Genomic DNA, 56,881 nt, shown 5'->3' with positions numbered 1-56,881 from the left:
CGCTGTGGTCGGTGACGTGCCCGAACACGAATGGGCCGGCGATCCGCGCGGCCGTGATGTCATCAGCGGCCTGCTGGGCGACTTGGACTGGCACGCCGAACTCCGCACGCTGTCGGGCGGACAGCGGCGCCGCGTGGCGCTGGCCGCGCTGCTGGCCGGCGATCACGACGTGCTGGCTCTCGACGAGCCGACCAACCATCTCGACGTGGAAGCGATCACGTGGCTCGCCGAGCACCTCAAGCGTCGCTGGTCCGCGTCGTCCGGTGGGCTGCTGGTCGTGACGCACGACCGCTGGTTCCTCGACGAAGTCTGCACGGCCACATGGGAAGTGCACGACCGCATCGTCGAACCGTTCGACGGCGGCTACGCCGCCTACATCCTGCAGCGGGTGGAACGTGACAGGCAGGCGGCGACGATCGAGGCGCGCAGGCAGAACCTGGCCCGCAAGGAACTGGCCTGGCTGCGTCGCGGCGCCCCAGCCCGCACGTCCAAACCGAAGTTCCGCATCGACGCGGCCAACGCGCTGATCGCCGACGTTCCGGAGATCCGAGACAAGGTCGCGCTGCAGTCCCTGGCGGTTTCGCGGCTCGGCAAGCAGGTCGTCGACCTGCTCGATGTGTCGGTGTCCTACGGGGAACGTGAAGTGCTGCACCAGGTGGAGTGGCGGGTCGCCCCGGGTGAGCGCACCGGCATCCTCGGCGTCAACGGTGCCGGCAAATCCACCCTGCTGGGTCTGATCGACGGTTCGGTGCAACCGACAGCGGGCCGGGTCAAACATGGCAAGACGGTGCAGGTCGCGACCTTGACCCAGAGCGTGGACGAGCTTGATCCCCATCTCGAGGACCCGGTGCGGGTGGTGCTCGCCAACCTGCGCACGACGTATGTGTTCGGAACCGGTTCGAAGGCCCAGGAACTCACGCCCGGGCAGTTGCTGGAGCGCCTCGGGTTCTCCAATGCCCAGCTGTCGACACCGGTCAAGGACCTCTCCGGCGGACAGCAACGCCGTCTGCAACTGCTGTTGATCCTGCTGGCACAGCCCAACGTGCTGATCCTCGACGAGCCGACCAACGACCTGGACACCGACATGCTGGCCGCCATGGAGGATCTGCTCGACGGCTGGCCCGGCACGCTGATCGTGGTGAGCCACGACCGGTACTTCCTGGAGCGGGTCACCGACCAGCAGTACGGGATCCTCGGCGGACGTCTGCGGCATCTGCCGGGCGGGGTCGACGAGTATCTGCGGCTGCGCGCCGCGCATGCGTCGGCCACCGGACCCGCTCCGGCGGCGGCGTCCGCCGGCGGGAGCACCGACGGGCTGTCCGGCGCCGAGCTACGTAATGCGCAGAAGGAGGTCGCCGCACTGGAACGGCGGCTGGAGAAACTGCAGCAGCAGATCGACCGCTCGCGCACCGCGATGGCCGACCACGACCAAGCCGATTTCGAAGGGCTTGCGGCCAAGGTGGCCGCGATCCGGGCATTGGAGAACGAAGTCACCGAGGTCGAGGAGCGGTGGTTCGAACTCGGCGAGCAGATCGGCTAAGTGCCGTCATCCTTACGGGCCGGCACACGCCGAAGAAAGGCCAGTTGGTCGGCAACCACACGCTGCCGGACCTCCTGGGTGTAGAAATCGAAGTGCGCGACGGGGTACTCGAGCAGTTCACCTCGCGGGGCGGTCTTCGCCAGTGCACCCGCGCTCTCCGGACTCGTCTCGGCGTCCTCGGTTCCCACGCATACCAACAGCGGACATTTCACTTGAGCAGCGAAATCACCTGGGTGATAACGCATCATCTCGATGAGCCCCCGGGGTGCCACCTCGTTGCGCCACGTTGCGCTGGCCATGCCCGCGATGGCACGCTGAGCGCCGGTACCGGTCATCACGGCCAGGTCGCCCTGAGCGCCGACGGCAGGAATGTAGATGGGCTGCAGACGCAACATGCCGCGAAGCCAGTCCCCGACCATGACGGCGAGCAGACGGAGGGTTGAGCGCGCCGAGCGCCCTTCGACTCTACGGGGAAAGCCGTTGAACGGAATCTGCGCGATCACCGCAGCGATATGCGGATCGCGAGCCGCTGCCGTTGCCACGTGCCCGCCTCCCAGCGAGGTGCCCCACAGCACGATGTGGTCGCCGTCGACATAATCCTGGCCGCGGGCGCATTCGACTGCGGCTGCGATGTCGGCGAGTTGGCCGGCGATACTGACGATCTGGCGGGGATGCCCGTCGCTTTCGCCGAAACTGCGGTAGTCGAACGTCATTGCATGATATCCGGCCGCAGCGAAGGCTTCCGCATTCGCCACCAACGCGGGAGTGTCCTGGGTGCCGCCAAATCCCGTGCAGAGCACAATGCACGGAGCCGGCTGATCACCGGAACGCCGGACGTACGCCACGCAACGGTCGCCGCCGGATTGGAATGTGACTCGTTCAGCCATATCCCCGACTGTACGTAAACCCTAGCGATGCAGCCGGATACGCAACTCAGCCATGGTGTTGCGAACCACCCCGAGTTGTTTGGCCACCTGGGTCGGTGCGGTGCCACCGCGCGCGTTGCGGGCATTCACCGACCCCTCGACGGTGAGCACCTCGCGGACCTGTGGGGTGAGCGCGGTGTTTATCGACGCGAACTCGTCGTCGCTGAGTTCGTCGAGCCCGACCCCGCGCCCCTCGGCCACCTGGACAGCAGCACCCGCGGCCTCGTGCGCGACCCGGAACGGAACACCTTGGCGGACCAGCCATTCGGCGATATCGGTGGCGAGGGTGTAACCCGCGGGCGCCAGGGCGGCCATGCGCGCCTCGTCGAACGTCAACGTGGCGACCAGGCCCGCCATCGCCGGAAGCAGCAGCTCCAGTTGCGCCACCGAATCGAATACCGGTTCCTTGTCCTCTTGCAGGTCGCGGTTGTACGCCAGTGGTTGGGCCTTGAGGGTGGCCAGCAGTCCCGTCAAGTTGCCGATCAGCCGGCCCGACTTACCGCGTGCCAGTTCGGCGATGTCGGGGTTCTTCTTCTGCGGCATGATCGAACTGCCCGTCGACCAGGAGTCGTGCAACGTCACGTAGCCGAATTCGGTTGTGCTCCACAGGATGATGTCTTCGGCCAACCGGGACAGGTCGACCCCGATCTGGGCGAGGATGAATGCCGCCTCGGCAGCGAAATCCCTTGCCGCGGTGGCGTCGACGGAATTGTCTGCGGCAGCGGTGAATCCGAGGTCCTCGGCGATGGCGTCGGGGTCCAGGCCCAGCGATGAGCCCGCCAGCGCTCCCGAGCCGTACGGGGAAACCGCGGTGCGGTCGTCGAAATCGGCGATGCGATCGACGTCGCGCAGCAGCGGATGTGCGTGTGCGAGCAGGTGATGCGCGAGCAGAATGGGCTGCGCAGCTTGCAGGTGGGTCTTACCGGGCATGATCGCTGTCGGATGCGCGGCGGCCTGCACCGCCAGCGCGTTCACCACCTCGAGCACGCCGTCTGCGACCCGGCGGACCGCGTCGCGCAGCCACATCCGGAATAGCGTGGCCACCTGGTCATTTCGGGACCGGCCGGCGCGTAGCCGACCGCCCAGCTCGGGGCCGACGCGATCGATCAGACCACGCTCCAGCGCGCCGTGCACGTCCTCGTCGGTCACCAGCGGGCCGAAACTGCCGTCCGCCACATCATCTCCGAGGCTGTCGAGGCCGGCCAGCAGACCGTCGCGCTGCTCGTCGGTGAGCAACCCGGCCCGATGCAGGACCCGAGCATGGGCTTTGGATGCGGTGATGTCGTACGGTGCCAACACCCAGTCGAAGTGCGTGGACTTGCTCAGGGCAGCAAGGGCTTCCGAAGGCCCGTCCGCGAAGCGGCCGCCCCACAACGAGCCTTGGTTGGTGGATCCTTCGTTGGTACTCATGTCACCCTCACTGCTGTGCGAGCGTGCGCGTTTGCAGCTTTTATGCGGCGTGTCGGACAGCAGACACGCACGCTCGCGGAGAAAAGTTACAGGCCCAGGTCACGCTTGGCGGAGATCTTGGAGCTCAGCCCGTGGACGTGCACGAAACCCTTGGCCGAGGACTGGTCGAAAGTGTCGCCCTCGTCGTAGGTGGCCAGGTTGAAGTCGTACAGCGACTCTGCACTGCGACGGCCGTTGACCGCGATGTGTCCGCCGTGCAGCACCAGCCGGATCTCACCGGTCACATGCTCCTGCGTGTGCGCGACGAATGACTCCAGCGCGGATTTCAGCGGCGAGTACCACAGCCCGTCGTAGACGAGCTCGCCCCACTTCTGATCCGTGCCGCGCTTGAACCGGCCCAACTCGCGCTCCAGCGTGACGTGCTCGAGCTCGGTGTGCGCGGTGATGAGCACCATGGCGCCGGGCGCCTCGTAGATCTCGCGGCTCTTGATGCCGACGAGCCGGTCCTCGACCACGTCGAGCCGGCCGACGCCTTGGGCCCCGGCGCGGCGGTTCAGCTCCTCGATGGCCTGCAAGACGGAGACCGCACGTCCATCGATGGACACCGGCACACCCTTTTCGAAACCGACGACGACCTCGTCGGGCGTGCTCCAGTTGACGGTGGGATCTTCGGTGTAGTCGTAGACGTCCTTGGTGGGGGCGTTCCAGAGATGCTCCAGGAAGCCCGTTTCCACCGCGCGGCCCCACACGTTCTGGTCGATCGAGAACGGGGACCGCTTGGTGACGTTGATCGGGATGGCGTTCTCCTCGGCGAACGCGATGGCCTTCTCCCGGGTCCAGGCGTAGTCGCGGACCGGAGCCAGCACCTCGAGATCTGGTGCCAGCGAAGCGAAGCCGACCTCGAAGCGCACCTGATCGTTGCCCTTGCCGGTGCAGCCGTGGGCGACGATGCCGCCTTTGTGTTCACGGGCGGCTGCCACCAGGTGCTTGACGATCAGCGGGCGGCTGATCGCCGACACCAGCGGATAGCGGTCCATGTAGAGCGCATTGGACTGGATGGTCGGCAGGCAGTACTCGTCGGCGAACTCGTCACGGGCGTCGACGACAACCGCCTCCACCGCACCGCAGTCCAGTGCGCGTTTGCGCACGACCTCCATGTCCTCGCCGCCCTGGCCCAGGTCGATGGCGACGGCAACTACTTCGCGGCCGGTCTCCTTGCCGATCCAGCTGATCGCGACCGAGGTGTCCAGACCTCCGGAATACGCCAGGATGACGCGCTCGGACATTAACTGATCTCCTTTTGTTGAACATTCTCAAAGCTCGCTGCGAGCTCGGCGCCGGTCATCGGCTCGCGGGCCACTACGAAGATGGTGTCATCACCGGCAATCGTGCCGACGACGTGGGGTAACGCAGCCCGGTCGATCGCGCTGGCCAGGTAGTGCGCCCCGCCGGGCGGGGTGCGCAACACCGCCAGATTCCCGCTGGCGTCCGTGGACACCAGCAGGTCGCTGAGCAACCGGGACATTCGCTCGGTACCGCCCGACACGCCGCGTACGGGGCTGCCGTCCTCGGGCACCACGTAGACGCCGACCCCGCCGTCGGCGCCACGAAGCTTCACCGCACCGAGCTCCTCCAGATCCCGCGAAAGGGTGGCCTGGGTGACCTCGATGCCGTCTTCGGCAAGCATGGCGGCCAGCTCGCTCTGGCTGCTGACGGCGTGTGCCGACAGCAGGGTGATGATGCGGGCCTGGCGGCCGACGCGCGACGGTGTGCTCACGAGTTTTCCAGCAACCAGACCAGGAGCGCCTTCTGGGCGTGCAGCCGGTTCTCCGCCTCGTCGAACACCGCACTCTGTGGCCCGTCGATCACCTCGTCGGTGATCTCGTGGCCGCGGTGCGCCGGAAGGCAGTGCAGCACAACAGCTTCCGGATCCGCCAGCTTCAGCATCTCGGCGTTGATCTGGAATGGCCGGAACGGCCGCACGCGGTCCAGTCCGTCGTTCTCCTGCCCCATCGAGGTCCACGTGTCCGTGACGAGAACGTCGGCTCCGTCGGCGGCGGCGTGTGGGTCGCCGCCGACGGTGACGGTGGCGCCCGTTTCACTGGCGCGGCGCTTCGCGGCGTCGACGAACTGCGGGTCCGGCTCGAAACCTGTCGGTGCGGCGATGGTGACATCGACACCCGCGGTGACCCCGCCCAGCATCAGCGAGTGCGCCATGTTGTTGGCGCCGTCACCGAAGTACGTCATGCGCAGGCCGGCCAGCTTGCCCTTGCGTTCGGCCAGCGTCTGCAGATCGGCCAGCACCTGGCAGGGGTGGAACTCGTCGGACAGTGCGTTCACGATCGGCACCGTCGAGCCCGACGCCATGGCCGTCAACCGTTCCTGCGCGAAGGTGCGCCAGACGATGGCGTCGACGTAGCGCGACAGCACCGCACCGGTGTCTTCGAGCGTCTCCTCGCGGCCCAGTTGGGTACTGCGGCCGTCGACGACCACGGCGTGACCGCCGAGTTGCGCGATGCCGATCTCGAACGAGAACCGGGTGCGGGTGGAGTTCTTCTCGAAGATGACAGCGACGCCGCGCGGCCCCTCCAGCGGACGCCTGCTGAACGGGTCTTTCTTGAGCTCGGCGGCCAGTGCCAGCACCTCGGCCTGCTCGGTCGGCGACAGATCGTCGTCACGTAGGAAATTCCGGATCATGAGGCCTCCACGGCGGTGTCGAGCACGGTGGGCAGGGCGGTGAGGAACTGGTCGATCTGGTCGTCGGTGATGATCAGCGGCGGGGCCAGCCGGATGATGTCGGGCGCCGCCGCATTCACCAGGAAGCCGGCATCGCGCGCGGCGGTCTCGACGGCCTTGGCGCTCGGCGCCGTCAGAACGATGCCCTGCAGCATGCCCTTGCCACGCACATGGCCGACCAACGGATGGTTGAGCTCCTCGATGCCGTGGCTCAGGGTCTTGCCGAGCAGCCCGGCGCGCGCGATCAGGTCCTCGTCGGCCAGCGCCTTGAGCACGCCCAGCGCGGCCGCGGTGCACACCGGGTTGCCGCCGAAGGTGCTGCCGTGCAGTCCGGGGGTGAGCAGATCGCCCGCTTTGCCGATGGCCAGGCAGGCACCGATCGGCAGCCCACCGCCCAGGCCCTTGGCCAGGGTCACCACGTCCGGGGTGATGCCGTCGTGCTGATGGGCATAAAAGGCTCCGGTGCGCCCGACCCCGGTCTGCACCTCGTCGAGCACCAGCAGCGCGCCGTGCTCGGCGGAGATCTCGCGAGCTTTGACGAGGTACCCGGCGGGCGGGACGACGACGCCGCCCTCCCCCATGATCGGTTCCAGGAACACCGCGGCCGTCTCGTCGGTGACGGCGGCCGCGAGTGCCTCGACGTCGCCGTACGGCACGTGGGTGACGTTGCCCGGCAACGGTTCAAACGGGGCCCGCTTGGTGGGCTGGCCGGTCAGCGCCAGCGAGCCGATCGTGCGGCCGTGGAAAGCGCCTTCGGCGGCAACGAGATTCGTCCGTCCGGTCAGCCTGCTGATCTTGAACGCCACCTCGTTGGCTTCGGTACCGGAGTTGCAGAAGAACACCCGCGCGTGACTATCCCCCGTCGCTTCGCTCGCCCCGGACGTGCCCAGATAGCCGACAAGTGCTTCGGCGAGCGCAATGCCCGGTTCGGTGGCATACAGATTCGAGGTATGCCCCAGCGTGTTGAGCTGGGTGGTGACGGCCTCGATGACCGCCGGATGCCGGTGGCCGAGCAGGTTGACCGCGATACCGCCGAGCAGGTCGAGGTAGCTCTTGCCGTCGGCGTCGGTGACGACCGCCCCGTCGCCGCTGACCAGCGCCAGCGGCGGGGTGCCGTAGTTGTTCATCATCACCGCTTCCCAGCGGTCCTGGAGGCTGTGCTGAACCCCCGAGTCGCTGCGCTCCTGCCCGCCGTTCACTTGGCTACCACCTTGGTTCCGGTCCCCTCATCGGTGAAAAGTTCCACCAGGACGCAGTGTTCGACGCGACCGTCGATCACGTGGGCGCTGGGCACACCGCCGGCCACCGCCCGCAGGCAAGCCTCGATCTTGGGCACCATGCCGGATTCCAGTGACGGCAGCAGCTGAGTCAGTGCGGCCGAGTCGATCTCACTGACCAGCGAACCGCGGTCCGGCCAATTGGTATACAGCCCTTCGACATCGGTGAGCATCACCAGCTTCTCCGCGCCCAGCGCCTCGGCCAACGCGGCCGCAGCGGTGTCGGCGTTGATGTTGTGCACCACACCGTCGGTGTCGGGTGCGATCGTCGAGACGACCGGGATCCGGCCCGCCGCAATGAGATCCAGCAGCGATCCGGCGTTGACATGCTCGACGTCGCCGACCAGGCCGATGTCGGTGGCCACGCCGTCGACCGTGACGCTGCGCCGCACCGCGGTGAACAGATGCGCGTCCTCACCGGTCACACCGACCGCATACGGGCCATGTGCGTTGATGAGGTTGACCAGCTCGCGGCCCACCTGACCGAACAGCACCATCCGGGCCACATCGAGCACCTCGGGCGTGGTGACCCGGAAGCCGCCCTTGAAATCACCTGGGATGTCCAGCTTTTTGAGCATCGCGCTGATCTGCGGACCGCCGCCGTGCACCACTACCGGGTGGATGCCGCAGTTGCGCAGAAACACCATGTCGGCGGCGAAGGCGGCCTTGAGCGTGTCGTCGGTCATGGCATTGCCGCCGTATTTCACGACGACGATCTTGTTGTGCAACTGTTTGAGCCACGGCAGCGCCGCGGCGAGCACGTGGGCCTTGACCCCGCGCTCGATCGCCGGGGTACTCATGAGCTGTACGCCGAGTTCTCTTCGACGTAACCGTGGGACAGGTCAGTGGTACGGATCGAAGCCCGAGCTGATCCGGACGCCAGGTCGACGACGACCTCGATGTCCTCGCCGGAAAGGTCCACCTCGCGCGCTCCCGACGCCCCGGCGCCATCAATACAGACCGGTGATCCGTTGAACGACACGCTGATTCGTTCCGGATCAAGTGTGACCGGCGCGATTCCGACCGCGGCGAGCACGCGACCCCAGTTCGGGTCGCAGCCGAACAACGCGGTCTTGACCAGGCTGTCGCGTGCGATGGTCCGGGCCGCCACGAGTGCCTCGTCCTCGGTGGCCGCGCCGATGACGGTGATGAGGACGCGCTTGGTGACGCCTTCGGCGTCCGCCTGCAGCTGCGCGCACAGGTCGTCGCACACCCGCAGTACCGCCGCATCGAGATCCTCTTGGCTCGGGGCGATCTCGCTGGCCCCCGAGGCCATCAGCAACACGGTGTCGTTGGTGGAGCAGCTGCCGTCGACGTCGAGGCGATCGAACGTCAGTGCCGCGGCCCGCCGCAGCGCCGTGTCCAGGGCAGCGGCATCGGCAACGGCATCGGTGGTGAGAACACAGAGCATGGTGGCCAGTGACGGCGCAAGCATGCCTGCGCCCTTGGCCATCCCACCCATTGTCCAGTTCTCGCCCGAGGCCACAGAATGGTGCAGCGCAACCTGTTTGGGCACGGTATCGGTGGTCATGATGGCGCGCGCGGCGTCATCGCCGCCGGTCAGTCCGCCCGCCAACTCGTGCACGATCTCCGTCACGCCGGCCAGAACTTTGTCCATCGGCAACCGGTCGCCGATCAGGCCGGTGGAGCACACCGCCACCTCGACAGCGCCGGTCTCGGTGCCCCAGTCGCTGAGCGCGGCGGCCACCGCCTCGGCCGTGGCGTGGGTGTCCTGGAATCCCAGTGGCCCGGTGCAGGCGTTGGCGCCGCCCGAATTGAGGATCACCGCACGCAGCTGTCCGGTGGTCAGCACCTGCCTGGTCCACAACACCGGGGCGGCCTTGACCTGGTTGCGGGTCAGCACACCGGCCGCGGCGTAATCGGGACCCTCGTTGAACACCAACGCCAGGTCCGCGGCACCGGAAGCTTTGATTCCGGCCGCGATGCCCGCGGCACGGAAGCCCGCCGGGGCGGTCACGCCCTGCGTGCGGACCAGCTTGGTGTCGGTTGTCGCCTGCTCAGGCGACATTGTCGCCTCCGGCTCTAGCCTCACGGTGCCACCCCCACGATCGACAATCCCTCGGTCTCCGGCCAGCCCAGCGCCAGGTTCATCGACTGCACAGCGGCCCCGCCGGTGCCCTTCACCAGGTTGTCGATGGCGGCGACGACCACCAGCGTCTGCGCCTCCTCATCCACGGCCACGGCGAGTTGTGCAGCATTGCTACCGATCACCGATCCGGTCTTGGGCAGCTGGCCTTCCGGCAGCAGGTGAATGAAAGGCTCGGCGTCATAGGCCTTCTCGTACGCGGCCCGGATCTCCGAAGGTGATGCCGTCGTCCTGGCGGTGCAGGTGGCCAGGATCCCGCGCGAGGTCGGGATGAGCACCGGCGTGAACGAGACGGTGACGTTCTTGGTGGTGACCGCCCGCAGGCCCTGCGCGATCTCCGGGGTGTGCCGGTGCGTGCCGCCGATGTTGTACGCGCGTGCCGATCCGATGACCTCGGAACCCAGCAGATCGACCTTGGCGGACTTACCCGCACCTGATGCGCCGCTGACAGCCACCACGGTCACCGCCGGTTCGACGAGATCGGCGGCCACGGCAGGCAGCAGTGCCAGCAGCGCAGCGGTCGGATAGCAGCCCGGTACCGCGATGCGCTTGGCGCCCCGCAGCCGCTCCCGGGCACCGGGAAGCTCGGGCAGGCCGTAGGGCCAGCTTCCGGCGTGCGCCGAGCCGTAGAACTTCTCCCAGTCGGAGGCGTCGGTGAGCCGGAAGTCAGCCCCACAATCCACGATCAGGGTGTCTGGGCCGAGTTGTTCGGCCAGGGCCGCGGAGTGCCCGTGTGGAAGCCCGAGGAACACCACGTCGTGGCCTTTCAAGACCTCAGCGTCGGTGTTCTCCAGCACTCGCGAAGCCAGCGGGAGCAGATGCGGGTGATGTTCGGCCAGACTCGTTCCGGCACTGGAGGCGGCGGTCAGCGCTCCGATGGTCAACCGGCCGTCGGCATAGGCGGGGTGGCCGAGGAGCAATCGCAGAATCTCCCCGCCGGCATAGCCGCTGGCACCGGCCACCGCTACAGAAGTCATGCGGCGATTCTGCATTGTTATGCATGCAGTTGCAAACTCATTTAGGACGATCCCGCGCCGGCAGGCCGGTCACCCCAGCGTGATGTCCGGCACGACGGCGTGCACCCCTTCTTCCGTCGCACCCAACGTCAACGACAGCTGCCACGCGACTTCGCGCACCCGGCGACCGATCTCGCCCATCCGTTCCGAGTCCATCCGCACCGCCGGAACCGACGCACCGATCGCACCGATCACGACCTGGGTGTGGTCGAAAACCGGTGCAGCCACGGCACAAATACCCAACGTGCGTTGTCCGTGGGACTCGGCATAACCGCGGGCTCGGGCGTCGGCGAGTTCGCGCTCGATGGCGGCCGGGTCAACAGTCGTGCTGGGTGTCAGCGGGTCGATCGGCTCGATGAGATGCCTGGCCCGATCCCCCTCTGGCAGCGCGCACAGAATCGCTTTCCCGGGTCCGCCGTAGGCGAGCCTGATCGGCACGCCGATATCGGTATACGTACGGCGCAACTCCTGATGACTCTCGACCTGAGCGGCCACGATCCGCTGACCGGTCCGCAGGAACTCGTGCAGGCCGACAGTCTCGTCGAACTCGTCGCGAAGCTCCGTCATGAATGGCAGCGCGGCTTCACGCAAGGTGCGCGGCATGGCACCGGAGTTGGCCAACTGGAGCAGGAACGGCCCTAGGCCGTAGCGCTTGGTGCCTGTCTGCCGGACCAGATGATTCTCCTGCATCGCGGCGAGCAGGCGGTGCACCGTACTGGTCGACAAGCCTGTCGAACGCGCGATCTCGCTGATGCCGAGCTGGGGTGTTCGCCCGTCGAAACACCGCAGTATCGCGACAGCACGGTCGATCGACTGCACACCGTTTCGACGCGCTTCCGGCTTGTCCCCACCCGTATCCACGCTGAACATCTTCCACTCCTTGTCCAACCACCCCGACGGCGCTTCGCAGTCGATGCAGTGATGCACATCGCAGGGCAGGGTTGACGTGACCCCAATCACCCGCTTAGTCTTTCCGCAATGCGTCAAATGTATCCCACAATGCGGGAAGGAACAATGAGATCACTCAGCGGATTCCGAGTCCTCGACCTGACCAGATTCCTGTCGGGTCCGTACTGCACGATGGTTCTGGCCGAGCTCGGAGCGGACGTCATCAAGATCGAGCAGCCCGGTACCGGCGATGATTCGCGCCGCATGGCGCCGAAGGTGAACGGCGAAAGCTACCCGTTCGCGATGCCGAACCGCAGTAAGCGGTCCGTGGCCATCGACCTCAAGACCGAACGCGGCCGGGAGCTGTTCCTCGAGCTCGCCGCCGAGGCGGATCTGGTGATCGAGAATTTCCGGCCCGGCGTCACCCGCCGCCTGGGTATCGACTACGAGTCGGTGCGCGCGGTGCGCGACGACGTCCTCTACTGCTCGATCAGCGGGTTCGGCCAGACCGGCCCATACCGCGACCGACCGGGCTTCGACATCATGGCCCAGGGCATCGGCGGCTTCCTGAGGATGACCGGCCAGCCCGACGGCAAGCCCACCAAGGTCGGCATCGCGATCAACGACATCGCCGCAGGCGCCACCGCGATCTATTCGATCCTCGCCGCCGAGCTGCACCGGCGTCAGACCGGCGACGGCCAGTACATCGACATCTCACTCATCGACGCCGGCCTGGCCTGGACAGTCTGGGAATCTGGCGCGTACTTCGGTAACGGTGAGACCCCGGCGCAGACCGGTACCCGGCACCGGCGCTCGGCCCCGTACCAGGCCTACCGGACCGCCGACGGCTACGTCACGATCGGCGCCAACACCGACAGGCTGTGGCTGCGTCTCATCAACGACGTACTCAAGCGGCCGGACTGGGCCGACGACCGACGCTTCGTCGACCTGCCTGCCCGAATGGCTCACCTCGACGAACTCGAAGCCGAGATCGAGGCGATCACCACCACGCTGCCCACCAGCGCTTGGGTCGACCGGATGGACACGGCCGGCGTGCCCGGCGGGCCGGTGCTCACCTACGACGAGACGCTCGATGACCCGCACGTACAGGCGCGCGGAATGATCGTCGACCTCGAGCACCCGATCATCGGGCCGATGCGAACCATCGCACCGCCGACCAGGTTCTCCGACCTCGATTTCAGCGTGCGTTCGCCTGCCCCGTGGCTGGGTCAGCACAGCGCCGATGTCCTCAGGGAACTGGGCATCGAGCGCGAGGAAATCGATCGGTTGTTCCTTGACGGCACCCTCTACGACGCCCACCCCGAACTGCAGGAAGGCAAGACCGCATGAGTGAGCATGTCCTCGTCGAGCGCGACAGCGAGACACCGAGCATTGCAACCGTCGTGCTCAACAAGCCCGAAAGCCACAACGCGATCTCGCTCGAGATGTACCGCCGCATTCCAGAGGTGTTCGCCGAACTCGACGCCGATCCGGCAGTCAAGGTGATCGTCGTTCGGGGCGCGGGCAACCGCAGCTTCGCCTCCGGCGCCGACATCAGCGAATTCGAGGACGTCCGCGGCAACAGCGCATCGGCCAAGGCCTACAACGAACAGGTCGCCGCCGCCGAGCACGCCGTCGAGGGCTGCACCAAACCGACTCTCGCGATGGTGCACGGCTACTGCATCGGCGGAGGCTGCGGTCTCGCTTTGGCCTGCGATCTGCGCTTCGCCGACGAACGATCCCGCTTCGGTATCACCCCGGCCAAGCTTGGGCTGGTCTACAGCCTGGAATCGACCAAGCGGCTCGTCGACGTCGTCGGCCCGTCCCGCGCGAAGTGGATCCTGTTCTCCGGCCAGCATGTCCACGCGGACGACGCCCTGCGACTCGGCCTGATCGACGAGCTCATACCGGCTGAGGACCTGGAGAAGCAGACCTACGAGTTCGCCCGCCTCGTCAGCACCCGTGCACAGTTCAGCGTGCGGTCGTCCAAGCGCATCGTCGACCTCGTGTTGGGCGGTCAGACCGAAGACGACGACGTCACGATCGACATCCGCAACTCTTCGTTCGACACCGACGACTACGCCGAGGGCGTGCGGTCGTTCCTCGAAAAGCGGCCCCCGAGGTTCACCTGGTCATGACCACCGAATCTCTGCGTGCCGCCGAAGATCCGGTCGAGGCCGCCCGCTACGCCGCCCAGATGGCCGAGCCGAAGTTCGGAAAGTACTTCCTGATCCATTTCCTCGGCATGTCGATCGACTATGCCGACGACGAACAGTCCTGCACCGTGAAACTGCCTTTCGCACAACACCTTTGCAACGCCGGTGGCGCCGTACACGGCGGCGTGCTGTCCACCGTGCTCGACATCTCGATGGGCCACGCCTGCCAGCGCTATCTGTCTGCGGGTTCGACCATCGAGATGCAGATGAGGTTTCTGCGCCCGGTCACCTCCGACGTGAGCTGTACCGGGCGGATCATCCACGGCGGTCGTCGTGTCGTCCAGTTGGAATCCCGGATGCACGACGACTCCGGACGGCTTGTCGCGACCGCCAACGGCTCCTGGTTCCGCCACCCCACCACTCAATGAGGAGAAACAACCATGCGACTGAAGAGTAGGCCGAAAACCATCTTCGCCGTGCTGGTCGCTGTCACCGCTCTGGTCCTGTCGGCCTGTAGCGGCGCAGGGAGCGGCGGCGGGTCCGCCGAGGATTACCCGTCGAAAGATCTCGACTGGACGATCGCGTTCGGCCCGGGTGGCGGCAACGACCTGATGGCCCGCAAGCTGGTCCAGGTTATCCAGGAGGAGAAGCTTTACCCGGCCGACATCGCCGTCGAGAACCGTGAAGGCGGAAGCGGTGCCACCGGCTGGGGATATCTGCTGAGCAAGCGCGGAAGCGGCTACGACGTCTCCACCACGTCGGGTTCGTTCCTGACCACCCCTCTGCAGGCCGACCCCGGCTGGACCTACCAGGACTTCACCCACGTCGGCCTGCTTGCCTCAGACGACGCATTGCTACTCGTCGATGGGAAGAGCGACGTCAAGACGTTCGAGGACTGGGTCGGCTACGCCAAGAACAAGGGCACCGTCGTCGTCGGCGGCATCGGCACGGTGAACGTCGACTTCATCCTGCAATCGATCATCGCCGAGCACGCCGGCTACGAAATCGAATACGTGCCTTACAACGAGGAGGGCCAGGTCCAGACCTCGCTGCTGTCCGGAGCGCTCGACGCGATGATCTCCAACCCCGGTTCGATTCTGGGCCAGGTCGAATCCGGCGACATGCGGCCGCTGCTGTTCACCGGGAAAGAGCGCCTCGCGGCACTGCCCGACGTCCCGACCGGCGAAGAGAAGGGCATGACCGATCTGCCGTCGATGCCCCGCGGCTTGATCCTGCCCCCGGACGCACCCGACTACGCGCGGGACTGGTGGATCAAGACCATGCAGCAAGTGGTCAAGAGCGAGCAGTGGGCCAAGTTCCTGGCCGACAACCACCTCACCCGCGACGAGCGCTGGGGTGCGGACTTCACCACCTACCTCGATCGGACCACGGCCGAATTCGAATCCACGCTGAAAGAGCAGGGCGCACTGTGACCGCCACGACTCCCGCGAAAGCGGCGTTGTCCATGCCGGCACCAAGGGTCTCGGCCGCCACGCACAGCCGGGTCCGCCGCAACTGGCCGAAGCTCACTTTCCTCGGTGTGCTGCTGCTCGGGTTCGCCTTCTACACCGAGATCGCGATGGGCATGGAATGGCGCACCGTGGCCGGACGCATCGGCCCGGGATTCTTCCCCAGGATCCTCGGCTTCACCGCGCTGACGGTGACGGTGATCGCCCTGGCCCTCGAGTTCCTGGCGCGGCCCGGCGACAAGCCGGTGGATCAGGTCGAGGCGGCCGAGGAAGCCGCCGAGCCCGATCTGGGCAGACATCCGGCGGCCCTGGTCGGCTTCGTCATCGCCGCGGCGGCGTTTGTCGCTCTCCTGGGTGTACTCGGTGCCGCCCTGGCCGGGGTCCTGTTCCTCGGGGTGACCCTGTGGTTCCTCGACCGTGAACATCACCTCCGCGCGGTGATCCTCGCGGTCGCCGTCCCCGTCCTGCTGTACCTGGCATTCGAGACCGGCCTCAACGCCGGTCTGCCACAGGGCATCCTGCCCGTCGGCTGAGGAGCATCATGACTGACCTGATGACCGGCATCGCCGCGCTCCTGACACTGCAGAACATGCTGTTGCTCGTCGGCGGTGTGCTGATCGGCATGATCGTCGGCGTCATCCCCGGCGTAGGGCCATCAGCCGGGCTGGCGATCCTGCTTCCCATCACCTTCGGACTCGACCCGACCGGCGCGATCGTGATGCTCGCGGCCGTCTACTACGGCGCCATGTACGGCGGCACCATAACCTCCGTACTGATCAACACACCCGGCGAATCAGCCACCGTGGCAAGCACATTCGACGGATATCCGCTCGCCAAACAGGGGCGGGCGGGGCCAGCGCTGGTGATGGCGGCGCTCGCGTCCTTCGTCGCAGGCACCATCGGTGCGGTGCTGATCGCCTTCGCAGCACCGATCACCGCCGACTTCGCCAAGACGTTCGGGCCGCCGGAGTACTTCCTCATCGTGATGGCCGGGCTGCTCACCGTCATCGTCATCCTGCGCGGCAACAAACTGCTCGGAGCCCTGTCGGCGTTGATCGGATTCGCGATCGGCACCATCGGGATCGATGTCGGCGGGGGCGAGCAGCGCTATACCTTCGGGTCGGTCGATCTGATCAACGGCGTCGACTTCGTCCCGGTCGCCATCGGACTGTTCGCCGTCGGCGAGGTACTGCACACGCTGTGGCGGGGCGGACACCTGGAGAAGCTGGACTTCTTCGGCGTGTCGGCACGCAGCCGCGCTTTTTGGCCCACCCGCAAGGACTTTCGAGAATCCATCGGACCCACGCTGCGCGGTTCGTTCCTCGGCTTCGGTGTCGGCGTCACGCCCGGCGCCGGCGCGACGGTGGCCTCCCTGATGTCCTACAACGTCGAGAAGTCGGTCTCGCGGACACCGGAAAAGTTCGGAAAGGGCGCACTGCCAGGCCTCGTCGGGCCCGAAGCCGCCAACAACGCGGCGTCGTCGGGGGCCATGGTGCCGCTGCTCACGCTCGGCATTCCGGGCGGTGGCGCCACGGCGATCCTGCTCGGCGGGTTCCTCATGTGGGGCCTGCAGCCCGGTCCGCTCCTGATGGACCAGAACCCGGCGTTCGCCTGGGGGCTGATCGCCAGCATGTTCCTCGGCAACGTAATGCTGTTGCTGGTCAACGTGTTCTGCATCCCCGGCTTCGCCAGCATCGCCCGGGTGCCCTTCCGCGTTCTCGGCCCGATCGTGATCGTGCTCTGCGTCCTCGGCACCTTCGCGGTCAACAACAGTCTGCTCGACGTCCAGATCATGCTGGCCTGCGGTGTGCTCGGGTTCTTCATGCGCCAGTACGGTCTGTCCCCCGCTGCCCTCGTCATCGCCCTGGTCCTCGGGCCTCTCGCCGAGGAGTCGCTGCGCCAGACCATGGTGATCTCCGGAGGCAGCCTCGATGTCTTCATGCAACGCGGGACGTCGCTGGGCATCCTGGTGTTCATCGTGCTCCTGTTCATGATCCCGCTCATCAAGGAGCCCCTGCGTCGCGCCAGTCAGGGTGCGTTACAACTTGTTTCGCCTCGACATCGCGACGCCGACGAGCGGGAAAACGTCGGATGAACCTCGGCACATTGCTGCTCACGGCGGCAGCGGCGGTGGTAGGTGCGGCGGTGGCGACGCTGCTGCACCTGCCGGCCGCACCCTTGCTGGGCGCCATGATCGGCGTCGCTGTCGTCAACATTCTGGGCAGTTCGGCCTTCGAGATCCCGGCCGCCGGAAAATGGATCATCTACGTCGGCGTCGGTTGGCTGCTCGGCACCGGCGTCACCCACGCGACGTTGACCCAGTTGCGGTCTGCGGTCGTACCGATCGTCGTGACGGTGGTGGCGTTCCTGGTGTTCGGATTGGTTGCGGCACTGCTGCTGTGGAAGTTCACCTCGTTCGATTCGATCACCGCACTACTTGCCACCGCGCCCGGCGGCATCGCGCAGATGGGCGCGCTGTCCGCCGGCGCCGGCGCCAATGTTCCGATCGTGCTGACCGTGCATGTCCTGCGTATCACCTCGGTGATCGTGCTCATGTCGATCGGCCTGAAACTGATGGGAGGGCGAGGGTGACCGAACCTCGACCGCTTGCCGATATCCGGGTCGTAGACCTCAGCCGCGCGCTGGCCGGCCCATACGCGACCATGATGATGGCCGACGCAGGCGCTGATGTCATCAAGGTGGAACCGCCCGGCGGCGACGACAGCAGAAGCTGGCTGCCGTATGTCGACCGCAACGGCCACCGGGAGTCGGCTTATTACATGAGCGCCAACCGCAACAAGCGCTCCGTGGTGCTGGACCTGAAATCATCCGAGGGCGCCGACCGGTTGCGGTGGCTCGTCGCGCAGGCCGACGTGCTCGTCGAGAACTATCGGCCGGGCGTGTTGGACCGTCTTGGGCTCGGGCTGGAGCAGCTGCGCGAACTGAACCCGCGGCTGGTGACGTTATCGATCACCGGATTCGGCAAGGGCGGGCCCGACGGGAACCGGCCCGGTTTCGATCAGATCGTGCAGGCCGAAGGCGGCCTGATGACGCTCACCGGGCGGCCCGGTGGTCCGCCACAGCGGGTGGGTATCCCGATCGCCGACATCCTGGCCGGGCTGTTCGGGGCCTTCGGTGTGATGACCGCCCTGCGGGCGCGGGAGCGCACCGGACTCGGTCAACACGTAGAGACCTCGCTGCTGGCCGCCGTCGTCGGCGTCCACGTCTTCCACGGTGTCGGTTGGCTGGCCGCGGGCGTCGAACCGGTGCTCACCGGGAACCGGCATCCGTCGATCGCGCCGTACGGCGTGTTCGGCTGCGCGGACGCCGATATCGTGATCGCTGTCGGGTCGGAAGCGTTGTGGCGCAAGTTCGCTCCCATCGTGGGCCTCGACGCCGAGCGTCCCGATATCGCCACCAACATCGACCGGGTGGGCCGGGCGGACGAACTGCAGAAGGAGATCGACACGCTACTCACCGACCGTCACGCCGACGACGTACTCGCGGCCCTCGACGCCGCGGGCGTGCCCGCGGGGCGGATCCGCACGGTGCCCGAGGTTTACGACTGGGCACAGGTGCGCGAATCGATGGTGATGACGCTGCCGCACCCGACACTGGGCGACCTCGACGTCCCGGCGTCCCCACTGCACCTGTCCGACGTCGACGAACCGCGGCGCGAGGCGCCGCCTGCGCTCGGCGCCGACCAGGACGAGGTGTTCGCGGACTATGCGGTGGGAGGTGGCCGATGACGCATCGGGTCGCGGTAGTGGGTGGCGGCATCGTCGGCGTGGCCGTTGCCAGGGAGTTCCTGAATCGTCAGCCCGACGCTGAGGTGACGGTGTTCGAGAAGGAGGACCGCCTCGCATCGCATCAGACCGGCCGCAACAGCGGCGTCGTCCACGCCGGCCTCTACTACCAACCCGGCTCGGCCAAAGCGCTGCTCTGCCGGCGCGGCGTAGGCCTGCTCGAGGACTATTGCGCGCAACGCGGCATCCGCAGGATCGCCTGCGGGAAGGTGCTCGTCGCGCTCGACGACGTCGAGCGGTCCCGCCTGGCCGACATCGAGGACCGTGCCCGGGCCAACGGTGTCCCCGGGATCCGGGTCATCGGCCCGGCCGAACTCCGCGAACTCGAACCGCATGTGCGCGGTGTCGCCGCCCTGCACTCGCCATCCACCTCGATCGTGGATTTCGCCGAGGTGACCCAGGCACTGGCCGCCGACGCCGTCGGGGTCGGGGCGAAGATCCTGCTCGGCCACGAGGTCGTCGGCATGCGCGCCAGGGGCGCCGAGGTGGTGATCACGTCCCGCACCTCGGGAGGTACCGATGAGGATGCCTTCGATCAGGTCATCGCGTGCGGCGGCCTGCAGAGCGACCGGCTGGCCGAAATGGCGGGCGACGGGCCGGATCCGGTGATCATGCCGTTCCGCGGCGAATACTACGCACTGAAGCCGCAACGGCGCAGCCTGGTCAACGGCCTGGTGTACCCGGTGCCCGACCCGCGCTACCCGTTCCTCGGTGTCCACGTGACGCCGCGGGTCGACGGCGAGGTGCTGATCGGCCCGAATGCCGTTCTCGCCCTTGCGCGGGAGGGTTATACCTGGAGGAACGTCTCGATTTCGGATCTGGCCGAAGTGGCGCGCACACCCGCGTTCTGGCGCTTCGCCCGCCAGCATTGGCGCACCGGCATCAGCGAGATGTACGGCTCGCTGAGCAAGCGGCGGTTCGTCGCAGCGGCGCGCGCCTACGTCCCCGAACTCGATGACGACGACGTGGTGCCCGGCACCGCGGGTATCCGCGCTCAGGCGCTCGACGCCGACGGCGGGCTGGTCGATGACTTCCGGATCAGCGTCCGCGATCGCATCGTGGTACTGCGCAACGCGCCCTCCCCCGCGGCCACCTCCGCGCTCGCCATAGCCGAACACGTCGTCTCCACACTGGAGAGCCAGACTTGAACGCTCCTCTGTCACAGGGTCTCTGGGGAGTACTGGCAACTCCATTCGACGAACAACTCGACGTCGACGACGGATCGCTCCGCTCCGAGGTGGCGTCGTTCGTCGCAGACGGCTGCGTCGGTCTCGTCGCGCTCGGTGTCTTCGGTGAGGCGGCATCGCTGCAGCCGTCCGAAGCCGACGCGGTGGCACACACCGTCGCGTCGTCGACCGACCTGCCGTATGTGCTCGGGCTCTCCGAGCGCAGCCCGGACGCGGTGGTGGCGCAGGCGCACCGGTTGCTCGGTGCGGTACCGCGTCCGCCCGCAGCGCTGATGGCGCAGATCGGTGACGCGAATCCCGCGGTGGCTGCCGAATCTTTGCGCCGTCTGCACGAAGCGACCGGCGTCGGGGTCCTCGTCCAGGACTACCCCGTGGTATCCGGCGTGCACGTCGACGACGAGCAAGTGGTCGCGTTGGTGAAGGCGTGCCCGTTCGCGGTCGGCGTGAAATGCGAGACCCCGCCCACGTCGGTCGCGATCGCCCACTTGGCGCCTCGCCTCGATGTCCCCGTGTTCGGCGGGCTCGGTGGCGTCGGTCTGCTCGACGAACTGGCCGCCGGATCGGCGGGGGCGATGACTGGCTTCAGCCATCCGGCAGCGCTCGCCTCGGTGCTGCGCGCCTACCAGAAGGGTGGATTCCGGTCCGCCCGTGAGGTTTTCGCGCCGTGGCTGCCGCTGGCCAATTTCGAGGGACAACTGCGCGTCGGCCTGGCAATCCGCAAAGAGGTGTTACGACGCCGCGGGGTCATCGCCTCTGCACGGGTCCGTCATCCGGCCCTGCCGCTGCCCGCATCGCTGGTGCCGCTGCTGGACCAGCACCTCGCGACCATCCCGGTCGCCGACCACGTTTCGAACTGAAGGAGGATCCATGGATCTCGGCATTGCCGGACGCACTGCGCTCGTACTTGGCGGGAGCGGCGGACTGGGCGGCGCCATCGCCGTGCGCCTCGCCGAGGAAGGCGCCAACGTGGCGGTGGCCGGGCGCTCGGCCGACGCGCTCAGTGCCACCGCCGCCCGCATCGAGCGGGCGGGCGCGAAGGCCCTGCCACTGGTGTGGGACCTGGCAGATCTGGACAGAATGGAATCCGCTGTCGCAGAAGCCGAATCGGAGTTCGGAGGAATCGACATCCTCGTCAACAACACCGGTGGCCCGCCACCCACGCCGGTGTCCGGTCAGAACACCACCACGTGGCGCGACAGCTTCCAGGCGATGGTGCTTGCCGTGATCGCGCTGACCGACCGCGTCGTGCCGGCGATGCGGGAGCGTGGCTGGGGTCGTGTCCTGACCTCGACGTCGTCGGGTGCGCTGAGCCCCATCCCGAACCTGGGCTTGTCGAACACCCTGCGCGCGAGTCTGCACGCCTGGTCGAAGACCCTGGCCGACGAGGTCGGGCGCGACGGAGTCACCGCCAACGTGATCGTGCCCGGCCGCATCGCCACCGACCGCACCCGGTTCCTCGACGAGAAGCGGGCCACCCGCGAGCAGCGCGGCGTTGACGAGGTGGCCCGGGACAGCGCGGCCACGATGGCACTGGGCCGCTATGGCCGGCCGGACGAATACGCCGACGCCGCCGCGTTTCTGTGCAGCGATCGCGCGTCCTATATCACCGGCACTGTGCTGCGTGTCGACGGCGGCCTGATCCGCAGCGTCGTCTGAGTCTTGGTTCTTTCATACCCCTAAGGAGTTCCCGTGCGACTGCGCACTGTTCTGCTCGACGACCATCCCATCGCATGCGTCTCGTTGGCCGACGGCCGCCTTGCCCGGGTCGACAAGGTGCTGCCCGGTGTGCCCTCCGACCTGATGTCGCTGCTGCAGGCCGACAGCCTCGACAAGCTCGCCGCTGCTGTCGCGTCCGGTGTCGCCGACGATGCGTGCGTGCCGGCCGACGTACCGGTGCTCGCACCATGGGCGCACCCGCGCAAGATTCTGGGCATCGGTTTGAACTACGGCGCGCACGCAGGCGATCTCGGCGAGCAGGCGCCCCGCACGTCACCTGCTTCGTTCATCAAGGGCGACCACACCATCGTCGGCCCCGGAGAACCCATCGTGGTGCCGCCGGGCATCGGCAAGGTGACCTCGGAGGCCGAGCTGGGCCTGGTGGTCGGCAAGCTCTGTTACCAGGTCAGCGTCGAGGAGGCGATGTCCTACGTCGCGGGTGTGGTGCCGATCCTCGACCAGACCGCCGAGGGCATCCTGCTCGAGAACCCGCGCTATCTCACCCGGGTCAAGAATTACCCGAGCTTCTTCGCGTTCGGGCCCGACATCATCACGCTCGACGAAGTTCTCGCTCACGGCCCGCTCGAGGACCTGCGGGTGGCCACCATCCGCAACGGCGAAGTGCACCGTGAGGACGCCGTTTCGGGGATGACGTTCTCCCCCGCAGAACTGCTCAGCTTCCACAGTCAGGTGATGCCGTTCTATCCCGGCGACATCCTGTCCACCGGAACGCCGGGTGCGGTCGGCATCGAACCGGGCGACGTCATCACCTGCAGGCTCGGCGACGAGTTGGCCTCATTGACCAACCCGGTGCGCTAGCGGTCAGCAATGCTGAATGAGCCCGTCGTACAGCCAACGTTGGAGAGCGCCAATGGTTGCCGTCTCGCTTGCGATCTCCCCCACCAGACTCCAGTAATGATGGATGCGTGGGTCGTGATCGGCGCCGGTAGTGGCTAGGGCTCGCCGAAACTCCGGCGTGGCCGTTACCCGCCGGGCGCTTGCATGGGCGTCGACGAGCCGGTCGACCGCGGGACCGGGCGAAGGAGGCCGGTCAGCGAGCACATCGGGCAACGCCATCTCACAGGCCTCGGCAACGCCCGCGACAAGTACACGGCGGTCAGCGATTCCGGTCGGCTCGAACCGCCAGAGCTGCTGCGCCATCGCAGTGCGCAATACCGGCTGCCGGGCAAGGGCAACCAGTTCGGCATAGGCGACCACACGCGCAGGCGTCGGGTCTGCGGGCGGTGCGGGGATGCTCATGTCGACGAACCCGTCGAACGACTCCGCGGAGATCGACCCGGCGAACAGCCCGCGCCAGAATGTGACGAGCTCGTCGTGTGCGCGCCGACCGTCCTGGACGGCCGATATCAGTTGCAGACGTGCGGCTCGATCGTGCGGTGCGGCGTGCTCGACCGCCGACAATGACGCCCGTCGCCATGCCAATGTCGCCAGTTCGGTGTCGACAGCAGCCCGTTCGGCGGTCACGGCCTCACCGATCGAGACTCGGGCAGTCAGAACATCGGCGATGGACTGCAGGCCGAGACCGAGTGCGCGCAGCCTCCTGACAAGAAGCAGTGACTCGACGACGGTGGCGTCGAACACGCGGTGGCCGCCGGAACTGCGGCGAGCCTCGACAATGCCCTCATCGGAGTAGTAGCGGATGGTTCGCACCGGCACACCAGTCAGCCGCGACAGCTCGCCGATGCTCAAGACCCTCACATGAGGTGTGATTGGCGTCACAATCGGTTGAACCTCCAGCCCAGTGGAACTTCTAGCGTAGGTCCGCATGGACACCGAGGACATCTGGAGAGCTGTCGACGCCGAACGGCAAGGCCTGCACGATCTGCTCGCGCAGCTCACCCCACAGCAATGGCGGGTCGGCAGCCTGTGCGACGAGTGGCTGATCCGTGAGGTCGCGGCCCACGTGGTGCTGTCCGCCCGGGCCGGCATCGTTCGGATCATGGTCAGTCTGGTGCGCGCACGCGGCAGCATCGATCGGATGGTGTGCGATACCGCGATCCGCCACGCCGAAACACGCAGCGACCTCGAGCTACTGAGCGAGGTACACGGCACGATCGGATCCCGCTCCACCGCTGTCGGCACGACTCCGACGGATCGGCTGATGGATCTGCTCGTGCACGGCCAGGACATCGCCGTGCCGCTCGGACTGCAACGCGGAATGCCCACGGAGGCAGCGCGGCTGGCGATCGAACGCGTCTGGAATCCGCGGTTCCCGTTCCATGCCGCCACGCGATTGGCGCCCTACCGCTTGCGCGCAGTCGACACCGACTGGGCCGTGGGCAGCGGGCCACTCATCGAAGGGCCGGTGTCAGCGCTGCTCATGCTGGCGACCGGACGCGAAGCTGCCGCCCTGCCCCACCTGAGCGGCGAGGGGGTCAACTTACTGCGCCGAGCAGACGCAGAATCGCACTGAGGAGCCCTCGGTAATGCGATTCTCTGTCTGCTCGGCGAAGGAACTTAGCCCCGCAGGACCGCGCCGACGCGATCGGCCGCGGCCGCCACCGCGGCGTCGCGGGCAGCGCTGGCCTCATCCTCGGTCAGCGTGCGGTCGGCGGCCCGGAACCGCAACGCCAGGGTCAGCGACTTGCGCCCCTCCCCGATCTGCGGGCCGGTGTACACGTCGAACAGCCTGACGTCCTCGAGCAGTTCGCCTGCGCCATCGCGGACAGCGTCGACGATCGCCGCCGCCGCGACATCGTCGTCGACGATCATGCTGATGTCCTGGAACACCGCCGGGAACGGCGACACCGACGGCGCGGGCAGCACCTCGACGATCGGGACGGCATCGAGATTGAGTTCGACCGCGCAACTGCCCTTGGGCAGACCACTGCGTTCGACGACCGCCGGATGCAGTTGACCCGCGAAGCCGACGGTCGTGTCGCCGACCAGCACCTCGGCGCAGCGCCCCGGATGCCACGGCAACTGCTGCGCGGCACGCAGGGTGAACTCGACGCCGGCGGCCCGGCCGATAACCCGCACCGCCTCGAACGCGTCGGCGGCCTCCACCGGACGCCCCGGTCCCCACGGACCGGCGGGCTCGCGCAGACCGGTCAGCACCGCCCCGATGTGTTGCGGCTGGCGCGGCAGGGACGCGTCGAGTCCGGCGATCTCGTCGGTGGTCGGCCGGCGGTCCGTCGGGATGCGCTCGACCGGCCTGGTTTCCTCGGTCCGTTCGACCACCTGCGCGATGGCGAACAGCGCCACATCGGCCGCACCGCGGGATACGTTGCGCCCCAATGCTTCCAGTAGGCCGGGCAGCAGGGTGGTGGCCAGCTCCGGCCGGTCGGCCTCCAGCGGGTTGAGCACCTGGGTGGTCATGCGGCGGGGGTCGTCGGCGCTCAGACCCCAAGCGTCGAAGACCCCGGCCGGCAGGAACGGTGTGGGCAGGATCTCCACGAATCCGGCGAGTGCCAGCGACTTGCCGATGGCCCGGCGGCGCTTCTGGATCGGGGTCAGCCCACGTCCGGCCGGTGCGGTCGGCAGCACCGACGGGATGGCCTCCAGTCCTTCCAGTCGCAGCACCTCCTCGACCAGGTCGGCACGCTGACGCAAGTCGGGTCGCCAGCTCGGCGGAATGACGGTCAACGGATCGGAACCGCTGACCGCGGCGCCGATCTGGGCGAGCCTGCGGGCTGTGGTGCCCGCGGAGTACTCGACGCCGGCGGTGCGATCAGGCAGATCGGCCGCAATCTCGATCGCGGGCTGGGACCAGTCCTCGCGGTCGCCGTCGCGCCAGTCGGTGAGTTTCGGTTCAACGGTGCCACCGGCGATCTCCGCCAACAGCGTTGCGCAACGGTCCAGGGCGGCAACGGAAATCGACGGATCGACGGAACGTTCGTAGCGCCGGCCGGCCTCGCTGGCGAGATGCAGGCGACGCTGGGTGCGCGACACCGCGGCCGGATCCCACACCGCGGCCTCCAACAGCACATCGGTGGTGCCGGCCCGAACCTCGGTGGTGCCCGCACCCATCACGCCACCGATCGCGGCGGTTGCGACGTCGTCCACGATGAGCACGTCGGCGGGGTTCAGCGTGCGCTCCACATCGTCGAGCGTCACCACGGTTTCGCCGTCGCGTGCGAACCGCACGTCGAAGGCACCGGTGATCAGGCTGCTGTCGTGGGCGTGCATCGGATGACCGAGCTCGAGCATGACGTAGTTGGTCACGTCGACCGCAGGCGATATCGCCCGGATACCGCTCAGCAACAGCCGACGCTGCATCCACCACGGCGACACCGCGGCGGGATCGATGCCGATGACCGGGCGCAGGCCGAACCGCTGCACACCGGTACCCGGCTGCACGGTCAGCGGCCAGGCTTCAGCTTCTGCGGGCAGCGGCGCCACGTCCGCCGGGTCGACGTAATCCAGGTCGTAGGCGCACGCGAGTTCACGGGCCAGGCCGCGCACCGACAGGCAGTAGCCGCGGTCGGGAGTGATCGCCAGGTGGAACACCACGTCGTCGAGACCGAGAACCTCGGCAGCGGGAGTTCCGGGCTCCGCGGTGCCCGGCGGCAACACCATGATGCCGGAATGGTCGACGCCCAAGTTCATCTCGGCCGCCGAACAGATCATGCCGTCGGAGAGCCGACCGTAGGTCTTGCGCGAGGCGATCGTGAAATCACCCGGTAGCACCGTGCCCGGTAGCGCCACCACCACGAGGTCGTCGACCGCGAAGTTGGTTGCGCCACAGACGATGTCGCGTAGCTCGCCTTCGCCGACATCGACTTTGCAGGCCCTGATGGGCTTCTTGAACTCGGTGAGTTCCTCGATCTCGGCGACCCGGGCAACGGTCAGGGGGCCGCTCACCGGGCCGATCGGGATGATCTCCTCGACCTCGTGCCCGATCCTGATGAACGCCTGCTCCAATTCGGCAGCGGGCACATCCCATCCGGGTGCGCCGGCCTGAACGACTTCACGCAGCCAGCTGTACGGAATCCGCATCAGGCGCCGACCCCGAACGGCAGTGAGAACCGGATGTCGCCCTCGACCATGTCGCGCATGTCGGGAATCCCGTTGCGGAACTGCAGGGTTCGCTCCAATCCCATTCCGAAGGCGAATCCGGAGTAAACCTCCGGGTCAATACCGCAGGCCCGCAACACGTTCGGGTTGACCATGCCGCAGCCACCCCATTCGACCCAGCCGGGGCCGCCCTTCTTGTTGGGGAACCAGATGTCCACCTCGGCCGAGGGCTCGGTGAACGGGAAGAAGTGCGGCCGGAACCGAGTTCGGCCCTGCGGACCGAATTGCGCCCGCGCGAAGGCGTCCAGCGTGCCGCGCAGGTGGGCCATGGTCAGACCCTTGTCCACCGCCAGTCCCTCTACCTGATGAAACACCGGGGTATGGGTCGAATCCAGCTCGTCGGTGCGGAAGGTCCGGCCGATCGAGATGATGTAGACGGGAAGTTCGCGCTCCAGCAGCGCCCGGATCTGGACGGGCGAGGTGTGCGTGCGCAGGACCTGACGGGATTTGTCCGGGGCGATCTGGAACGTGTCCTGCTCGCTGCGGGCGGGATGGTCCGGCGGGAAGTTCAGTGCGTCGAAGTTGAACTGCTCGGTCTCGACCTCGGGTCCCTCGGCCAGCTCCCAGCCCATCGCGACAAATGTGTCGGCGACATTCTCGGCCAGGATCGTGATCGGGTGCCGGGCACCGATGGGCTGACGCGTCGACGGCAGGGTGACGTCGATCCGCTCGGCCACCAACACCGCGGCATCACGCTCGGCACGCAACTCGGCCAGCCGGTCGTCATAGGCCCGCTGCGCCTCTGCCCGCGCGCCGTTGACCCGCTTGCCGGCATCGGCGCGATCGGCCTTGGGCAACGTCGCCAGAGACTGGCGGGCAAGCGCGATCTGCGCGCGATCGCCGAGGTGCTCGGTCTTCGCGCGTGCGAGCGCGTCGAGGTCACCGGCCAACGCGAAGGCATGCCGGGCTGCACTGACGGCTTTGGTCAGGGCTTCTTCGGAGAGATCACTGGGCTGCTGAGCCACCCGGCGATCATAGGCGATCGGCTGATGAGGCCACGAACGCGTTTGCCGCGTACGCACCGCACCCGTTACGCGCGATCCGCGGGACCACCAGCCGGCAACTGCCGGGGAATCCTCGCCCGGTACATCACCAGATCATCCGGAACGCCGTCGGGTTTGGTCGAGAACAGCTGCCGCCGTTGTCGTTTGACGGTCACACCGAGAGCCGCCAAATCGTCGTCGGCGAGGCCGTCCAACGTGGTGTGCGACATCATCAGCCCGCCCTTTGCGGCACATTCCATCACCCGGGCGGTGATGTTCACGTCCACCCCCAGCCAGTCCGACCCGATCCGCTGTGGGCGACCGGTATGCATGCCGACGCGCATACGGGGTGTGTAGCCGTCCACGTCGACCGCGCTGACGGCGTCCAAGGCGGCGAGCACCGCCCGCAGGGCGGTTGCCGGGTCGGAGAACACTGCCATCATCCCGTCACCCATGCGTTTGACGATGTGACCCCCGGCCTCCAGCACCGGCGGCTCGACCACCTGGGATACCCGGCGCAGCAACCGCAGGGTGGACTCGTCGCCGGCCCGCAGCGACCATGCCGAGAACCCGACGAGATCGGTGAAAACCAACGTCACCTCGGGATTCGCCGGGGACCCGGAAACCCGTTCGGTCAACGCCTGCCACACCTGCAGCGCGCCGAGGCTCACCTCCCGGGATGCCGCGTCGCGGTCCAGCAACCGGTCGGCGACGCGTGCGGCGGCGCGTGGCCCACCGTCGCCGGCCGCCGACAGCGGGTCACCGAAATCCGGGTCACCGGGCAAGGTGCGGCGGACGCGCCGGACCAGTGCGATCACCGCGGGGCTGTGATTGGTGCGCTGCAGCCAGCCCAACGGCCCTGGCAGCTCATACGGCTGCACCGGACGCCCCTGCGGCGCCTCTTCAATCTCCCCGATAAGGCCGGATCGTTCGTCGAACGATTCGCCATTCACAGCGCAAGCGTAAGTGGCGCCGAGACGGACCGGCAATCACTCCGGATGCAGGTTTGCTCACACCGCCGAGCGGCCGGACAGGGCTGCTGGTCACGGGCCTGCGGCGGCCCGATTGCCAGGTCATAACGCTGCGCCGCGACGCGCCGCGAGGTCATAGACAACGCATGTTGTCATCACTATCGTGAGCCTCATACGTGAGGTATGCGTCATTCCGAGTCAATGAGGACACGATGACCACGAAAGCCACGACCGAATGCCAGCAGGACCCGTTGGGCCCGGACTCGCTGACCTGGAAATACTTCGGTGACCTTCGCACCGGGATGCTTGGCGTGTGGATCGGCGCCATCCAGAACATGTATCCCGAGCTGGGCGCCGGCGTCGAGGAGCACTCGATCCTCCTGCGCGAACCGTTGCAGCGGGTGGCGCGTTCGGTGTACCCGATCATGGGTGTGGTCTACGACGGTGAGCGCGCCGCGCAAACCGGCACCCAGATCAAGGGCTTTCACACCACGATCAAGGGCGTCGATGCCAATGGCCGGCGCTACCACGCGCTGAACCCGGACACGTTCTACTGGGCGCACGCGACGTTCTTCATGCTCATCATCAAGACCGCCGAGTACTTCTGCGGCGGACTCACCGAAGCCGAGAAACGCCAGCTTTTCGACGAGCACGTGCAGTGGTACCGCATGTACGGCATGAGCATGCGGCCGGTGCCCAAGACCTGGGAGGACTTTCAGGAGTACTGGGAGGCCAAGTGCCGCGACGAGCTCGAGATCAACCGCGCCACGCTCGACATCTTCAGCATCCGGATTCCCAAGCCATGGTTCGTCCTGATGCCGACGCCGATCTGGGATCAGCTGTTCAAGCCGCTGGTCGGGGCGCAGCGCTGGATCGCCGCCGGCCTGTTCGACCCGGCGGTGCGGGAGAAGGCCGGTATGCGCTGGACGCCCGGCGACGAGGTGCTGCTGCGGATCTTCGGCAAGATGGTCGAGTTGGCGTTCGTCGCGGTGCCCGACGAGATCAGGTTGCACCCGCGGGCACTGTCGGCCTATCGGCGGGCGGCGGGCCGGCTACCCGCCGACGCGCCGCTGGTGGAGGCACCCGGCTTCATGGCTCCCCCACGCGATCGGCGGGAACTGCCCATGCACTACGTACCCCGCCGCAAGACACTGCTCGACCGGGCAGGGTCGCTGGTGCACACCACGTTCTCACTGCCGGCACTGCGCCCTGCCAGACGGCCCGCGCCGCGGCCCGCGGCTTAAGCTGGCGGGATGCTTGATTGGTCTGACGTCGATTTGGCCGTGCGCGACGCCGTACGGGAGTTCGTGGACAAGGAAATCCGGCCACATCTCGACGAGCTGGAAAGCGGCGAGATGGAGCCGTATCCCCTCGTTCGGAAGTTGTTCGCGGCGTTCGGAATCGACGCGATGGCCAAGGAGTCGCTCGACAAGCGGCTTGCGCGCCTGCGCAGCGGTGACGACAAGTCGTCGGGCTCCGGCTCGGGCGGAATGTTCGGCGGGGGCGGTGCCTCGGCCGGGATGGGTTTCGTCGTGGTCAGCGAGCTGTGCCGGGTGTCGATGGGCCTCGTGACCGGGATGGGCGTGAGCCTGGGTCTGACGGTGCCCACGATTCAGAGCCGCGGCACCCTCGCGCAGCAGGAACGTTGGCTGCCAGGGCTGGTGACCTACGAGAAGATCGGCGCCTGGGCGATCACCGAACCCGACTCCGGCTCCGACGCGTTCGGTGGCATGAAGTCGTATGTGGTCCGAGACGGTGACGAGTACATCCTCAACGGGCAGAAGACGTTCATCACCAACGGTCCGGATGCCGACGTGGTTGTCGTGTACGCCAAGTTGGATGAGGGTGACGGCACCGAAAAACGGGACCGCAAAGTCCTGACCTTCGTCCTCGACCGCGGCATGGAGGGCTTCGTGCAGTCGAAGCCGTTCCGCAAGATGGGTATTCACTCGTCGCGCACCGGCGAGCTGTTCTTCAACAATGTGCGGTTGGGGCGTGACCGGTTGCTCGGCGAAACCGAGCAGAATGAATCAGGCGACGGCCGGGAGAGCGCACGGTCGAACTTCTCCGCCGAACGCATCGGGGTCGCGGCCATGGCGCTCGGTGTCATCGAGGAATGCCTGCGCCTGAGCGTGGACTACGCCAAGAGCCGCACCCTGTGGGGCCAGGAGATCGGACAGTTCCAGCTGATTCAGCTCAAGCTGGCCAACATGGAAGTCGCTCGAATGAACGTGCGCAACATGCTGTTCCGCGTCATCGAGGCGGCACAGACGGGAACGGCGATTTCCCTGCCGGAGGCGTCGGCGATCAAGTGGTATTGCTCGCAGGCGGCCACCGACGTCGCGATGGACGCGGTGCAGTTGTTCGGCGGCAACGGGTACATGACCGAGTACCGGGTGGAGCAGCTCGCCCGCGACGCGAAGTCACTGATGATCTACGCCGGCAGCAACGAGGTTCAGATCACCCACGTGGCACGGGGTCTCCTCAGCTAGCTCTCGATCATGTGCCGGCCCGGGTGCGCTTCTTGCCATCCGGCCATCGCGGCATCCCAGTCGGCACCGTCGAGCGCGGTGAGCGAGGCGGGAAACAACCCGTCTTCTTCTTTGGCGATGTGCTCGTAGAGCTCTTCGACGGCCTTGCGCACGCGCTCCTGGTCGGCCGGGTCGGACAGGTCGACGGTCTCCAGAAAGGCCGCCAGCTCCCGGTGTTCGGTCACCAGCGGATCGATGTGCTGCGCGTAGAGCTCTTCGCGGTGCATCACGGCGAACAGGCCGTTCTCCTCGCCCTGCCAATGGGAGCGCAATTCGTCGAACATCGCGGCCAGCCGCGAACGGGCCGTGTCGATCTCACCCCGGTCGAGTGCCCGGACCGCCTCGCCGCCGTGGTTGAGTGCGCGCTCGTGCTCGGCGATGTAGTCGCGAATCAGAGGCATGTCCCGGCATCCGCAGTATTGGCACATGGTCAATCACTAACACTGCGGTGGGCCCGGGCGCTCTGGTACAGGCAGATCGACGCTGCCGAGGCGATGTTGAGGCTTTCGGCATTGCCCGGCATCGGGATGTGTACGCGGTGGTCGGCCATCTCAGCCATCCCGGCAGGCAGACCGTGAGCTTCGGGCCCGAACAGCCACGCCGTGGGCGGAGCCAGGTCTGCGTCATCGAGACCGACTTCACCGTCGACCGTGGTGGCCAGCACCTGAAGCCCCGCGTCGCGTAACCGTTGCACCGCACCGGCCTCGTCGTGCTCACTGATCACCGGGACCGAGAAGATGCTGCCCGCCGAGGCCCGCAGGCACTTGCTGTTGTACGGGTCGACGCTGTTGCCTGCCAGCACCACGGCGGCAGCGCCCATCGCGTCGGCAACCCGGATCAGGGTGCCGGCATTTCCCGGTTCCGATATCTGCACCGCGACGGCAACCAGCCGGGCGGGCCCGTCCAGCACGTCATCCAGGGACAACTCCGGCAATCGGCAGACCGCGATCAAACCGACCGGTGTCACCGTGTCCGACAATGCTTTTGCCGCCCGCTCGGTGACCAGCTGCACCGGGGCACCACCCAGCATCGGACCGAACCGCTCGAGTGCGGCTTCGGTGGCGAACACCTCCGAAACAAGACCGCGCCGCAGCGCTGCCTCGACAAGGTTTGGTCCCTCGGCAAGGAAGCGTGCGGCGCGGCGACGCCCGACGTGGCGGTGCAATTTTGCTGCAGCCACCACCCGGGCAGAACGCTCGGTGAGGGTCAGGCGGCCTCTCCGGCGGGCGCATTGACGTCCTCCGGCAGTGCGGCCTTGGCCACCTCCGCCAGCGCGGTGAACGCAGCCGGGTCGCTCACGGCGATCTCGGCGAGGTTCTTGCGGTCAACCTCGACCCCGGCGGCCTTGAGGCCCTGGATCAGGCGGTTGTAGGTGATGTCGTTGGCGCGGGCCGCAGCGTTGATCCGGGAGATCCACAGCTTGCGGAATTCGCCCTTACGGGCACGACGGTCCCGGTATGCGTAGCCCAGCGAATGCAGCTGCTGCTCTTTGGCCTTGCGGTACAGCCGCGACCGCTGACCGCGGTAGCCCTTGGAGGCCTTGAGTACTGTGCGCCGCTTCTTTTGTGCGTTGACTGCGCGCTTCACGCGTGCCATGGGGTGTTCCTATTCTCGTTCGGGTTCGGATAGCGGGCTGTACTCAGCCGTTGAGCAGCTTCTTGATGCGGCTCGTGTCGTTGGCCGCCACCACGGTGCGGCCGTCGAGGCGACGCGTGCGCTTGCTGGGCTTGTGCTCCAGCAGGTGGCGACGGTTGGCCTTCTGCCGCACGATCTTGCCGGTGCCGGTGCGGCGGAACCGCTTGGAGGCACCGCTGTGGGTCTTTGCCTTGGGCATGAATCCTCAGTTCTGTCTTTGAAACTAGTTCTACGTGGCGTCTGGTTCTGCAGGTGCGGCCTGCTGCCCACCCGGGCGCTCGGCCTGCTCCGCCGCCTTGGCGCGAGTCTTCGCACCGCGGTGCGGGGCCAGCACCATCGTCATGTTGCGGCCGTCCTGCTTTGCTGACGTCTCGACGAAGCCGTAGTCGGCCACGTCGGCGCCCAGGCGCTGCAAGAGTCGGTAGCCCAGCTCGGGCCGGGACTGCTCGCGGCCGCGGAACATGATCGTCACCTTGACCTTGGACCCGGCTTCGAGGAAGCGGACCACATGGCCCTTCTTCGTCTCGTAGTCGTGATCGTCGATCTTCGGCCGGAGCTTCTGCTCCTTGACGACGGTCTGCTGCTGGTTCTTGCGAGACTCGCGCTCCTTGAGTGCCGTCTCGTACTTGAACTTGCCGTAGTCCATGATCTTGCACACCGGGGGCTTGGCGGCAGGTGCAACTTCGACGAGGTCGAGATCGGCATCCGCGGCGACGCGGAGAGCATCTTCGATGCGAACAATGCCTACCTGCTCGCCATTGGGTCCGATAAGGCGGACTTCAGGTACGCGGATGCGCTCGTTGATGCGGGTCTCAGTGCTGATGGGGCCTCCTATGTTGGTCTGTCGAGGAGGCCCAGGTTCATCAGCATTCTGCCCGTAGAACAGAAAAGCCCTGCTCAGAGCAGGGCCCAATGCCGACCGATCACGGCTCATGCCGCCCACGCCTCATGCTGAGGCGTAGAACCCGCATCCGTGATGCGGGTGACCGGACCGTTGAACCGGTGTGGTCAACGGTGGGAGTGGGACTCCACTTGCTGTCCCTGACGTACGCCGGGACGGTCGCGCATGACAGTCTAGCAGGCATGACGGATCCCAGCGAACCGCTCGATGCAGGTCAGCCGCCGGTGCGCGAGCTGGCCGAGATTCCCGCGGTTGAGGTGATCACCCGGGCGGCGGTGATGTTGATGAGCGCCGCGGCCGAAAAGATCGGGTTGTCGTCCGACGACCCCGACGATAGCCCCCATCGCGATCTGGACGAAGCGCGGCGGTTGATCACCGCACTGGCCGGTCTGGTGACGGCCTCCGCGGAATACCTCGGTCTGCATGCCGGCCCGGTGCGCGACGGCCTCAAGAGCCTGCAGCTCGCGTTCCGCGAAGCCAGTGCGGTCCCCGACGAGCCGGGCAAAGGCCCGGGCGAGAAGTACACCGGCCCGGTCTGGTGACCGATCACCGCCGCCTCACGTGAGCTCCGCCCGTTTCGCAGCCTGAGCGCCTATCCTCCCGGCGTATGACCGTTACCAGCCGCACCATCCGCACCGGGGCCCGACCAGACGGCCGATACGCGTGGGTGCCGGTGGCGGCGGGCTGGACCGTCGGCGTGTTCGCCACCCTGTCGCTGGTCGCCAGCGTCTCGCAGACAGTCCGCTGGATCATCAGGGTGCCGCGGGAATTCGTCAACGACTACATCTTCAACTTCCCGGACACGAGCTTCGCGTGGGCCTTCGTGCTGGCATTACTGGCGGGAGCGCTGGCAGCGCGCAAGCGCATCGCGTGGTGGGTTCTGGTGTTCTACATGGTCGGGGCCGTCGGCTGGAACGTCGGCGGGCTGGTGGCAGGCGGCGACTCCCCTGCCGATGATGTCGGCGAGATAATCGGGCTGGTATTCCACGTCGCCGCAATCGTGTTCCTGGTGTTGGCCCGCAACCAGTTCTGGGCCAAGGTCCGACGCGGGGCCCTGTTCAAATCGGCTTTGGTGTTGGTCGCCGGGATGGCGATCGGCATCCTGGCGGCCTGGGTGCTACTGGAACTCTTTCCCGGAACACTGGCGCCGCAGTGGCGCCTTCCGTATGCGGTCAACCGGGTCAGCGGCTTCGCCACCCTGCCATCGGAGGTCTTCGACGGCTACTCACACCCGTTCCTGAACGCCATCTTCGGCCTGTTCGGCGCCCTGGCGCTGATCGCGGCGGCCATCGTCCTGTTCCAGTCGCAGCGTGCCGCCAACGCGCTGACCGGCGAGGATGAATCGGCGATCCGGGGCCTGCTGGAGCTGTACGGGAAGAACGATTCGCTGGGGTACTTCTCCACCCGTCGCGACAAGTCGGTGGTGTTCGCCGCCAACGGCCGAGCTGCGATCACCTACCGCGTCGAGATCGGCGTATGCCTGGCCAGCGGTGATCCGCTCGGCGACCCGAAGTCGTGGCCGCAGGCCATCGATGCCTGGCTGGGGTTGTGCCAGACCTACGGTTGGGCGCCGGGCGTGATGGGCGCGAGTTCCGCAGGGGCCGAAGCATTCCGCGTCGCCGGCCTGAACGCACTGCAACTCGGCGACGAAGCCATCCTGCATCCGGAGAGCTTCAGGCTGTCCGGACCCGACATGCGCGCGGTGCGCCAGGCGGTCACCCGGGCGCGCCGGGCCGGGACATCGGTCCGGCTGCGACGCCACCGCGAGCTGTCCGAAGCCGAAATGGCCGACGTGATCAAACGCGCCGACGCCTGGCGGGACACCGAAACCGAGCGCGGCTTCTCGATGGCACTGGGCCGGCTCGGCGACCCGGCAGATGGCGACTGCCTCCTGGTGGAAGCGCTGCAACGGGAAACCGTGGTGGCGATGCTCTCTCTGGTGCCGTGGGGCGCCAACGGCGTCTCACTCGATGTGATGCGCCGCTCACCCGAATCACCCAACGGCACCATCGAACTGATGGTCAGTGAACTCTGCATGCAGTCCGAAGACATTGGGATCAGCAGGATTTCACTGAACTTCGCGATGTTCCGGTCCGCGTTCGAGCAGGGCGCGCAGCTGGGTGCCGGGCCGGTGGCACGGCTGTGGCGTGCGCTCCTGGTGTTCTTCTCCCGTTGGTGGCAACTGGAGACCCTGTACCGGTCGAACATGAAGTATCAGCCCGAGTGGGTGCCGCGGTACGCCTGTTACGAGGACGCCCGCCTGGTCCCGCGGGTCGGTATCGCGTCGGTTATCGCCGAGGGCTTTCTGGTGCTGCCGTTCTCGCGGCGCAACAAGCAACACACCGGCGACCGTGTCGCGGCGCCCGCGGACCTGGTCGGTTCCGGGCGGCTGCACCACGATGGCACCGCACCGGACATGGCCGGACTACAGGCGGATCTGCCGCAGGACAACGATCTCCCGCGGCTGCCGGAGCAGGTGCGGGTTCGGATGGCAAAGCTAAGGGCGCTGCAGGACAGCGGAGTTGACGCCTACCCCGTCGGCCAGGCCCCCAGCCACACCATCGCGGCGGCGCTGGAGACCGAGGACGGACAGACGCTGACGGCGGCGGGCCGGGTGCTGCGGATCCGTGACTACGGCGGCGTGCTGTTCGCCCAATTGCGCGACTGGTCCGGCGAGGTGCAACTGTTGCTCGACAACTCACACCTGGCCCAGGACAGTGCGGCGGCCTTCAACGCCACGATCGACCTCGGCGACCTGGTCGAGGTGACCGGATCGATGGGCTTGAGCCGCAACGGTACCCGCTCGCTGCTTGTCGAAAGTTGGCGGCTGATCGGCAAATGCCTGCGCCCGCTGCCCGACAAGTGGAAGGGCCTGAGCGATCAGGAGGCCCGGGTACGTGCCCGTTACGTGGACCTTGCCGTCAACACCGAGGCGCGCGATCTGATCCGGGCTCGTAGCGGCGCCCTGCATGCCATCCGGGAAACCTTGTACGCCAAAGGTTTTCTCGAAGTGGAGACGCCGATCCTGCAACAGATCCACGGCGGCGCCAACGCCAGGCCCTTCCTGACCCATATCAATGCCTACGACCTGGACCTGTATCTGCGGATCGCGCCGGAGCTCTACCTCAAGCGCCTTTGCGTGGGCGGTGTCGAGCGGGTTTTCGAACTTGGCCGGGCATTCCGCAACGAGGGCGTGGATTTCAGCCACAACCCGGAATTCACGTTGCTAGAGGCCTATCAGGCACACGCTGACTACAACGTCTGGATCGACGGCTGCCGAGAACTCATCCAGAACGCGGCACGGGCCGCCAACGGCGAACCCGTCTTCCTGCGGCCCCGAGAGGATGGGGTGCTGGAACCCGTTGACATCTCAGGCGAGTGGACGGTCAAGACCGTGCACGATGCGGTGTCGGAGGCGCTCGGGGAACCCGTCACGGCCGAATCCGATGTGGAAACCCTGCGCCGGCTCTGCGATTCGGCGGGCATTCCCTACTTGACGCACTGGGACGCCGGGGCCGTGGTACTCGAGATGTACGAGCACCTCGTCGAGGACAGCACCACCGAACCCACGTTCTACAAGGACTTCCCGACGTCGGTTTCGCCACTGACCCGACCGCATCGCAGCATCCCCGGCGTGGCCGAGCGCTGGGATCTGGTGGCCTGGGGTGTCGAATTGGGCACCGCATACAGCGAGCTGACCGACCCGGTCGAACAGCGCCGCCGGCTGCAGGAACAGTCGTTGCTTGCCGCGGGTGGCGACCCGGAGGCCATGGAACTCGACGAGGACTTTCTGCAGGCCATGGAGTATGCGATGCCGCCGACCGGCGGGCTCGGCATGGGCGTGGACCGCGTGGTCATGCTGATCACCGGGCGCAGCATCCGCGAGACGCTGCCGTTCCCCCTCGCCAAACCGCGTTGATCGGGTTTACCACCGCCGCAATGTAGCTCAGTAATCCGATTCGGCGGCCAGGATCTCGGCGAGGAATGCATCGCCTGCTGGGGCGGCGAGGCGGGCCCTGGCCAATGCCCGCACCCGGTCGCGGGTCTGCGCCGACTCAGCGACCCCGGCGCCGATCTGCACGTCGGCCGTCGACCAATCCAGGTTCCACGCCTGGGTCTCGGTCAACGGTTCGCCGTCCGCGCTCGTCACCGACAGCACCGCACGGCCATCCGCATCGAGTTCACCGACGCCACGGAAGTCTCCGCAGCGCAACCGAACTGAAATATCGGCCGCCGAGTCGGTGCCCGACAATGCCGCCTGCACAAGGCAGTTCACCCCATCAGGGGTCGCGGCGACCGACCAGTCGACGGTGTTCTCGGCGGCGTCGAAGATCCGGGGCGGGACCGCTGCCCAGTTGATCGTGGCGACTCCGGCGGCGATGCGACCGCGGGCTTGCGACCGCTCACCCGCTCCGGCGGCCAAGGCGTAGTCGCGCCGGCGGGCCGGTGCAGTCGCGTCTTCGGTCCAGTTCACACCGATCTCCGAGGCCAGGTCGCGGCATGCCTGCACGAGCCTGACGATGCGTGGAACACCTTCTGCGGCAAGGGCGTTCAACGCGGATACATGGGGTGCCAGCAGACCGGTCGCGTCGGCATCCAGGGTGTCGTCGGTGAAGTAGTCCTCGGCCGCCACAGTCAGCCGCGCTAGCTCGGCGTCGAGCACCGCCCGGTCCAGCTGCGCGATGCCGTCGCGGTCACTGGCCGGCCACCATCGCCGCAACCAATGCCCCAGGGCCAGTCGCCGCAACCCATCCGCGGCACCCGGCAGCACCGTGACAGTGCTCAGCTCAAGTGGTTGCTCCAGGTCGCGGTACTGCAGTGCGTCGACGAGGGCTACGTGTCCTGCCTCGCCGACAACGCGCCAGAGCCAGTCGGCGCGGACTGGGTCGGTGAACGTGATCACCGGCGGGTCGGCCGGATCGGCGTCCACCGTCCAGGACAGCACTGCGCCGCTGACCTCCAGGACCGCCACCAGGGGTGCTGGAGCCGACACGGAACCGGTGCTCCACAGACCGGATTCGACAACGAGTTTCATCCGATGGCCTGCACTTCCAGCATCGCCTTGATCCGCTGCCGGTGATCGAGGCTCACCGAGCGCGCCACCCCTTCCAGGACAGAGCGCATGTCATCGACGTCGTGACACGGTTCCTGCCAGACGTCACGCCCGTGCAACCGGGCCCACAGCCTGCTCAGATAGGGCCGGGCGAAGGCGGCCAGATCGTCGATCACCTGCCGCTGGCTGGGATGAACGGGTCCGCCGTCGGCCAGATAACGTCTGGCATGCAATACGTAGGCTTCCTTGGACAATCGGGCCTGGATGCGCGACGAAAGTTGATACCGCGTGGGTCCGGCTACCGCCAGCGGCTGCAGGTCCGTCGCGACCTCGATCCCGCTGATCAGGCCGGCCTGGATGTCCTCTGCCAGCAAACCCCAAGGGGCGCAGGCTCGGTCGACTTCTTCGGAGCACAGCATCGGGATGTCGGGAAGCTCGTCGCGGTCGAGAGCGCGGCGCAACGTGGCGCGCACCCGGTCCACCACACTGCGGTCCAGCGGCCGATTCCCACCGACCGCCGCATCGATGGGTGGGGGCTGTTGGGGCGCAATCGAACACAACCCGATGTCGACGATGGACCACGGTAGTTCCGCGACGGACCGGCGCGCTGCCGCGCCGAGGTTGTAAGGCGTGGCGTCGGCCACCAGCGCGGACCACACGCGTTGGCGTGCCATCGCGTGGCGGTGGCTCTCCGCCGGGCCGAGCACGGTGGCCAAGCCGGCGAAGAACGGGCCGGTGATGGCGTCGGTCGCGTGCACATCGGTCCAGCTGCTCTCCAGTTGCCGCTGCAGCCTTGCGGTCACCTGTGGATCGTTCACATGCCGGTTGAGCACTTCGATCGTGGTGCGGTCGCGGCCGTGATGGATATCCCGGAGCACCGCGGCCGCAGTCCGTACCGCGTCGGCGGTGGGGACACCGGTGGTGACCGCAAGCTCGAAACACACCGGGAAGTACAGTTCCTGGGCGTTGCCCGTGGTGATGCGCTGCCTGCGTCGCTCCTGTTTGAGAACGACGAACCAGGTTGCCGCGGCGCGCAATTGAGGTGCGTGCCCGACGATCGTGGCGTGCATCGCTGCGGCCACCTCGGCAGATACCACCGCTGCGGAATATTGGGGGTTGCTGCGCAGTCGCAGCACCAGCGGATCGATGATCCGTTTGACGGTGCGGCGCAGCGGTCCGCCGTCGTCGCCGCTGAGCACCTCGACGCCGTCGCCGATCGTGCGCCAGGCCCGGTCGATCACCGCGCGACGCGGTTGACCGGATCGCACAGCGGCGCGTGTCGTCGCTGTATCGGACCCGGTGCTCACCGGGACCAGGATAGAGCCGCCGAACTTGGGTTCGGTAGCTGACGTGCGGCCTGACCCTTATCGCCATGACCGACGTCATCACGCTCACCCTGCTCTGCTTCCTGTTCGGCGGCGCAGTCGGTGCCGTATTCACCGCGGCGCGGCGGACCCGCTGCGCCTGCCCCCACGATGAAGCAACCGAGCGCCTGGTCACGATCGAGGAACTGATCGCCGAATTCGACCACATGCTGATCCGCAAGGGTCTGATGACCAGCGCACAACTTGCCCTGATCCGTGACGGAACCCGATCCCGGGGCATCGTCACCGGGATGCGCGCCACCGGCACCACGCGGGAGGACTTTCGTGAGGTCGAACTCGACCTGATGGTCAGCAGGCCCGGCGGTGGACAGTTCCCGGCCCGCGAGACTGCCTTGATACCGGCGTCGTCGCTGGCGAAGGTCGTGCCTGGCAGCGTCATCGACGCGTACTACCGGCCCGGTGACGAAACCGCCATCGCGGTCTGCGTCTGTCCCGATTGAGCGCTCAGCGGGCCCCGTCGACTGCGAAGGTGGCAAGTGCGGCCCAGTACAACGGGCTGGCCGTGCGGTCGCCGTCCCGCCAACGCCTCATCTGCGCGCGCTGAAAGCGGTTCACCGCGAGCCCGGCGTCCTCCTCTCGGTGCGCGAGGTCAACTCCCGCGATGGTGTCGGCCATCGGATCGGCAGTCGCAGCCCGCGAGGTGAACTGCCGGTAACCGGCGGTGGTCGGCAATGACCACAGGGTCGCCGTCACCAGTTCTGCGCCACCGAGGATCATCGCGGCCACCAGGCCGGTGGCCTCGTCGAACCGGTAGTCCCCGCCGGACGCGCACGCCAGCAGCGCCACTCGCGGCGGGATCGGCAGCCCGGCCGCCATCACATCAGCCGCCGTGAGCGGACGCTCCTCAGCCAGGTGCAGTGCGGCCCGGTCGGCATGGCCGACATCGCCTTCGGCCGCGCTGGCATGCCCGACGTAGAGCAGCCGGGCCGGTTCCTGTGCACATGCTTCGGCCAGCCACCGCCGGTCGGTGTCGGTGCGGCGGAACAACTCAACCGGCGCGCCAACCGCGGGCATCACCTGTTTTTCAGCCACCAGTCCGGCGAAATGGCGGGACAGCGGAGCCTCGGGCGAGGGCCGTCCGAGGACGGATCCCAACGCCGAATCCGGTCGCTGCCCCGGTATCCGCGGATCCAGCAACAGCACGGGCGGAGCCTCCCGGCGGTCCTGCCAGCGCGCCGGCCGCCGAGGCGCATGGACGATGTTGGGCGGCAACGCCATCAGCACGTCGACCAGCTCCATCAACCGGAACTTGTGGGGTCCTGGCATGGCCAACTGCCCCCAGGGCACCCGGGCGAGCCGCGGACTGGGCGTGATGAACAACGCCGCCCGGGGCGAGGCCACGCAATCGGACAGCAGGTTCCAGCCGTCCATCGCGATCAAGTTGGCGCTGAGTGTGCGGGCAAGCTTCAGCTCACTCTTCGGGGCCGCGAAAGGCCCAGCGGTCAAAGACCTTTCGATGGCATCGGCGGGTGTTTCGCCATCCCGGGGGTCGGGCAGCGCGAGGTCCAGCGCATCGTAGACGGCCTGCAACTGCGGTTCCTCGAGCACCCAGGTGACCGAGCGGGTCAGCTCCCCCACCACCCGCAGGCTGGCGTAGGTCACGATGCCGACGTCGGCGAAGCGCAGCACCAATGTCTCGGTCACGGCCACGTCGTCCATTCCGGCTCGGACGACGTGACCTCACGTCCGTAGCGCTGCCAAGCCAGTTCCCGGTACCGGCTCATGACGGGCCCGGTCTGCGGGTCCATCCGCAGCGGCGGCAGCGGGCCCAGCCGGGTCAGCCCTCCCGCACCGACCGGCGGGGCGGAGGCCGCCACCGCCAGTTGCGGTTCCAACTCAGCCTCCACCGGGACCGCCGCAGTCGCCGTGCCGGCCCAGTCGTCGCCCTGCTGCGCTGCCGGTTCGGCAGCGAAAGTGCCACGTGCACTGTGATATTCGACGAGTTCGCAGACCAGCTCGGTGTTGTCCCACTCCCACGCCACGGCAAAGGCACCGGCAAGCATCGGTGCCGAAACACAGGCGGCCCAACGCATCCGGGCTCCAGCGTCCTCGATGGTGTAGCGGACCGAGTCGACCGCCAGCGCAGCGGGCACTTTGAGGTCGGCGGCCTGTTCCAACATGGCCATGCCCCGCAGGTACGCGGGACTTCCGGGGGCACAGTCGAACACGCCCAGTCCGGCGGCATGGGTGGCCTCGACCTCCTGCCAGCTCTGATCGGGCCGGCCCAGGCCGTCGAATCCCATCTCGGCCAGCGCCTCGGCCCGCCAGATGTTTCCCAGATGGGCGTCGAGCCGCGCGTACTGCAGCCAACTGTGCCGGGGTGAGGAGTCCAGCAACTCCCGCGCCTCGGCGACCGACTGTTTGGCCTCGTCGAAGGCGCCGCGGAACACCGCGATCCAGCTGCGCTGCAAGAGAATCCGGTGAATATGCAACGGCTTGTCCAGTTCCCGCCAGTGCCGCTCGGCATGCTCCCAACACTGGTCGGCCTCTTGCAGTGCACCGATCCCGAGCCGGATCAGCCCCAAGTACAGCCAGCTGCGTGACACGTCGTGGGCACGGGCATGCTCGGCGATCACCGGGTACGCCTCGGTGACCAGGTCCTGGCACTCGGCGTACTCACCCGCGGACCAACTGGCCGCCGCCCGCTCAAGTTTCGCTCGGGACGCCGACAGTTTCCACCCGCGGGATTCGGCGCGGGCGCCCGCCCGGCGCAGCCACGGCTCCGCCTCGTCCAAGCGCCCCGACTCGACACAGAACCGTCCATAGCCGAGCGCTCCCGCGGTGAACAGGTAGTCGGTCTCGGCGCTCCCCTGGCCGGGACCGGCGTGGGCCTCCAGGGAGTCGAGAACCTGTGCCCAGATGGGAATGGACGGGGCATACAGATCGTCGTCGCACAGGCCTGTGGCCACCAGAATGCGGGCGTGGCAGATCAGGCGCTGATGTTCGGCGTCAAGGTCGTCGATCGACCCGGGTGAATCGATCAGTGCGTCCAGATGGCCTACGGCGCCGTCGTGATCCCCATGCGCCGCGGCCAATCCGGCGGCGAGGAACTCCACGCGGCGCGCGTACCGGCAGAGCATGTGATCGACCTCGGCGTCGGACATGGTGACGTGCAGTGCGGCGTCGGGCGTTTCCCCCGCCCGGATCGCCGTGTAGACCGCCAGGCAGTCGCGGATGCGCTGAATGCTTTCCACCACACCGTCGTACGCGGTGCGGACGAGGTAGATCTCGCCGAGTTGGGCGAACACCTCGAGCGCGTAGTCGTCGCGGTCGGCCTGCTCGATCTGCGGCCACAGCGCCACCAGCAGTTCACGAGCGGCATCTTCGTCGGCGGCCAACGTAAGGAGACGGGCGCGGTCCAGCTCGCCGACGATCGTCACGCAAGCATCATAGGAAGGCGGCGGGCGCGTGAAGCGCACCCGCCGCCGTCTTCGTCTTTCAGGAATGGTCAGCTGCAGCTCACCGTGATGGTGAACGGCTTGTTGACCATCCCGGCCATCGGGTTCTTCATGTCGGCGCCGGAGGCCTCGCCGCTGATGGTGTAGGTATCCCCGTCGACCTTGACGTCCGCGGACCCCACTTTCATCCCCATGCCTTCGCTCACCGCCAGCGCGCTGCCGTCATACACCAGGCCCAGCGACTCGACCTTCGGGGTGGCCTCGTCGGTCATCACCACGCCGAGCCCCTGCTGGCCGCCGATCGCAGCGCTGGCCACGTTGATCTTGCCGCCCTGCTTGACGCAGGTCACCGAGTTCACGTCGAGCCCGGCGAGATCCTTGCCGTCCACCTTGACCTCGGTTTTGCCGCCGGTGCTCACCTGCGATTCCGCGGCGGCCGCCGCGGGCTTGTCGGCCGAGGCTGCGGGCTTGTCGTCCGAGCAGCCCACCAGCACCGCGCCGGTCGCGAGCAGTCCCATTGCGCCTGCGATGACTCGATTCATGTTCTTCCCCATTCGTTCCCGCGTCGCCCTGATGGCTCCGGCGTGTCCCAAGTCAAAGCCGGGCAGGGCGCTACCGATCCCAAGAAATGTCGGTTGCCGCAGGTAGGGTGGGCGTATGACGGATCAGCCTGAGCAGCGCGAGCAGCCTGAGGAGTCCGAGGAGACCGAGGAGACCGAGCAGCCTGAGGAGTCCGGCACCGCGGCGGCACCAGTTCCCACCGCGCCTGCTCCCGCCCCCCAGCCCGCGGAAACCGGCTACACCGCCGGTGGCGTGCCCACCTTTGATGCCGTGCGGGAGAAGATCGAGACCCGCTACGGCACCGCGATCGGGGCGTCGGAGCTGGCAGCCGAAACTCCCGAGGGTCGCTCTGTCGACGAGCAGTACGACGCCCGGCAACGCGCCGCGGCCGAACGTCTCAAGCAGATCCGGGAATCCATGCACGACGACGAGAACGAGAAGTCCTGAGCGGTGCGCACTTTCACCGCCGCCGAGCGGCGAGCGCGGCTGGCGCGGCGCCATTTCCTGTCTCCTGACCGGCCTGCCACGGGTGTGGCCGATGCCGTGGCGAGCCTCGTCGGCTTACACGCGACCGACCCGTCGACCCCGTACCTGTCACTGTGGGCACGGCTGCCCGGCTTCACCGTCGCCGACCTGGACGCCGAGTTGTATCAGCGCCGGACAGTGGTCAAACACCTCGCGATGCGCCGCACGCTTTGGGTCGTTCGCGCCACCGACCTTCCGTTGGTCCAATCCGGCGCCAGCGACCGGGTGGCAGACAACGAACACCGCAAACTCGCCGGCGATGCGCAGAAGGCGGGCCTACCGTCGGACTGGGTGGATACAGCATGTGCGGCAGTGCTCACATACCTTCGCGCCAACGGACCGACCCCTGCCGCAGACCTGCGGGTGGCGTTGCCCGAGCTGGCCGGAAGCTACGACCCGGCGCCCGGCAAACGGTGGGGCGGTGAAACACCGCTGTCACCAAGAGTTTTGACGATACTCGGAGTCCGCGGTGACATCGTTCGCGGGCCGAACAGCGGCGGATGGACGACATCGCGGCCGCGCTGGGCGGTGGCCGAGGACTGGCTGGGCGCAACCGGTCCGGCCGCGGCGCCGGAGGTCGCCAGGGCCGAACTGGTCAGCACCTGGTTGCGAACCTTCGGTCCGGCAACTGTCACCGATATCAAGTGGTGGTTCGGCAATACGCTGACGTGGGCCCGGCATGCGCTGCGAGATATCGACGCCGTCGAAGTCGATCTGGACGGAACCCCCGGTTATGCGCTGCCCGATGATCTCGACATCGAGCCGGAGGCCGAGCCGTGGGGCGCGCTGCTTCCAGGACTTGACGTCACCACGATGGGCTGGTTCGACCGGGAGTGGTACCTCGGCGGCCACCGCGGCCAGGTATTCGACACCAATGGCAACGCCGGGCCAACCGCGTGGTGGAAAGGCCGGGTCGTCGGCGGCTGGAATCAGGGCGACGACGGGCGTGTGGTCCTGCACCTGCTCGAAGAGGTGGGCCGCGTCGCGACCCGGGCGCTGCAACAGCAGGCGGACGACCTCACCGAGTGGCTGGCCGGGGTGCGGGTCAACCCCCGGTTCCCCTCGCCAGTGTCTAAGCGCTGACCTTGCGCCGTTTACGACGCGGCGCCGGCAGGTCCAGCAGTTCTGCGAGGAAGTGGCCGGTGTAGCTGTCGGGGTTGACCGCGACATCTTCGGGGGTGCCCTGCGCGACCACGGTGCCACCGCCGGCCCCGCCTTCGGGCCCCATATCGACGATCCAGTCGGACGTCTTGATCACGTCCAGGTTGTGCTCGATGACGATCACCGTATTGCCTTTGTCGACAAGGCCGTTGATCACCTTGAGCAACTTGCGAATGTCCTCGAAATGTAGACCGGTGGTGGGCTCGTCGAGGATGTACACCGTGCGCCCGGTCGACCGCTTCTGCAGTTCGGCGGCGAGCTTGACGCGTTGCGCCTCACCGCCGGACAGCGTCGGCGCCGGTTGCCCCAGCCGTACGTAACCCAAGCCGACATCCACCAACGTCTTCAGATACCGGTGGATCGAACTGATCGGCTCGAAGAACTCGGTGGCGTCCTCGATCGACATGTCGAGCACCTCGGCGATGGTCTTGCCCTTGTAGTGCACCTCCAAGGTCTCGCGGTTGTAGCGCGCTCCGTGGCACACCTCGCAGGGCACATACACATCGGGAAGGAAGTTCATCTCGATCTTGATGGTGCCGTCACCCGAACATGCTTCGCAGCGGCCGCCTTTGACGTTGAACGAGAACCGGCCCGGCTGATAGCCGCGCACCTTGGCCTCGGTGGTCGCGGCGAACAGTGTGCGGATCTTGTCGAACACCCCGGTATAGGTGGCCGCGTTGGACCGCGGGGTCCGACCGATCGGCGACTGGTCGACCCGCACCAGCTTGTCGAGTTGGTCCAGCCCGTTGACCCGGGTGTGCCGGCCGGGCACCTGCCTGGCCTTGTTGAGCTTGTTGGCCATGACCGACGCAAGGATGTCGTTGACCAGCGTCGACTTACCCGAACCGGATACGCCGGTGACCGACGTCAGAACGCCGAGTGGGAACGCCACATCGATCTCACGCAGGTTGTTCTCGCGGGCCCCGATCACGGTAACTTGACGACGCCGGTCCGTAGGCCGCCGGATCGCCGGTACCTCGATACTCTCCTTGCCGGAAAGGTAAGCGCCGGTGAGCGATTCGGGATTGGTCAACAGGTCGGCGTATGTGCCGCTGTGCACGATCTGGCCGCCGTGCTCACCGGCCGCGGGGCCGATGTCGACAACCCAGTCGGCGTGGGCGATCGTGTCGAGGTCATGCTCGACCACGATCAGGGTGTTGCCGAGTTCGCGTAGCCGCACCAGGGTGTCGATGAGCCTACGGTTGTCGCGCTGATGCAGGCCGATCGATGGCTCGTCGAGCACATAGAGCACCCCGACCAGCCCCGAGCCGATCTGCGTTGCCAGCCGGATACGTTGCGCCTCACCGCCGGAGAGCGTGGCAGCCGCCCGCGACAACGACAGGTAGTCGAGGCCGACGTCGAGCAGAAACCCCAGCCGTGACTGGATTTCTTTGAGCACCTGCCCGGCGATCGCTTGCTCACGGTGGCCCAGTGTCAGCGCGTTGAGGAAGTCCGCGCAGTCGGCGATGGACAGCTCGGCTACCTGGGCGATGGACTTCGCACCGAAATCCCCCGCCGCCAGCGTCACCGCAAGAATCTCCGGCTTGAGCCGGGTGCCGTTGCATTCCGGGCAGGGAATGTCACGCATGAAGCCCTCGTAGCGTTCCTTCATCTGCTCCGAGTCGGTCTGGTCCATGCGCCGCTGCAGGAACGCCATCACGCCTTCGAAATCGGCGTAGTAGGACCTGGTACGGCCGTACCGGTTGCGGTACCGGACGTGCACCTGCTCGTCGCAGCCTTCGAGAATCGCCTTGCGCGCCTTGGCCGGAAGCTTCGTCCACGGGGTGTCGACGTCGAACCCGAGTGCATCGCCGAGCCCGGACAGCATGCGCGTGAAGTACTCGGCGCTCTGCCCCACCGCCCACGGGGCGATGGCGCCTTCGGCGAGGGTCAGGTCCGGGTCGGGAATCACCAGATCCGGATCGACCTCCTTGCGGATGCCCAGGCCGGTGCATTCCGGGCAGGCCCCGTAAGGCGAGTTGAACGAGAACGAGCGCGGTTCGAGATCGTCGACCGCCAGTGGATGGCCGTTCGGGCAGGCCAGCTTCTCCGAGAAGCGCTGCTCGCGATGGGGATGGTCGTCGTCGCGGTCGACGAACTCCAGCACCACGATGCCGTCGGCCAGGTTCAGCGCGGTCTCCACCGAGTCGGTGAGCCGCTGCTTGGCGGTGGCCTTGACCGTCAACCGGTCGACCACCACCTCGATGTCGTGCTTCTCCTGCTTCTTGAGCTTGGGTGGATCGGTCAGCGGATGCACCACGCCGTCCACCCGGACGCGGCTGTAACCCTGGGTGTTGAGCTTGTCGAACAGATCGACGAACTCGCCCTTGCGGGTCCGCACCACCGGGGCCAGTACCTGGAACCGCAGGCCCTCGTCCATCGCGAGAACCTGGTCGACGATCTGCTGCGGAGTCTGCCGGGCGATTTGCGCACCACATACCGGGCAGTGCGGAGTGCCCGCGCGGGCATACAGCAGGCGCAGGTAGTCGTAAACCTCGGTGATGGTGCCGACCGTGGAGCGTGGGTTGCGGTTCGTGGACTTCTGGTCGATCGACACCGCAGGCGACAGGCCCTCGATGAAGTCGACGTCAGGCTTGTCCATCTGGCCGAGGAACTGCCGGGCGTATGCCGACAACGACTCGACGTAGCGGCGCTGACCCTCGGCGAAGATGGTGTCGAAGGCCAGCGAGGACTTCCCGGAACCGGACAACCCGGTGAATACGATGAGGGCATCGCGCGGCAGGTCGAGGTCGACGCTGCGCAGGTTGTGTTCCCGCGCACCCTTGATGATCAGGCGCTCAGACACCCGGTTCCTTTCCACGAACAGACTTGATGCCCATGCTATGTGCGGCCACCGACAAGCCCGATACGGTGGCGATATGACCAGCTCCCACATCACGGTCGACGACACCTACACCGGCCACGTCGAGCCGGGTACCGCAGCACGACGGACCCTTGCCGGCGCAACGATCGTCAAAGTGTCGGTCGGTCCGATGGACAACAACTGCTACCTCGTGACCTGCGCGGCAACTGGCGAAACGCTGCTGATCGACGCCGCCAACGACGCCGAGGTGCTGCTGGACCTGATCACCCAGCAGGCCCCCAAGCTGTCCCTGATCGTCACCAGCCACCAGCACTTCGACCACTGGCAGGCGCTGGCCGCAGTGGCCAAGGCCACAGGCGTGCCGACCGCGGCCCATCAACTCGACGCCGAACCACTGCCGGTCACACCGGACCGGATCCTGGCCGACGGCGACACCATCCGGATCGGCGATCTGTCGTTCGATGTCATCCATCTGCGCGGTCACACCCCCGGCTCGGTCGCGCTGGCTTTGAACTCGCCCGACGGGGTGACCCACCTGTTCACCGGTGACTGCCTGTTCCCCGGCGGGGTCGGCAAGACCTGGCAGCCGGGCGACTTCGAACGGCTCCTTGCAGATGTGAGCACGAAAGTGTTCGACGTGTACGACGACAGCACCGTCGTTTATCCGGGCCACGGCGATGACACCACGCTGGGGGCGGAGCGGCCCAGCCTGCCGGAGTGGCGGGAACGCGGCTGGTAGACCATGACAGCGCTCCGCTGGTATGCGGCGGCGCTCGTGTGTGGTGCGCTGTCGGCGCTCGCTTTTCCTGCCCCGTCCTGGTGGTGGCTGGCGTGGTTCGGTGTGGTGCCGCTGCTGCTGGTGGTGCGATCCGCGCCCACATCGGGCCAGGGCGCCCTGCGCGCCTGGTCCGGTATGGCCGGGTACGTGCTCGCCACTCAGCACTGGCTGCTGCCCAGCGCCGGCCCGCTGCTGCTGATGATGGCCGCGCTTCTCGGCGCGCTGTGGCTGCCATGGGGCTGGGCCGCGCATCGGCTGATGTCGGCGCCTGCCACCACCCGCAGCACGCTGGCCGCGGTGGTCGTTTCACCCAGCGCGTGGGTGGTGGCCGAAGCCGTGCGATCCTGGCCGAGCCTCGGCGGTCCATGGGCCTTGCTAGGGGCGTCGCAGTGGAACCAGCCGGCCACCCTGGCCTCGGCATCCGTCGGCGGGGTATGGCTGACCAGTTTTCTGATCGTGGCGGCGAACACCGCGATCGCCGGCGTGTTGCTGCACCGCCGCTCCCCCGCTGCGCTCATCGCGGCGGCTGCGGCCGTGGCATGTGTGGTCGTCGGTCCGGCATGGTTCTGGTTCGCGCCTGCGCCCCCGAGCGGTGAGACAGCGCGGGTTGCCTTGGTGCAGCCGGGCAACATTCACGACGCCGCGGCCCGTCAGGTGGCGGGCGAGGCGCTCACCGCGACTCTCGAGGGCCAGCGGCTCGACCTGGTCGTCTGGGGCGAGAGCAGCGTCGCAGTCGATCTCGGTACCGAACCTGAGGCCGCTGCCCGTCTGGCCGGCTTGTCCCGCCGCGTCGGAGCGGATCTGCTCGTCAACGTCGACGCACGCGCTGCGTCGGGCGGGATCTACAAGACGTCGGTGCTGATCGGGCCGGACGGACAGCGCGGCGCGTACTCGAAAACCCGGCTGGTGCCGTTCGGCGAGTATGTGCCGCTGCGCCAACTGCTCGGCTGGGCCACCCGGTACACGAAAGCCGCGGCCGAGGACCGCCGTCGAGGCAGCGATCTGGTTGTGCTGCACGCGGATTCCCTGGCAGTGGGGCCGTTGATCAGTTTCGAGTCGACCTTCTCCGATCTGCCTCGACGCGAGGTGCAACTCGGCGCCGAGATGCTGGCCTACCAGAGTTCGACGTCGACGTACCAGGGAAGTTGGGCGCAGCCTCAGCTGGCAAGCCAAGGCGCCGTCCACGCCGTTGAGGTGGGCCGCCCGGCGGTGCAGGCGACATTGTCCGGTGTCAGTGCGGCGTTCGACGCGCGCGGGCGGGAACTTGCCTGGTACCCGGCGACCGACCGCGGCGTGGTCGTCGTGGATGTTCCACTCGGATCGCACAGCACCGTCTATCAACGGCTCGGCCCCTGGGTGCCGGCGGTGGCTGTCGCGATACTCGCGGTTGCCGTCGTCAGGCTGGCGGCGTCCAGGCGACCGGCAACCGCTTGATTCCGTGGATGAACGCCGACCGCAGGATCGCCGGCTCCTCCACCGCCGCGATGTCGGGGACCCTCCGGTGCAGTTCCTCGTACAGCACCCGGATCTCGCGGCGGGCCAGATTTGCGCCCAGGCAGAAGTGCGCGCCGCCCGCACCGTAACCGATGTGCGGGTTAGGGCTACGCGTGACGTCGAACAGCCAGGGATCGGCGAACTTCTGCTCGTCACGGTTCGCCGAGTTGTACCACATGGAGACCTTGTCACCGGCTTTCATCTTCACCCCACCCAACTCGACGTCCTCGGTGAGGTTGCGCCGCATGAAGATGACCGGCGATCCCCACCGCACAATTTCCTCGACGGCGGTTGCTGCCACCCCGTCGAAGTCGGACCACCATGTGTGCCGCTGCTCCGGGTAGCGGCTGAGCGCAACCATCCCGTGGCTGATCGCGTTTCGCGTCGTTTCGTTCCCCGCCGCTGACAACAGGATGAAGAACGAGCCGATCTCGGATGATGTGAGGCGTTCGCCGTCGACCTCGGCCTGCACCAGGTTCGCGGTCAGGTCGTCGACCCGGTGCGACCGATGGTCCTCGGCCAGCGCGACACCATACTCGCCGAGTTCGGTGACTGCCCGCACAATCTCGTCGAAATCGCCGGAGGCTTCCTCGTCGCCCGCGCCCAGGATCACCGATGTCCAATGGAAGATCTTGGCTTCGTCCTCCTCCGGGATGCCCATCATGTCGCAGATGATCTGCAGAGGCAGTTGTGCGGCGACCTCCGTGACGAACTCGGCGTGCCCGTCGGGATGGTTCGCGATCATGTCGTCGACCAGACGTCGGGCCCGGTCCCGGACGCTCTCCTCTATGCGCGCCACGACTTTGGGAGTGAAGGCGCGGTTGACGATCGAACGCAGCCGCAGGTGGCGTGGATCATCGAGGCTGATCATGGAGCCGACGTATTCGGCGATCTCGGGCGTCACGTCGTTCAGCGCCGTGCTGGTCGGGATCGAACTGAAGACTTCGGGGTGCCGGCTCGCGTGGTGCACGTGCTCGAACGTGGTCAACGCCCAATGCCCGGCTCCAGGCGGGAAGCCGGCGAATTCGGGAACCTCGAAGAACCTGATGGGCGCTTCCCGACGCAGCGTCGCGAATGCGCCGTCGCGAAGGTCGTCGTCCCATTCCCAGAATTCGAGGTTTCCGAGATCGATATCGCCGAGCGCAACGTGGGGCGGCGGCACGCCGTTCTGTCGTGGCGTGATTCCTGTCGCGACGCGTGCAGCCACCATGTCGACCTCTCCGTCAGGGCGATTGTCGCACCGCGCGACCGACGAGGCCGGCTTTTCGCCTGCGCGGGTCAGCTCATGAGGTGTGCACGATGAGCACGTCGGTCTTGGACCGACGGGCGACGTTCGCCGGCACCGATCCGAGCAGGCGGCCCGCGATGGTGCTCAGGCCGACGTTGCCGACGACCAACAGGTCCGCCTTGACCTCTTCGGCCAATTCGACCAGCGCGTCGACGGGAGCGCCGACGACCGGCCGCTCCTCGATGTCCTCGGCGCCGGCAGCCTTGGCACGGTCCGTCGCCTCGCGCAGAATCGCGTAGATGGGTGCATTGCCCGCCATCTTGTAGCCCTCATCCTTGAGGACGTCGGCCGCACGCTGGTCTTCGCTCTGAGGGAAGTACGCCGTCGCCACGATCAGCTTCGCGTTCGACCCGGCGGCAATCCGACCGGCGCGGTCAACTGCACGCAACGACGAATCCGATCCGTCCGTGCCGACCACCACGGTTCGATAGGCGCTCATCCATACCCTCCCACTGTCAGTTGCAACGCCACCAGTTACAACGCCACCCGAGACAGTAACCCGTGCTCGCCGCACAGGGGCGTGAATCACGACACCCGTACGCACAGCCGACAAAACAGCTCGGATTCCCGCTCAGCGTCGTCTACCGGCACTGATGGTAACCACAGCGGCGCCGAATCGGTGCCGACCGTGACGGACGCGACGTTGCCGAAAGCCTGGTAGCCGCCGTCGCGGTGTCCGCGCCGGAGTGATCGAGCTCATCGCGATCGGCCACCGCGCCAAAAGTCCACCGGAGCGCTGCTTTTCGCGGCCGATGGCAACGGGTGAGTCTGCACGGAGGCAAAGGCCCTGTCCGAGAACATGTTCAGCCCGGGACCCCGTCGCGCGGATCCGAGGTGGATCAGGCTACGGTTTTGCCGTCTTTCGAGGGGAAACGGTCATTCAGGTGGATCTGTCGCTGGGCTCCGAGTACGCCGACGGTCTCGGCACGCGCCGACGGCAACGCGCCGGGCGCTTCGACGCCGTGCCCGTCGCGATATTCGCCATCGTGCTCAGCGCCGCAGGCGCGGCCAGACCGTCGTTGTGGTTCGACGAGGCGGCGACGATCTCGGCGGCCACCCGGTCGGTACCCGAGCTGTGGGGCCTGATCGGCAACATCGATGCCGTCCACGGCCTGTACTACCTGGGCATGCACGGCTGGTTCACGATCTTCCCGGCCACCGAGTTCTGGTCACGGTTCTCCAGTTGCCTGGCGGTCGGCGGCGCGGCGGCCGGTGTGGTGGTCCTGGGCCGCCAGTTCTCCAGCCGCACGCTATCGGTCTGCGCGGGAATACTTTTCGCCATCCTGCCCAGAATTACCTGGGCGGCCATCGAGACCCGCTCATACGCGTGGTCAACGCTGGCGGCAGTGTGGCTGACCGTACTGCTGGTCGCCGCCATTCGGGCCAACGGGACCGCGCTGTGGCTGTCATACGGTGCACTGCTTGCATTTTCAACGGTTCTGAACATCTACGTCGTGCTCATGGTGCTGCCACATGCCGCGGCGGTGGTGCTCCTGTCGGGCCGGCGTCGCACCGTGGGCCCCTGGCTGGTGGCGACTGCGGCGGCCGTCCTGGCGGTGCTGCCGTTCATCCTGTGGTGCCGTTCGCAGAGCTTCCAGGTGGGATGGATCTCAGCCTTGGGTTCGCACACCTTCGCCGAGGTAGCCCAGGAGCAGTACTTCGATCACAGTGTGGCTTTCGCCCTGTTGGCCGGCGCAGTTCTCATCACACCGCTACTCGTGCCCCGCCTGCGCCCGACAGGCACCGGCAATCGGCATTTGGCGGCCATCGCCACCGTGTGGATCATTGCGCCCACCGCCGTACTCTTGATCTACTCCGCTGCTGCACAGCCGCTCTACTACCCGCGCTACCTATGCTTCACCGCCCCGGCGGTTGCACTGCTGTTGGCGGTGTGTGTGGTGGCGGTGGCCCGGACCCGAGAATGGATCACCGCCACCCTCGCGGTGTTCGCGCTCGCCGCAACGCCCAACTATCTGGCGGTACAACGCGGGCCATATGCCAAGGAAGGCATGGACTTCAGCCAGGTCGCCGATGTCATCACCGCGCACTCGTCCCCCGGCGACTGCCTGATCCTCGACAACACCACCAGTTGGAAGCCGGGGCCGATCCGACCGCTCACCGCGGCCAGGCCGGACGCATACGCCACGCTCGTCGACCCCGGCCGAGGAACCACTGCGCCGAAACGAAATCGGTTGTGGGACGCCCATCTGGGCATCTGGGGGGTGGCGGATCGGGTCCGCCAGTGCACAGTGCTGTGGACGGTATCCGAACGTGACACGTCGGTCCCTGATCGACAGAGCGGTGCGGCGCTGGACCCGGGGCCCCGGCTCGAGCGCGCACCCGCATACCGCGTCCCGGAACGGTACGGCTTCCACATCGTGGAGCGCTGGCAGTTCAGCTTCGCGCAGGTGGTCAAGTCAACGCGGTGAGGTCTCAGCTCGGGCGTCTCAGCTCGGGCGGTCGCGGCCGAAGTAGATCTCCTGGGTCGCCGTGCACACGAGGTGCCCCGAGCGGTTGTACATGGTGGCGCTGGCCAGCCCACGACCATGAATCCCGCTGGGCGACACCTGGTCAGAGAGCACCCAGTCGGACAGGTCAGCCGGGCGATGAAACCAGATGGCATGGTCGATCAGCGCGTTGAAGGTGTTCACCTGCGTGGCACGCCGCATCGTCATCGTGGTTTCCAGCATCGTGGTGCCCGTGACGTAGGTGAGGAGGCAGCAGTTGAGGATCGGATCATCGGTGACGGATTCAGCTGGGCGCCACCACATTCGGGTGCGTTCCGGCGGCTCGGGCAGATCCAGCGCCAGCCGAGGCGGGGCGTCGACGTATCGACGTGCGATGGCTTGCGGGCGCACCCAGAATCCGCGGAGCTCATCGGCGTAGGCACGCAGCTGATCCTCCACCGGTGGCAATTCATCGGGACCGGGCACGACAGGTATCGGCTGGTGATAGTCGAGTGCGTCCACCGGGGCGCTGAGCGAGACGAGAGCCTCCAGCAGTACCTCGCCTGCCTGCCGGGCCGTGACCTGACGGGTGGACAGCGTGCCGCCGTCGCGGAGGTTCACGACCTCCATATCCACCGGGTACCGCGCGTCCCCGGCCCGCAGCAGATAGGCGTGCACGCTGTGCGGCACGCGTCCGGGGGCCGTTCGGCTGGCCGCCATCAATGCCTGTGCGGCGATATGGCCGCCGACGATGTGGTGGTCGGCGTTGTCCAGCTGGGTGGCGACGAACGAGTCGCCGCCGGAGGGCGTGATGTTGAGGGTCGCCAGGAGGTCGGACAGTTGCGGCAAGGGCACCGCAGCATTATTCGGGGTCGATCACCACTGTTCGCGCCGGGGTACCGGTACAGCATGCGCCTGCGCCGGTGTGCCTGAGGCAGGTGCCGACCAGGCGGTGCCTTCACACACCAGGTCCTGTGGCATCGACACCTGGGTAGGCAACGGGACCGGAAGGCCGGGCACGGCCGGAATGTTGAACATCGGTACCGGCGCTGCCGCAGGCGGTAGCGCTACCGGGACGGGTGGCACGGCTACTGGTGGCACGGCTGCCACGGCCACAGGCGCTGCCGCCGCCGATTGCGCAAGCACTGCGGCCGATTCGGCCGCCGGAGCCGCAGCGGCAGCCGCGGCGGAACTGGCCTCCGCGGGTGGCGGTGGTGGCGGCGGCGGTGCCGCCGGGGGCGGCGGTGGCGCGACCTCAGCGGGTGGCGGTGGCGGCGGCGCCGCCGGGGGCGGCGGGGGCGGCGGGGGCGAATCGACCGGTGGGGCAACGGCTTCCACGGGCGGGGGCGGCGGTGCAGCATCCGCAGGCGGGGCAGGTGCGGGTGCGGCAGCCGGGGCGGCTGGCACCGGAGCGGCCGCCTCGACGATCGGCGCGGCCACCGGTGGCGCCGCAGCAGGCACAGCAGGTGCGACGGGTGCGACGAACGGAGCCGGCGGTCCCGCAAGCGGCGGGATGACGGGCACCGGCCCGCCTCCCCCTCCGATCGGCGGCAGCGGCACAACCGGCGGGGCTGCTGCCGCCGCGGCCGCAGCAGCCGCCGGGGCGGCTCCGGGAGGTGCCGCCGCAGCTTGCGCAATCGGTGCCACGGCTTCGGGAGCGGCGGCCGCCGCGGGT

53 protein-coding genes (2 of these 53 only partly in view) are annotated in these 56,881 nt (G+C 67.3%); 24 read left to right on the top strand and 29 right to left on the bottom strand.

What is annotated here, in order from left to right; all coding sequences use genetic code 11:
• On the top strand, positions 1-1,540 hold the 3' portion of the coding sequence (locus ABQF30_RS20700) for an ABC-F family ATP-binding cassette domain-containing protein (RefSeq protein WP_448467202.1). It extends 257 nt beyond the left edge of the window; the window shows 1,540 of its 1,797 coding nt (coding positions 258-1,797); its start codon lies off the left edge, out of view; the stop codon is at positions 1,538-1,540.
• Here the strand turns inward: ABQF30_RS20700 and ABQF30_RS20695 are convergent.
• The 10 genes from ABQF30_RS20695 to ABQF30_RS20650 form a co-directional block, all read right to left on the bottom strand.
• Complete coding sequence (locus ABQF30_RS20695) at positions 1,537-2,427, bottom strand: alpha/beta hydrolase (protein WP_448467200.1); 891 nt, start codon at positions 2,425-2,427, stop codon at positions 1,537-1,539. The genes ABQF30_RS20700 and ABQF30_RS20695 overlap by 4 nt on opposite strands.
• A 21-nt stretch (positions 2,428-2,448) precedes the next feature.
• Complete coding sequence (gene argH, locus ABQF30_RS20690) at positions 2,449-3,876, bottom strand: argininosuccinate lyase (protein ID WP_448467198.1); 1,428 nt, start codon at positions 3,874-3,876, stop codon at positions 2,449-2,451.
• Positions 3,877-3,962: 86 nt separating this feature from the next.
• Positions 3,963-5,162, bottom strand: a complete 1,200-nt coding sequence (locus ABQF30_RS20685; RefSeq protein ID WP_448467196.1) for an argininosuccinate synthase — start codon at positions 5,160-5,162, stop codon at positions 3,963-3,965.
• Positions 5,162-5,653 (bottom strand): arginine repressor, encoded by a 492-nt coding sequence (locus ABQF30_RS20680; RefSeq protein ID WP_448467194.1) that lies wholly within the window; start codon positions 5,651-5,653, stop codon positions 5,162-5,164. The genes ABQF30_RS20685 and ABQF30_RS20680 overlap by 1 nt, the downstream gene beginning before the upstream one ends.
• Positions 5,650-6,573, bottom strand: coding sequence for an ornithine carbamoyltransferase (gene argF, locus ABQF30_RS20675; RefSeq protein ID WP_448467192.1), 924 nt, complete (start codon positions 6,571-6,573; stop codon positions 5,650-5,652). Before argF ends, ABQF30_RS20680 begins: the two co-directional genes overlap by 4 nt.
• Positions 6,570-7,811: an acetylornithine transaminase gene (locus ABQF30_RS20670; protein ID WP_448467190.1), complete on the bottom strand. Its 1,242-nt coding sequence runs from the start codon at positions 7,809-7,811 to the stop codon at positions 6,570-6,572. The genes argF and ABQF30_RS20670 overlap by 4 nt, the downstream gene beginning before the upstream one ends.
• Positions 7,808-8,689, bottom strand: a complete 882-nt coding sequence (argB, locus tag ABQF30_RS20665; protein ID WP_448467188.1) for an acetylglutamate kinase — start codon at positions 8,687-8,689, stop codon at positions 7,808-7,810. The genes ABQF30_RS20670 and argB overlap by 4 nt, the downstream gene beginning before the upstream one ends.
• On the bottom strand, positions 8,686-9,918 hold the full coding sequence (argJ, locus tag ABQF30_RS20660; protein WP_448467274.1) for a bifunctional glutamate N-acetyltransferase/amino-acid acetyltransferase ArgJ: 1,233 nt from the start codon (positions 9,916-9,918) through the stop codon (positions 8,686-8,688). The genes argB and argJ overlap by 4 nt, the downstream gene beginning before the upstream one ends.
• Before the next feature lie 20 nt (positions 9,919-9,938).
• Positions 9,939-10,973: an N-acetyl-gamma-glutamyl-phosphate reductase gene (gene argC / locus ABQF30_RS20655; RefSeq protein WP_448467186.1), complete on the bottom strand. Its 1,035-nt coding sequence runs from the start codon at positions 10,971-10,973 to the stop codon at positions 9,939-9,941.
• 69 nt (positions 10,974-11,042) lie between these two features.
• Positions 11,043-11,882 (bottom strand): IclR family transcriptional regulator, encoded by an 840-nt coding sequence (locus tag ABQF30_RS20650; RefSeq protein WP_448467184.1) that lies wholly within the window; start codon positions 11,880-11,882, stop codon positions 11,043-11,045.
• Between the two features lie 144 nt (positions 11,883-12,026).
• Here ABQF30_RS20650 and ABQF30_RS20645 point away from each other — a divergent pair, with 144 nt between their 5' ends.
• From ABQF30_RS20645 to ABQF30_RS20590, 12 genes are read left to right on the top strand one after another with little or no spacing between them, the layout of a single operon-like run.
• Complete coding sequence (locus ABQF30_RS20645) at positions 12,027-13,250, top strand: CaiB/BaiF CoA transferase family protein (RefSeq protein WP_448467182.1); 1,224 nt, start codon at positions 12,027-12,029, stop codon at positions 13,248-13,250.
• Complete coding sequence (locus ABQF30_RS20640; protein WP_448467180.1) at positions 13,247-14,038, top strand: enoyl-CoA hydratase-related protein; 792 nt, start codon at positions 13,247-13,249, stop codon at positions 14,036-14,038. The genes ABQF30_RS20645 and ABQF30_RS20640 overlap by 4 nt, the downstream gene beginning before the upstream one ends.
• Positions 14,035-14,484, top strand: a complete 450-nt coding sequence (locus tag ABQF30_RS20635) for a PaaI family thioesterase (RefSeq protein ID WP_448467178.1) — start codon at positions 14,035-14,037, stop codon at positions 14,482-14,484. Before ABQF30_RS20640 ends, ABQF30_RS20635 begins: the two co-directional genes overlap by 4 nt.
• Before the next feature lie 12 nt (positions 14,485-14,496).
• A complete protein-coding gene (locus tag ABQF30_RS20630; protein WP_448467176.1) occupies positions 14,497-15,489 on the top strand; it encodes a tripartite tricarboxylate transporter substrate binding protein in 993 nt (330 codons plus the stop codon).
• A complete protein-coding gene (locus tag ABQF30_RS20625; protein WP_448467174.1) occupies positions 15,486-16,058 on the top strand; it encodes a tripartite tricarboxylate transporter TctB family protein in 573 nt (190 codons plus the stop codon). The genes ABQF30_RS20630 and ABQF30_RS20625 overlap by 4 nt, the downstream gene beginning before the upstream one ends.
• A gap of 8 nt (positions 16,059-16,066) precedes the next feature.
• Positions 16,067-17,620, top strand: a complete 1,554-nt coding sequence (locus ABQF30_RS20620; RefSeq protein ID WP_448467172.1) for a tripartite tricarboxylate transporter permease — start codon at positions 16,067-16,069, stop codon at positions 17,618-17,620.
• The gene (locus ABQF30_RS20615) at positions 17,617-18,117 is read left to right on the top strand and encodes an AbrB family transcriptional regulator (RefSeq protein ID WP_448467170.1); all 501 of its coding nucleotides are present in this window, start codon (positions 17,617-17,619) and stop codon (positions 18,115-18,117) included. The genes ABQF30_RS20620 and ABQF30_RS20615 overlap by 4 nt, the downstream gene beginning before the upstream one ends.
• Positions 18,114-19,274, top strand: coding sequence for a CaiB/BaiF CoA transferase family protein (locus ABQF30_RS20610; protein ID WP_448467168.1), 1,161 nt, complete (start codon positions 18,114-18,116; stop codon positions 19,272-19,274). Before ABQF30_RS20615 ends, ABQF30_RS20610 begins: the two co-directional genes overlap by 4 nt.
• On the top strand, positions 19,271-20,479 hold the full coding sequence (gene lhgO, locus ABQF30_RS20605) for an L-2-hydroxyglutarate dehydrogenase (RefSeq protein ID WP_448467166.1): 1,209 nt from the start codon (positions 19,271-19,273) through the stop codon (positions 20,477-20,479). The genes ABQF30_RS20610 and lhgO overlap by 4 nt, the downstream gene beginning before the upstream one ends.
• Positions 20,476-21,375, top strand: coding sequence for a dihydrodipicolinate synthase family protein (locus ABQF30_RS20600; RefSeq protein ID WP_448467165.1), 900 nt, complete (start codon positions 20,476-20,478; stop codon positions 21,373-21,375). Before lhgO ends, ABQF30_RS20600 begins: the two co-directional genes overlap by 4 nt.
• Before the next feature lie 10 nt (positions 21,376-21,385).
• Positions 21,386-22,174 (top strand): SDR family oxidoreductase, encoded by a 789-nt coding sequence (locus ABQF30_RS20595; protein WP_448467163.1) that lies wholly within the window; start codon positions 21,386-21,388, stop codon positions 22,172-22,174.
• Positions 22,175-22,207: 33 nt separating this feature from the next.
• Positions 22,208-23,053: a fumarylacetoacetate hydrolase family protein gene (locus ABQF30_RS20590; RefSeq protein WP_448467161.1), complete on the top strand. Its 846-nt coding sequence runs from the start codon at positions 22,208-22,210 to the stop codon at positions 23,051-23,053.
• Positions 23,054-23,056: 3 nt separating this feature from the next.
• On the opposite strand, the gene ABQF30_RS20585 is transcribed toward ABQF30_RS20590, so the two are convergent.
• Positions 23,057-23,944 (bottom strand): MerR family transcriptional regulator, encoded by an 888-nt coding sequence (locus tag ABQF30_RS20585; RefSeq protein ID WP_448467159.1) that lies wholly within the window; start codon positions 23,942-23,944, stop codon positions 23,057-23,059.
• A gap of 76 nt (positions 23,945-24,020) precedes the next feature.
• Between ABQF30_RS20585 and ABQF30_RS20580 the strand changes: the two genes are divergently transcribed.
• A complete protein-coding gene (locus ABQF30_RS20580; protein ID WP_448467157.1) occupies positions 24,021-24,668 on the top strand; it encodes a maleylpyruvate isomerase family mycothiol-dependent enzyme in 648 nt (215 codons plus the stop codon).
• Between the two features lie 44 nt (positions 24,669-24,712).
• On the opposite strand, the gene pheT is transcribed toward ABQF30_RS20580, so the two are convergent.
• From pheT to ABQF30_RS20565, 3 genes are all read right to left on the bottom strand, one after another.
• Entirely contained in the window at positions 24,713-27,193 is a 2,481-nt protein-coding gene (gene pheT / locus ABQF30_RS20575; protein ID WP_448467155.1) for a phenylalanine--tRNA ligase subunit beta, read from the bottom strand.
• Complete coding sequence (gene pheS, locus ABQF30_RS20570) at positions 27,193-28,236, bottom strand: phenylalanine--tRNA ligase subunit alpha (protein ID WP_448467153.1); 1,044 nt, start codon at positions 28,234-28,236, stop codon at positions 27,193-27,195. Before pheS ends, pheT begins: the two co-directional genes overlap by 1 nt.
• A 65-nt stretch (positions 28,237-28,301) precedes the next feature.
• Positions 28,302-29,207 carry an adenylate/guanylate cyclase domain-containing protein gene (locus ABQF30_RS20565; protein ID WP_448467151.1) on the bottom strand — a complete coding sequence of 302 codons (906 nt, stop codon included), beginning with the start codon at positions 29,205-29,207 and terminating at the stop codon, positions 28,302-28,304.
• A 230-nt stretch (positions 29,208-29,437) separates the two neighbouring features.
• Between ABQF30_RS20565 and ABQF30_RS20560 the strand changes: the two genes are divergently transcribed.
• Entirely contained in the window at positions 29,438-30,469 is a 1,032-nt protein-coding gene (locus tag ABQF30_RS20560) for an oxygenase MpaB family protein (protein ID WP_448467149.1), read from the top strand.
• A gap of 9 nt (positions 30,470-30,478) precedes the next feature.
• Positions 30,479-31,717, top strand: coding sequence for an acyl-CoA dehydrogenase family protein (locus ABQF30_RS20555; RefSeq protein WP_448467147.1), 1,239 nt, complete (start codon positions 30,479-30,481; stop codon positions 31,715-31,717).
• Here the strand turns inward: ABQF30_RS20555 and ABQF30_RS20550 are convergent.
• Genes ABQF30_RS20550 through infC form a run of 5 tightly spaced genes read right to left on the bottom strand, consistent with a single transcriptional unit; the run spans position 31,714 to position 34,325 of the window.
• Positions 31,714-32,157: a hemerythrin domain-containing protein gene (locus ABQF30_RS20550; RefSeq protein WP_448467145.1), complete on the bottom strand. Its 444-nt coding sequence runs from the start codon at positions 32,155-32,157 to the stop codon at positions 31,714-31,716. The genes ABQF30_RS20555 and ABQF30_RS20550 overlap by 4 nt on opposite strands.
• A gap of 29 nt (positions 32,158-32,186) precedes the next feature.
• On the bottom strand, positions 32,187-32,939 hold the full coding sequence (locus ABQF30_RS20545) for a TrmH family RNA methyltransferase (protein WP_448467143.1): 753 nt from the start codon (positions 32,937-32,939) through the stop codon (positions 32,187-32,189).
• 23 nt (positions 32,940-32,962) lie between these two features.
• Positions 32,963-33,352 (bottom strand): 50S ribosomal protein L20, encoded by a 390-nt coding sequence (gene rplT, locus ABQF30_RS20540; RefSeq protein WP_448467141.1) that lies wholly within the window; start codon positions 33,350-33,352, stop codon positions 32,963-32,965.
• A 43-nt stretch (positions 33,353-33,395) separates the two neighbouring features.
• A complete protein-coding gene (rpmI, locus tag ABQF30_RS20535) occupies positions 33,396-33,590 on the bottom strand; it encodes a 50S ribosomal protein L35 (protein WP_448467139.1) in 195 nt (64 codons plus the stop codon).
• Between the two features lie 30 nt (positions 33,591-33,620).
• The gene (infC, locus tag ABQF30_RS20530) at positions 33,621-34,325 is read right to left on the bottom strand and encodes a translation initiation factor IF-3 (protein WP_448467137.1); all 705 of its coding nucleotides are present in this window, start codon (positions 34,323-34,325) and stop codon (positions 33,621-33,623) included.
• Between the two features lie 149 nt (positions 34,326-34,474).
• Between infC and ABQF30_RS20525 the strand changes: the two genes are divergently transcribed.
• Entirely contained in the window at positions 34,475-34,834 is a 360-nt protein-coding gene (locus tag ABQF30_RS20525) for a DUF1844 domain-containing protein (RefSeq protein ID WP_448467135.1), read from the top strand.
• 65 nt (positions 34,835-34,899) lie between these two features.
• On the top strand, positions 34,900-38,211 hold the full coding sequence (lysX, locus tag ABQF30_RS20520; RefSeq protein WP_448467133.1) for a bifunctional lysylphosphatidylglycerol synthetase/lysine--tRNA ligase LysX: 3,312 nt from the start codon (positions 34,900-34,902) through the stop codon (positions 38,209-38,211).
• Between the two features lie 27 nt (positions 38,212-38,238).
• Here the strand turns inward: lysX and ABQF30_RS20515 are convergent, their stop codons facing one another.
• Together ABQF30_RS20515 and ABQF30_RS20510 are read right to left on the bottom strand one after the other, a co-directional pair.
• On the bottom strand, positions 38,239-39,327 hold the full coding sequence (locus tag ABQF30_RS20515; protein ID WP_448467131.1) for a hypothetical protein: 1,089 nt from the start codon (positions 39,325-39,327) through the stop codon (positions 38,239-38,241).
• Positions 39,324-40,652, bottom strand: a complete 1,329-nt coding sequence (locus ABQF30_RS20510; RefSeq protein ID WP_448467129.1) for a hypothetical protein — start codon at positions 40,650-40,652, stop codon at positions 39,324-39,326. Before ABQF30_RS20510 ends, ABQF30_RS20515 begins: the two co-directional genes overlap by 4 nt.
• A gap of 65 nt (positions 40,653-40,717) precedes the next feature.
• Between ABQF30_RS20510 and ABQF30_RS20505 the strand changes: the two genes are divergently transcribed.
• Positions 40,718-41,170: a hypothetical protein gene (locus tag ABQF30_RS20505; protein WP_448467127.1), complete on the top strand. Its 453-nt coding sequence runs from the start codon at positions 40,718-40,720 to the stop codon at positions 41,168-41,170.
• A gap of 4 nt (positions 41,171-41,174) precedes the next feature.
• Here ABQF30_RS20505 and ABQF30_RS20500 read toward each other — a convergent pair whose 3' ends face one another.
• The 3 genes from ABQF30_RS20500 to ABQF30_RS20490 all read right to left on the bottom strand — a co-directional run bounded on the left by ABQF30_RS20500 (position 41,175) and on the right by ABQF30_RS20490 (position 44,670).
• On the bottom strand, positions 41,175-42,389 hold the full coding sequence (locus ABQF30_RS20500) for a CHAT domain-containing protein (RefSeq protein WP_448467125.1): 1,215 nt from the start codon (positions 42,387-42,389) through the stop codon (positions 41,175-41,177).
• The gene (locus tag ABQF30_RS20495) at positions 42,371-44,110 is read right to left on the bottom strand and encodes a hypothetical protein (RefSeq protein WP_448467123.1); all 1,740 of its coding nucleotides are present in this window, start codon (positions 44,108-44,110) and stop codon (positions 42,371-42,373) included. Before ABQF30_RS20495 ends, ABQF30_RS20500 begins: the two co-directional genes overlap by 19 nt.
• A gap of 68 nt (positions 44,111-44,178) precedes the next feature.
• Positions 44,179-44,670 carry a lipoprotein LpqH gene (locus ABQF30_RS20490; RefSeq protein WP_448467121.1) on the bottom strand — a complete coding sequence of 164 codons (492 nt, stop codon included), beginning with the start codon at positions 44,668-44,670 and terminating at the stop codon, positions 44,179-44,181.
• A gap of 115 nt (positions 44,671-44,785) precedes the next feature.
• On the opposite strand from ABQF30_RS20490, the gene ABQF30_RS20485 reads away from it, so the two are divergent.
• Positions 44,786-45,136, top strand: a complete 351-nt coding sequence (locus tag ABQF30_RS20485; protein ID WP_448467119.1) for a hypothetical protein — start codon at positions 44,786-44,788, stop codon at positions 45,134-45,136.
• A 3-nt stretch (positions 45,137-45,139) separates the two neighbouring features.
• Positions 45,140-46,297: a winged helix DNA-binding domain-containing protein gene (locus tag ABQF30_RS20480; protein ID WP_448467117.1), complete on the top strand. Its 1,158-nt coding sequence runs from the start codon at positions 45,140-45,142 to the stop codon at positions 46,295-46,297.
• On the opposite strand, the gene uvrA is transcribed toward ABQF30_RS20480, so the two are convergent.
• A complete protein-coding gene (gene uvrA / locus ABQF30_RS20475) occupies positions 46,287-49,181 on the bottom strand; it encodes an excinuclease ABC subunit UvrA (protein ID WP_448467115.1) in 2,895 nt (964 codons plus the stop codon). The two genes, ABQF30_RS20480 and uvrA, sit on opposite strands and share 11 nt — an antisense overlap.
• A gap of 73 nt (positions 49,182-49,254) precedes the next feature.
• Here uvrA and ABQF30_RS20470 point away from each other — a divergent pair, with 73 nt between their 5' ends.
• Complete coding sequence (locus tag ABQF30_RS20470) at positions 49,255-49,938, top strand: MBL fold metallo-hydrolase (RefSeq protein WP_448467113.1); 684 nt, start codon at positions 49,255-49,257, stop codon at positions 49,936-49,938.
• A gap of 3 nt (positions 49,939-49,941) precedes the next feature.
• Entirely contained in the window at positions 49,942-51,411 is a 1,470-nt protein-coding gene (gene lnt / locus ABQF30_RS20465; RefSeq protein ID WP_448467111.1) for an apolipoprotein N-acyltransferase, read from the top strand.
• On the opposite strand, the gene ABQF30_RS20460 is transcribed toward lnt, so the two are convergent.
• Both ABQF30_RS20460 and ABQF30_RS20455 read right to left on the bottom strand, forming a co-directional pair.
• Positions 51,374-52,681, bottom strand: coding sequence for a cytochrome P450 (locus ABQF30_RS20460; RefSeq protein WP_448467109.1), 1,308 nt, complete (start codon positions 52,679-52,681; stop codon positions 51,374-51,376). The genes lnt and ABQF30_RS20460 overlap by 38 nt on opposite strands.
• A gap of 73 nt (positions 52,682-52,754) precedes the next feature.
• Entirely contained in the window at positions 52,755-53,198 is a 444-nt protein-coding gene (locus tag ABQF30_RS20455) for a universal stress protein (protein WP_448467107.1), read from the bottom strand.
• A gap of 445 nt (positions 53,199-53,643) precedes the next feature.
• Between ABQF30_RS20455 and ABQF30_RS20450 the strand changes: the two genes are divergently transcribed.
• Positions 53,644-55,188 carry a glycosyltransferase family 39 protein gene (locus tag ABQF30_RS20450; protein WP_448467105.1) on the top strand — a complete coding sequence of 515 codons (1,545 nt, stop codon included), beginning with the start codon at positions 53,644-53,646 and terminating at the stop codon, positions 55,186-55,188.
• Between the two features lie 18 nt (positions 55,189-55,206).
• Here ABQF30_RS20450 and ABQF30_RS20445 read toward each other — a convergent pair whose 3' ends face one another.
• The gene (locus tag ABQF30_RS20445; protein WP_448467103.1) at positions 55,207-56,061 is read right to left on the bottom strand and encodes an acyl-CoA thioesterase; all 855 of its coding nucleotides are present in this window, start codon (positions 56,059-56,061) and stop codon (positions 55,207-55,209) included.
• A gap of 21 nt (positions 56,062-56,082) precedes the next feature.
• Positions 56,083-56,881, bottom strand: the 3' portion of a protein-coding gene (locus ABQF30_RS20440; RefSeq protein ID WP_448467101.1) for a hypothetical protein. The gene runs 239 nt beyond the window's last position; the window shows 799 of its 1,038 coding nt (coding positions 240-1,038); its start codon lies off the right edge, out of view; its stop codon occupies positions 56,083-56,085.

The organism is Mycolicibacterium sp. XJ870 (genome assembly GCF_053483975.1).
Note: the sequence above shows the minus strand (reverse complement) of the source record. Positions and strands in the feature narration are given on the sequence as shown.

What these genes read in the sequence shown, in the direction of transcription:
- ABQF30_RS20695 (WP_448467200.1), bottom strand. Translation starts at nt 2,427, where the DNA reads ATGGCTGAACGAGTCACATTCCAATCCGGCGGCGACCGTTGCGTGGCG.
- argH (WP_448467198.1), bottom strand. Translation starts at nt 3,876, where the DNA reads ATGAGTACCAACGAAGGATCCACCAACCAAGGCTCGTTGTGGGGCGGC.
- ABQF30_RS20685 (WP_448467196.1), bottom strand. Translation starts at nt 5,162, where the DNA reads ATGTCCGAGCGCGTCATCCTGGCGTATTCCGGAGGTCTGGACACCTCG.
- argF (WP_448467192.1), bottom strand. Translation starts at nt 6,573, where the DNA reads ATGATCCGGAATTTCCTACGTGACGACGATCTGTCGCCGACCGAGCAG.
- argB (WP_448467188.1), bottom strand. Translation starts at nt 8,689, where the DNA reads ATGAGTACCCCGGCGATCGAGCGCGGGGTCAAGGCCCACGTGCTCGCC.
- argJ (WP_448467274.1), bottom strand. Translation starts at nt 9,918, where the DNA reads ATGTCGCCTGAGCAGGCGACAACCGACACCAAGCTGGTCCGCACGCAG.
- argC (WP_448467186.1), bottom strand. Translation starts at nt 10,973, where the DNA reads ATGACTTCTGTAGCGGTGGCCGGTGCCAGCGGCTATGCCGGCGGGGAG.
- ABQF30_RS20650 (WP_448467184.1), bottom strand. Translation starts at nt 11,882, where the DNA reads ATGTTCAGCGTGGATACGGGTGGGGACAAGCCGGAAGCGCGTCGAAAC.
- ABQF30_RS20645 (WP_448467182.1), top strand. Translation starts at nt 12,027, where the DNA reads ATGAGATCACTCAGCGGATTCCGAGTCCTCGACCTGACCAGATTCCTG.
- ABQF30_RS20640 (WP_448467180.1), top strand. Translation starts at nt 13,247, where the DNA reads ATGAGTGAGCATGTCCTCGTCGAGCGCGACAGCGAGACACCGAGCATT.
- ABQF30_RS20635 (WP_448467178.1), top strand. Translation starts at nt 14,035, where the DNA reads ATGACCACCGAATCTCTGCGTGCCGCCGAAGATCCGGTCGAGGCCGCC.
- ABQF30_RS20630 (WP_448467176.1), top strand. Translation starts at nt 14,497, where the DNA reads ATGCGACTGAAGAGTAGGCCGAAAACCATCTTCGCCGTGCTGGTCGCT.
- ABQF30_RS20620 (WP_448467172.1), top strand. Translation starts at nt 16,067, where the DNA reads ATGACTGACCTGATGACCGGCATCGCCGCGCTCCTGACACTGCAGAAC.
- ABQF30_RS20615 (WP_448467170.1), top strand. Translation starts at nt 17,617, where the DNA reads ATGAACCTCGGCACATTGCTGCTCACGGCGGCAGCGGCGGTGGTAGGT.
- lhgO (WP_448467166.1), top strand. Translation starts at nt 19,271, where the DNA reads ATGACGCATCGGGTCGCGGTAGTGGGTGGCGGCATCGTCGGCGTGGCC.
- ABQF30_RS20595 (WP_448467163.1), top strand. Translation starts at nt 21,386, where the DNA reads ATGGATCTCGGCATTGCCGGACGCACTGCGCTCGTACTTGGCGGGAGC.
- ABQF30_RS20580 (WP_448467157.1), top strand. Translation starts at nt 24,021, where the DNA reads ATGGACACCGAGGACATCTGGAGAGCTGTCGACGCCGAACGGCAAGGC.
- pheT (WP_448467155.1), bottom strand. Translation starts at nt 27,193, where the DNA reads ATGCGGATTCCGTACAGCTGGCTGCGTGAAGTCGTTCAGGCCGGCGCA.
- ABQF30_RS20560 (WP_448467149.1), top strand. Translation starts at nt 29,438, where the DNA reads ATGACCACGAAAGCCACGACCGAATGCCAGCAGGACCCGTTGGGCCCG.
- ABQF30_RS20555 (WP_448467147.1), top strand. Translation starts at nt 30,479, where the DNA reads ATGCTTGATTGGTCTGACGTCGATTTGGCCGTGCGCGACGCCGTACGG.
- ABQF30_RS20550 (WP_448467145.1), bottom strand. Translation starts at nt 32,157, where the DNA reads ATGCCTCTGATTCGCGACTACATCGCCGAGCACGAGCGCGCACTCAAC.
- rplT (WP_448467141.1), bottom strand. Translation starts at nt 33,352, where the DNA reads ATGGCACGCGTGAAGCGCGCAGTCAACGCACAAAAGAAGCGGCGCACA.
- rpmI (WP_448467139.1), bottom strand. Translation starts at nt 33,590, where the DNA reads ATGCCCAAGGCAAAGACCCACAGCGGTGCCTCCAAGCGGTTCCGCCGC.
- infC (WP_448467137.1), bottom strand. Translation starts at nt 34,325, where the DNA reads ATGAGCCGTGATCGGTCGGCATTGGGCCCTGCTCTGAGCAGGGCTTTT.
- ABQF30_RS20525 (WP_448467135.1), top strand. Translation starts at nt 34,475, where the DNA reads ATGACGGATCCCAGCGAACCGCTCGATGCAGGTCAGCCGCCGGTGCGC.
- lysX (WP_448467133.1), top strand. Translation starts at nt 34,900, where the DNA reads ATGACCGTTACCAGCCGCACCATCCGCACCGGGGCCCGACCAGACGGC.
- ABQF30_RS20515 (WP_448467131.1), bottom strand. Translation starts at nt 39,327, where the DNA reads ATGAAACTCGTTGTCGAATCCGGTCTGTGGAGCACCGGTTCCGTGTCG.
- ABQF30_RS20505 (WP_448467127.1), top strand. Translation starts at nt 40,718, where the DNA reads ATGACCGACGTCATCACGCTCACCCTGCTCTGCTTCCTGTTCGGCGGC.
- ABQF30_RS20500 (WP_448467125.1), bottom strand. Translation starts at nt 42,389, where the DNA reads ATGGACGACGTGGCCGTGACCGAGACATTGGTGCTGCGCTTCGCCGAC.
- ABQF30_RS20490 (WP_448467121.1), bottom strand. Translation starts at nt 44,670, where the DNA reads ATGAATCGAGTCATCGCAGGCGCAATGGGACTGCTCGCGACCGGCGCG.
- ABQF30_RS20485 (WP_448467119.1), top strand. Translation starts at nt 44,786, where the DNA reads ATGACGGATCAGCCTGAGCAGCGCGAGCAGCCTGAGGAGTCCGAGGAG.
- ABQF30_RS20470 (WP_448467113.1), top strand. Translation starts at nt 49,255, where the DNA reads ATGACCAGCTCCCACATCACGGTCGACGACACCTACACCGGCCACGTC.
- lnt (WP_448467111.1), top strand. Translation starts at nt 49,942, where the DNA reads ATGACAGCGCTCCGCTGGTATGCGGCGGCGCTCGTGTGTGGTGCGCTG.
- ABQF30_RS20460 (WP_448467109.1), bottom strand. Translation starts at nt 52,681, where the DNA reads ATGGTGGCTGCACGCGTCGCGACAGGAATCACGCCACGACAGAACGGC.
- ABQF30_RS20455 (WP_448467107.1), bottom strand. Translation starts at nt 53,198, where the DNA reads ATGAGCGCCTATCGAACCGTGGTGGTCGGCACGGACGGATCGGATTCG.